This window comes from Virgibacillus ihumii, from assembly GCF_902726655.1.
Classification (GTDB): Bacteria; Bacillota; Bacilli; order Bacillales; family Amphibacillaceae; genus Lentibacillus; species Lentibacillus ihumii.
In genome coordinates this window covers 115,344-173,014 of record NZ_CACVAN010000001.1, presented here as the reverse complement: position 1 = coordinate 173,014, position 57,671 = coordinate 115,344, and the positions used below count along the sequence as shown (strand labels likewise).

At 42.4% G+C, this 57,671-nt stretch carries 65 protein-coding genes and 1 pseudogene (2 of these 66 cut by a window edge); 9 read left to right on the top strand and 57 right to left on the bottom strand.

Features of this window, described 5'->3' with window-relative positions; genetic code table 11:
* The 14 genes from HUX68_RS00945 to HUX68_RS00875 all read right to left on the bottom strand — a co-directional run.
* Nucleotides 1-220: the 5' end (the start) of a DUF58 domain-containing protein gene (locus HUX68_RS00945; RefSeq protein ID WP_174612890.1), read on the bottom strand. It extends 662 nt beyond the left edge of the window; the window shows 220 of its 882 coding nt (coding positions 1-220); its start codon is at nt 218-220; its stop codon lies off the left edge, out of view.
* A 37-nt stretch (nt 221-257) separates the two neighbouring features.
* Complete coding sequence (locus HUX68_RS00940) at nt 258-1,262, bottom strand: AAA family ATPase (RefSeq protein ID WP_174612889.1); 1,005 nt, start codon at nt 1,260-1,262, stop codon at nt 258-260.
* A gap of 1 nt (nt 1,263) precedes the next feature.
* Nucleotides 1,264-2,901 (bottom strand): hypothetical protein, encoded by a 1,638-nt coding sequence (locus HUX68_RS00935; protein WP_174612888.1) that lies wholly within the window; start codon nt 2,899-2,901, stop codon nt 1,264-1,266.
* A gap of 3 nt (nt 2,902-2,904) precedes the next feature.
* The gene (locus HUX68_RS00930) at nt 2,905-3,786 is read right to left on the bottom strand and encodes an ABC transporter permease (protein WP_174612887.1); all 882 of its coding nucleotides are present in this window, start codon (nt 3,784-3,786) and stop codon (nt 2,905-2,907) included.
* Nucleotides 3,787-4,719 carry an ABC transporter ATP-binding protein gene (locus HUX68_RS00925; RefSeq protein WP_174612886.1) on the bottom strand — a complete coding sequence of 311 codons (933 nt, stop codon included), beginning with the start codon at nt 4,717-4,719 and terminating at the stop codon, nt 3,787-3,789. It lies immediately after the preceding gene.
* Nucleotides 4,716-7,106: a hypothetical protein gene (locus HUX68_RS00920; RefSeq protein WP_174612885.1), complete on the bottom strand. Its 2,391-nt coding sequence runs from the start codon at nt 7,104-7,106 to the stop codon at nt 4,716-4,718. Before HUX68_RS00920 ends, HUX68_RS00925 begins: the two co-directional genes overlap by 4 nt.
* A 313-nt stretch (nt 7,107-7,419) precedes the next feature.
* Complete coding sequence (locus HUX68_RS00915; protein WP_174612884.1) at nt 7,420-7,755, bottom strand: Uma2 family endonuclease; 336 nt, start codon at nt 7,753-7,755, stop codon at nt 7,420-7,422.
* Between the two features lie 165 nt (nt 7,756-7,920).
* Entirely contained in the window at nt 7,921-9,108 is a 1,188-nt protein-coding gene (locus tag HUX68_RS00910) for an IS110 family RNA-guided transposase (RefSeq protein WP_174612883.1), read from the bottom strand.
* A 547-nt stretch (nt 9,109-9,655) separates the two neighbouring features.
* On the bottom strand, nt 9,656-10,489 hold the full coding sequence (locus HUX68_RS00900) for a deoxyribonuclease IV (protein ID WP_174612881.1): 834 nt from the start codon (nt 10,487-10,489) through the stop codon (nt 9,656-9,658).
* Between the two features lie 81 nt (nt 10,490-10,570).
* Nucleotides 10,571-10,747 carry a YozQ family protein gene (locus HUX68_RS00895; RefSeq protein WP_174612880.1) on the bottom strand — a complete coding sequence of 59 codons (177 nt, stop codon included), beginning with the start codon at nt 10,745-10,747 and terminating at the stop codon, nt 10,571-10,573.
* 126 nt (nt 10,748-10,873) lie between these two features.
* Nucleotides 10,874-11,050, bottom strand: coding sequence for a hypothetical protein (locus HUX68_RS00890; protein WP_174612879.1), 177 nt, complete (start codon nt 11,048-11,050; stop codon nt 10,874-10,876).
* A 36-nt stretch (nt 11,051-11,086) separates the two neighbouring features.
* Entirely contained in the window at nt 11,087-11,272 is a 186-nt protein-coding gene (locus tag HUX68_RS00885; RefSeq protein WP_174612878.1) for a hypothetical protein, read from the bottom strand.
* A gap of 124 nt (nt 11,273-11,396) precedes the next feature.
* Nucleotides 11,397-11,552: an anti-repressor SinI family protein gene (locus HUX68_RS00880; protein ID WP_174612877.1), complete on the bottom strand. Its 156-nt coding sequence runs from the start codon at nt 11,550-11,552 to the stop codon at nt 11,397-11,399.
* A gap of 222 nt (nt 11,553-11,774) precedes the next feature.
* Nucleotides 11,775-13,286 (bottom strand): alpha/beta hydrolase, encoded by a 1,512-nt coding sequence (locus HUX68_RS00875; RefSeq protein ID WP_174612876.1) that lies wholly within the window; start codon nt 13,284-13,286, stop codon nt 11,775-11,777.
* A gap of 285 nt (nt 13,287-13,571) precedes the next feature.
* Here HUX68_RS00875 and HUX68_RS00870 point away from each other — a divergent pair, with 285 nt between their 5' ends.
* On the top strand, nt 13,572-14,153 hold the full coding sequence (locus tag HUX68_RS00870) for an LOG family protein (RefSeq protein ID WP_174612875.1): 582 nt from the start codon (nt 13,572-13,574) through the stop codon (nt 14,151-14,153).
* 152 nt (nt 14,154-14,305) lie between these two features.
* On the opposite strand, the gene HUX68_RS00865 is transcribed toward HUX68_RS00870, so the two are convergent.
* The 7 genes and pseudogenes from HUX68_RS00865 to HUX68_RS00845 form a co-directional block, all read right to left on the bottom strand.
* Nucleotides 14,306-14,470, bottom strand: a complete 165-nt coding sequence (locus HUX68_RS00865; RefSeq protein WP_174612874.1) for a hypothetical protein — start codon at nt 14,468-14,470, stop codon at nt 14,306-14,308.
* 296 nt (nt 14,471-14,766) lie between these two features.
* Nucleotides 14,767-14,926, bottom strand: a pseudogene (locus HUX68_RS19565) (NAD(P)-dependent oxidoreductase); the annotation flags it as partial.
* A gap of 444 nt (nt 14,927-15,370) precedes the next feature.
* Entirely contained in the window at nt 15,371-15,505 is a 135-nt protein-coding gene (locus HUX68_RS19375; RefSeq protein WP_281355653.1) for a hypothetical protein, read from the bottom strand.
* A gap of 209 nt (nt 15,506-15,714) precedes the next feature.
* A complete protein-coding gene (locus HUX68_RS00860; protein WP_174612873.1) occupies nt 15,715-15,936 on the bottom strand; it encodes a hypothetical protein in 222 nt (73 codons plus the stop codon).
* Nucleotides 15,937-16,069: 133 nt separating this feature from the next.
* A complete protein-coding gene (locus tag HUX68_RS00855; RefSeq protein ID WP_174612872.1) occupies nt 16,070-16,597 on the bottom strand; it encodes a hypothetical protein in 528 nt (175 codons plus the stop codon).
* 106 nt (nt 16,598-16,703) lie between these two features.
* Nucleotides 16,704-17,222 carry a CBO0543 family protein gene (locus HUX68_RS00850; RefSeq protein ID WP_174612871.1) on the bottom strand — a complete coding sequence of 173 codons (519 nt, stop codon included), beginning with the start codon at nt 17,220-17,222 and terminating at the stop codon, nt 16,704-16,706.
* A gap of 20 nt (nt 17,223-17,242) precedes the next feature.
* The gene (locus HUX68_RS00845; protein ID WP_174612870.1) at nt 17,243-17,815 is read right to left on the bottom strand and encodes a CBO0543 family protein; all 573 of its coding nucleotides are present in this window, start codon (nt 17,813-17,815) and stop codon (nt 17,243-17,245) included.
* Nucleotides 17,816-18,144: 329 nt separating this feature from the next.
* Between HUX68_RS00845 and HUX68_RS00840 the strand changes: the two genes are divergently transcribed.
* Nucleotides 18,145-19,164, top strand: coding sequence for a DUF3231 family protein (locus tag HUX68_RS00840; protein ID WP_174612869.1), 1,020 nt, complete (start codon nt 18,145-18,147; stop codon nt 19,162-19,164).
* 161 nt (nt 19,165-19,325) lie between these two features.
* Here the strand turns inward: HUX68_RS00840 and wrbA are convergent, their stop codons facing one another.
* Together wrbA and HUX68_RS00830 are read right to left on the bottom strand one after the other, a co-directional pair.
* Nucleotides 19,326-19,940, bottom strand: a complete 615-nt coding sequence (gene wrbA / locus HUX68_RS00835) for an NAD(P)H:quinone oxidoreductase (protein WP_174612868.1) — start codon at nt 19,938-19,940, stop codon at nt 19,326-19,328.
* Nucleotides 19,941-20,181: 241 nt separating this feature from the next.
* Entirely contained in the window at nt 20,182-21,522 is a 1,341-nt protein-coding gene (locus HUX68_RS00830) for a hemolysin family protein (RefSeq protein WP_174612867.1), read from the bottom strand.
* 306 nt (nt 21,523-21,828) lie between these two features.
* Between HUX68_RS00830 and HUX68_RS00825 the strand changes: the two genes are divergently transcribed.
* Complete coding sequence (locus HUX68_RS00825) at nt 21,829-22,869, top strand: C45 family autoproteolytic acyltransferase/hydrolase (RefSeq protein WP_174612866.1); 1,041 nt, start codon at nt 21,829-21,831, stop codon at nt 22,867-22,869.
* A gap of 142 nt (nt 22,870-23,011) precedes the next feature.
* A complete protein-coding gene (locus HUX68_RS00820; RefSeq protein WP_174612865.1) occupies nt 23,012-23,404 on the top strand; it encodes a YuzC family spore coat inner layer protein in 393 nt (130 codons plus the stop codon).
* Between the two features lie 130 nt (nt 23,405-23,534).
* Here HUX68_RS00820 and HUX68_RS00815 read toward each other — a convergent pair whose 3' ends face one another.
* The 5 genes from HUX68_RS00815 to HUX68_RS00800 all read right to left on the bottom strand — a co-directional run bounded on the left by HUX68_RS00815 (nt 23,535) and on the right by HUX68_RS00800 (nt 26,773).
* Nucleotides 23,535-25,070, bottom strand: coding sequence for a PH domain-containing protein (locus HUX68_RS00815; protein ID WP_246206582.1), 1,536 nt, complete (start codon nt 25,068-25,070; stop codon nt 23,535-23,537).
* Nucleotides 25,067-25,249, bottom strand: a complete 183-nt coding sequence (locus HUX68_RS19500; protein WP_343033592.1) for a PH domain-containing protein — start codon at nt 25,247-25,249, stop codon at nt 25,067-25,069. Before HUX68_RS19500 ends, HUX68_RS00815 begins: the two co-directional genes overlap by 4 nt.
* Nucleotides 25,250-25,257: 8 nt before the next feature.
* The gene (locus HUX68_RS19495) at nt 25,258-25,554 is read right to left on the bottom strand and encodes a PH domain-containing protein (protein ID WP_343033591.1); all 297 of its coding nucleotides are present in this window, start codon (nt 25,552-25,554) and stop codon (nt 25,258-25,260) included.
* A 365-nt stretch (nt 25,555-25,919) separates the two neighbouring features.
* A complete protein-coding gene (locus HUX68_RS00805) occupies nt 25,920-26,342 on the bottom strand; it encodes a pyridoxamine 5'-phosphate oxidase family protein (protein ID WP_174612864.1) in 423 nt (140 codons plus the stop codon).
* Nucleotides 26,339-26,773 (bottom strand): YugN family protein, encoded by a 435-nt coding sequence (locus HUX68_RS00800; protein WP_174612863.1) that lies wholly within the window; start codon nt 26,771-26,773, stop codon nt 26,339-26,341. Before HUX68_RS00800 ends, HUX68_RS00805 begins: the two co-directional genes overlap by 4 nt.
* Before the next feature lie 108 nt (nt 26,774-26,881).
* On the opposite strand from HUX68_RS00800, the gene HUX68_RS00795 reads away from it, so the two are divergent.
* Entirely contained in the window at nt 26,882-27,166 is a 285-nt protein-coding gene (locus HUX68_RS00795) for a transposase (RefSeq protein ID WP_174612862.1), read from the top strand.
* Nucleotides 27,167-27,303: 137 nt separating this feature from the next.
* On the opposite strand, the gene HUX68_RS00790 is transcribed toward HUX68_RS00795, so the two are convergent.
* Complete coding sequence (locus HUX68_RS00790) at nt 27,304-29,529, bottom strand: MMPL family transporter (RefSeq protein WP_174612861.1); 2,226 nt, start codon at nt 29,527-29,529, stop codon at nt 27,304-27,306.
* A gap of 150 nt (nt 29,530-29,679) precedes the next feature.
* Here HUX68_RS00790 and HUX68_RS00785 point away from each other — a divergent pair, with 150 nt between their 5' ends.
* Nucleotides 29,680-30,306 carry a TetR/AcrR family transcriptional regulator gene (locus HUX68_RS00785; protein WP_174612860.1) on the top strand — a complete coding sequence of 209 codons (627 nt, stop codon included), beginning with the start codon at nt 29,680-29,682 and terminating at the stop codon, nt 30,304-30,306.
* Nucleotides 30,307-30,381: 75 nt separating this feature from the next.
* Here HUX68_RS00785 and HUX68_RS00780 read toward each other — a convergent pair whose 3' ends face one another.
* The 10 genes from HUX68_RS00780 to sspO form a co-directional block, all read right to left on the bottom strand.
* The gene (locus HUX68_RS00780) at nt 30,382-30,681 is read right to left on the bottom strand and encodes a TIGR04104 family putative zinc finger protein (protein WP_174612859.1); all 300 of its coding nucleotides are present in this window, start codon (nt 30,679-30,681) and stop codon (nt 30,382-30,384) included.
* 66 nt (nt 30,682-30,747) lie between these two features.
* The gene (locus HUX68_RS00775; RefSeq protein WP_174612858.1) at nt 30,748-31,038 is read right to left on the bottom strand and encodes a TIGR04104 family putative zinc finger protein; all 291 of its coding nucleotides are present in this window, start codon (nt 31,036-31,038) and stop codon (nt 30,748-30,750) included.
* A gap of 204 nt (nt 31,039-31,242) precedes the next feature.
* Nucleotides 31,243-31,329, bottom strand: a complete 87-nt coding sequence (locus tag HUX68_RS19560; protein ID WP_425509530.1) for a hypothetical protein — start codon at nt 31,327-31,329, stop codon at nt 31,243-31,245.
* 129 nt (nt 31,330-31,458) lie between these two features.
* Nucleotides 31,459-31,653: a hypothetical protein gene (locus tag HUX68_RS00765; protein WP_174612857.1), complete on the bottom strand. Its 195-nt coding sequence runs from the start codon at nt 31,651-31,653 to the stop codon at nt 31,459-31,461.
* Entirely contained in the window at nt 31,643-32,410 is a 768-nt protein-coding gene (locus HUX68_RS00760) for a DUF4396 domain-containing protein (RefSeq protein WP_174612856.1), read from the bottom strand. The genes HUX68_RS00765 and HUX68_RS00760 overlap by 11 nt, the downstream gene beginning before the upstream one ends.
* Nucleotides 32,411-32,865: 455 nt before the next feature.
* The gene (gene argF / locus HUX68_RS00755) at nt 32,866-33,831 is read right to left on the bottom strand and encodes an ornithine carbamoyltransferase (protein WP_174616305.1); all 966 of its coding nucleotides are present in this window, start codon (nt 33,829-33,831) and stop codon (nt 32,866-32,868) included.
* A 21-nt stretch (nt 33,832-33,852) separates the two neighbouring features.
* Nucleotides 33,853-35,274 carry an argininosuccinate lyase gene (gene argH, locus HUX68_RS00750; protein ID WP_174612855.1) on the bottom strand — a complete coding sequence of 474 codons (1,422 nt, stop codon included), beginning with the start codon at nt 35,272-35,274 and terminating at the stop codon, nt 33,853-33,855.
* Nucleotides 35,271-36,530 (bottom strand): argininosuccinate synthase, encoded by a 1,260-nt coding sequence (locus HUX68_RS00745; RefSeq protein ID WP_174612854.1) that lies wholly within the window; start codon nt 36,528-36,530, stop codon nt 35,271-35,273. Before HUX68_RS00745 ends, argH begins: the two co-directional genes overlap by 4 nt.
* A 266-nt stretch (nt 36,531-36,796) precedes the next feature.
* Entirely contained in the window at nt 36,797-37,453 is a 657-nt protein-coding gene (locus tag HUX68_RS00740; protein WP_174612853.1) for a reverse transcriptase-like protein, read from the bottom strand.
* A 119-nt stretch (nt 37,454-37,572) separates the two neighbouring features.
* On the bottom strand, nt 37,573-37,722 hold the full coding sequence (gene sspO, locus HUX68_RS00735) for a small acid-soluble spore protein O (RefSeq protein ID WP_174612852.1): 150 nt from the start codon (nt 37,720-37,722) through the stop codon (nt 37,573-37,575).
* Between the two features lie 71 nt (nt 37,723-37,793).
* Here sspO and HUX68_RS00730 point away from each other — a divergent pair, with 71 nt between their 5' ends.
* A complete protein-coding gene (locus HUX68_RS00730) occupies nt 37,794-37,961 on the top strand; it encodes a hypothetical protein (protein WP_174612851.1) in 168 nt (55 codons plus the stop codon).
* Nucleotides 37,962-38,211: 250 nt separating this feature from the next.
* Here HUX68_RS00730 and sda read toward each other — a convergent pair whose 3' ends face one another.
* The 8 genes from sda to HUX68_RS00690 all read right to left on the bottom strand — a co-directional run bounded on the left by sda (nt 38,212) and on the right by HUX68_RS00690 (nt 45,855).
* Nucleotides 38,212-38,334 carry a sporulation histidine kinase inhibitor Sda gene (gene sda, locus HUX68_RS00725; RefSeq protein WP_174612850.1) on the bottom strand — a complete coding sequence of 41 codons (123 nt, stop codon included), beginning with the start codon at nt 38,332-38,334 and terminating at the stop codon, nt 38,212-38,214.
* Nucleotides 38,335-38,566: 232 nt separating this feature from the next.
* Complete coding sequence (locus HUX68_RS00720; RefSeq protein ID WP_174612849.1) at nt 38,567-41,659, bottom strand: AAA family ATPase; 3,093 nt, start codon at nt 41,657-41,659, stop codon at nt 38,567-38,569.
* Nucleotides 41,660-41,677: 18 nt separating this feature from the next.
* A complete protein-coding gene (locus HUX68_RS00715; RefSeq protein ID WP_174612848.1) occupies nt 41,678-42,862 on the bottom strand; it encodes an exonuclease SbcCD subunit D in 1,185 nt (394 codons plus the stop codon).
* Between the two features lie 212 nt (nt 42,863-43,074).
* The gene (locus tag HUX68_RS00710) at nt 43,075-43,368 is read right to left on the bottom strand and encodes a hypothetical protein (protein ID WP_174612847.1); all 294 of its coding nucleotides are present in this window, start codon (nt 43,366-43,368) and stop codon (nt 43,075-43,077) included.
* 84 nt (nt 43,369-43,452) lie between these two features.
* Entirely contained in the window at nt 43,453-43,809 is a 357-nt protein-coding gene (locus HUX68_RS00705) for a nuclease-related domain-containing protein (RefSeq protein ID WP_174612846.1), read from the bottom strand.
* A gap of 34 nt (nt 43,810-43,843) precedes the next feature.
* On the bottom strand, nt 43,844-44,020 hold the full coding sequence (locus HUX68_RS00700; RefSeq protein ID WP_174612845.1) for a hypothetical protein: 177 nt from the start codon (nt 44,018-44,020) through the stop codon (nt 43,844-43,846).
* A 166-nt stretch (nt 44,021-44,186) separates the two neighbouring features.
* Nucleotides 44,187-45,665, bottom strand: coding sequence for a sodium:solute symporter family protein (locus tag HUX68_RS00695; protein WP_174612844.1), 1,479 nt, complete (start codon nt 45,663-45,665; stop codon nt 44,187-44,189).
* 1 nt (nt 45,666) lies between these two features.
* Nucleotides 45,667-45,855, bottom strand: coding sequence for a hypothetical protein (locus tag HUX68_RS00690; protein WP_174612843.1), 189 nt, complete (start codon nt 45,853-45,855; stop codon nt 45,667-45,669).
* A gap of 145 nt (nt 45,856-46,000) precedes the next feature.
* Between HUX68_RS00690 and HUX68_RS00685 the strand changes: the two genes are divergently transcribed.
* On the top strand, nt 46,001-46,540 hold the full coding sequence (locus HUX68_RS00685; RefSeq protein ID WP_174612842.1) for a transcription repressor NadR: 540 nt from the start codon (nt 46,001-46,003) through the stop codon (nt 46,538-46,540).
* A 394-nt stretch (nt 46,541-46,934) separates the two neighbouring features.
* Here the strand turns inward: HUX68_RS00685 and HUX68_RS00680 are convergent, their stop codons facing one another.
* Genes HUX68_RS00680 through HUX68_RS00670 form a run of 4 tightly spaced genes read right to left on the bottom strand, consistent with a single transcriptional unit; the run spans nt 46,935 to nt 50,964 of the window.
* Nucleotides 46,935-48,104 (bottom strand): Ger(x)C family spore germination protein, encoded by a 1,170-nt coding sequence (locus HUX68_RS00680; protein WP_174612841.1) that lies wholly within the window; start codon nt 48,102-48,104, stop codon nt 46,935-46,937.
* Nucleotides 48,101-48,565 carry a GerAB/ArcD/ProY family transporter gene (locus tag HUX68_RS19490; protein WP_343033590.1) on the bottom strand — a complete coding sequence of 155 codons (465 nt, stop codon included), beginning with the start codon at nt 48,563-48,565 and terminating at the stop codon, nt 48,101-48,103. Before HUX68_RS19490 ends, HUX68_RS00680 begins: the two co-directional genes overlap by 4 nt.
* A gap of 13 nt (nt 48,566-48,578) precedes the next feature.
* Nucleotides 48,579-49,205 (bottom strand): GerAB/ArcD/ProY family transporter, encoded by a 627-nt coding sequence (locus HUX68_RS19485; RefSeq protein ID WP_343033589.1) that lies wholly within the window; start codon nt 49,203-49,205, stop codon nt 48,579-48,581.
* Between the two features lie 22 nt (nt 49,206-49,227).
* On the bottom strand, nt 49,228-50,964 hold the full coding sequence (locus HUX68_RS00670) for a spore germination protein (RefSeq protein WP_246206581.1): 1,737 nt from the start codon (nt 50,962-50,964) through the stop codon (nt 49,228-49,230).
* A gap of 213 nt (nt 50,965-51,177) precedes the next feature.
* On the opposite strand from HUX68_RS00670, the gene HUX68_RS00665 reads away from it, so the two are divergent.
* Nucleotides 51,178-51,444 carry a 4a-hydroxytetrahydrobiopterin dehydratase gene (locus tag HUX68_RS00665; protein ID WP_174612840.1) on the top strand — a complete coding sequence of 89 codons (267 nt, stop codon included), beginning with the start codon at nt 51,178-51,180 and terminating at the stop codon, nt 51,442-51,444.
* Nucleotides 51,445-51,515: 71 nt separating this feature from the next.
* Here the strand turns inward: HUX68_RS00665 and HUX68_RS00660 are convergent, their stop codons facing one another.
* The 6 genes from HUX68_RS00660 to HUX68_RS00635 form a co-directional block, all read right to left on the bottom strand.
* Nucleotides 51,516-53,189, bottom strand: a complete 1,674-nt coding sequence (locus tag HUX68_RS00660; RefSeq protein WP_174612839.1) for a M4 family metallopeptidase — start codon at nt 53,187-53,189, stop codon at nt 51,516-51,518.
* A gap of 271 nt (nt 53,190-53,460) precedes the next feature.
* A complete protein-coding gene (locus tag HUX68_RS00655) occupies nt 53,461-53,694 on the bottom strand; it encodes a DUF362 domain-containing protein (RefSeq protein WP_174612838.1) in 234 nt (77 codons plus the stop codon).
* 18 nt (nt 53,695-53,712) lie between these two features.
* A complete protein-coding gene (locus HUX68_RS00650) occupies nt 53,713-54,759 on the bottom strand; it encodes an amidohydrolase family protein (RefSeq protein ID WP_246206580.1) in 1,047 nt (348 codons plus the stop codon).
* A gap of 162 nt (nt 54,760-54,921) precedes the next feature.
* Complete coding sequence (locus tag HUX68_RS00645) at nt 54,922-55,932, bottom strand: VOC family protein (RefSeq protein ID WP_174612836.1); 1,011 nt, start codon at nt 55,930-55,932, stop codon at nt 54,922-54,924.
* 34 nt (nt 55,933-55,966) lie between these two features.
* Nucleotides 55,967-57,004: an NAD(P)/FAD-dependent oxidoreductase gene (locus HUX68_RS00640; RefSeq protein WP_174612835.1), complete on the bottom strand. Its 1,038-nt coding sequence runs from the start codon at nt 57,002-57,004 to the stop codon at nt 55,967-55,969.
* Nucleotides 57,005-57,279: 275 nt separating this feature from the next.
* Nucleotides 57,280-57,671 carry the 3' portion of an aromatic-ring-hydroxylating dioxygenase subunit beta gene (locus tag HUX68_RS00635; RefSeq protein WP_174612834.1) on the bottom strand. 97 nt of this gene lie beyond the right edge of the window, so only the last 392 of its 489 coding nucleotides appear in the window; its start codon lies off the right edge, out of view; its stop codon occupies nt 57,280-57,282.

Below are 57,671 nucleotides of genomic sequence, written 5' to 3'. Positions count from 1 at the left end.
AACGCTTTACATAATATTTTTGTGTTCTTGCATATGTATTCCAGTCAATTTGCCTGAGATCATCTCCAGGGTTATACAACCGGTAATCAGAAAATTCAAGGGAAGATCCCTGTCGCTGTGATCGCCGTTCACCCTTATGCCCCCCTCGGACAATTCGTTTGGAGGCAAGCTTAAAATTAGCCAGGCGCTTTGACAGGACTGGTGATAGGAGCGTACTCATCCGCTCACGACCTTTCTGCAGGAGTGTGCTTCGTGTGTCATTTCCGGGCCTTTGGAAGATCCGCTTCCACAGACTCAAGCAATTCTGTAATCAGATGATCCTTGTCCACTTGCTCAGCCTCACCTTCAAAGTTTAAAAACAGACGATGGCGCAATACCGAACATGCGACCTTTTTGATATCTCCCTTTGACACGTTATACCGTCCGTCAAATAATGCCCGTACCTTTGCAATTGCTATTAAACTCTGCAGTCCTCTTGGTCCCGATCCATAGTGAACATATTTTTTCACCCCGTCCGGTGCATGCGCATGATCCGGATGCGTCGCCATCGTAACGTTAACAGCATAATCCAATACATTATCCGCCACCAGCAGCTGTTTTGCCAATTGCTGTGCATGAACAACGAAGGATGCATCCACCAGTTTTTCCAACGCTTGCACAACCGCTCCTGTTGTCCGAACCGCTATTTCTTTTAATTCTTCACGTGTTGGATAGGCGACATCAATCTTCATAATGAACCGGTCCATTTGTGCTTCCGGTAATGGATATGTCCCTTCTAATTCAATCGGGTTTTGTGTGGCAAGCACAAAAAACGGCTCCGGCAATGGATGCATTTCGCCCATTACGGTAACAGTTCGCTCACCCATCGCTTCAAGCAGCGCACTTTGGGTTTTCGGAGTCGCCCGGTTAATTTCATCAGCTAAAACAATATTGGAAAAAAGCGGGCCTTGATGAAACACGAATGACTGTCCGCCTTGCTCGTTTGGCTGAATCATATTCGTTCCAGTAATATCTGTTGGCATTAAATCCGGGGTGAACTGTACACGAGAGAACTCAAGATCCATCACTTCAGAAATTTTGCGTACGACCATTGTTTTCCCAAGACCGGGAAGCCCTTCCAGCAAAACATGGCCTCCGGCAAATATTCCCCAGAGCAGCTGTTCAACCACATCATGCTGCCCGACGATGAAGCGGCTGATTTCTGCTTTAACGGATTCCATTCGTTCCTTTACTTCGATCAATTCTTGTTCCTGTAATTCCATATTAATTCGCTCCTTTTTCCGGCTCTATATCGGAAAAGTAACCTTTGATTATTTTTTGCAGATGGTCCGGATAATCGTTTCGTTCCAATGCTTCGCGGTACGTATTTTTATAGTGCTGATAAACCTCATCATAGGAACGCACTTCACCTGGAAGTACCGGCGCGTTTGGAGCGACTTGCTGTTCAGTTGGCCCTGATCCCGATTTCCCTGTATCCACTTCCCGGTTCTGCCTGCCATCCAGTTTTTTAGGAACGGTCAGATTGCGGTTCCCTTTACCTAAACCGGCACCATTGCCGCCACTTCCGGACCCACTGCCAGACCCAGCCCCGGTGCCGCTTCCGCTGCCGGACCCTGTTCCCGAACCACTGCCGCTCCCGGAGCCTGCGCCGCTGCCAGACCCGGAATCGCTACCGGATCCAGAACTGTTCCCGGAACCAGCTCCCGATTGCCCCTGCTGTCCGCTTTCACCTGATTGTCCACTTGTTCCCGATGAATTGCTTGAAGAAGAAGCGCCGCTGGAAAATGTAAGCGAACCGGGTGTGCCGAGTCCGGCTGATGCCAGTTGTTGGTTCATGTTTCTGGCAAGCTGCTGTAATTCTTTTTGCGCTGTTGCTAACTTTGATGCATTCCCGGCACTTTCAGCTAGATTCTTCAATTGTTTTTCCATCTTGGACATTAACTGGTCAAGTTGTTCCTTGGATAATTTACCTTCTGCCAGGGCTTCATTGTCCATTCCCATCGATTTGGCTGCAGATTGCAACTTTTCCTTTAGTGACTGTAATTCTTTCTCGCTCAAATTATCTAATCGTTCCTTCAACATCGCCATTTGTTTTTCCATTTGGCTTGGATTCTTTTGATTAATCGCGTTTGCCAGGTTGTTCAGCCCTTGTTTCTGCAACTCTTTGGCTGCCCTATCCAATTGCTTCTGGCTTTGTTGTGATTGCTGCTTCAATTCGTTCAGCTGTTTTTCCGCCTGCAGCAGATCTTCCTTCATTTCTTCGGCTTTCTTTTCTTTTTTCACTTCTTCAAGGAGCTTATCCAGTTGTTCATCTGCTTTTTCACCCACTTGTTCCTGATGCTTTTCAGTGAATTGTTCAACCTTTTCCTGGTTTTCGTTTACAATTTCCTGTTCCTCTTCCTTGTCTTTCGCAATTTCCATGAAATCACTTGGAAAAAGAACACCAAGATACGCGAGCAGCAGCAGACTTGCGAAAACAGCTAGTTTCCGCCACTGAAACCAACCTGCTTTCTCCTGTTTAATGGCCGGTAAGACGTGCTTCATTTTTTTTAAGGTATCTTTTCGCTGAAGTTCGGCCATAGTTGATGTTTCATCCATAAAATGAAATGACGTCATCACCCGGTCATCCAGACCCTGCTGGTCAAATTTCTTAGCCGCTTCAAGGCTGCCCGGTTTTATCAAAAGAAAATAAATGAGAAAACCAGCAATGACCAGGCCAATCGTAACCACAATTTTAGTATCCAAATAAAGAATGACGAAAAAACGGCTTGCTGCAATCCACAATAACAAAAGCCCAGCACATGTTAGAAGGGCGGTATATAAAATCTGAACCGCAGCCTGCAGCCACAGTTTTCGTTTCACTTCTGTCAGCAACCGGAAAAACTGATCCTTCTGCTTCATATACTACTCCTTTTTCGCTTCCTTTTTCTTCACCCTTGTACCGGGACGCAGCTTACTGATTGCAACGAATAACGCCACCAGCGTAAGTGTAAGGTAGGCCAGCGTGAACCCTATCCAAAGTGGCAAGTCAATCCCAAGCTGCTGAAATTGATATACGAACATATTCATGTCAAACGAGGTGAGCATCGCTGCTGCCGGGTTCAACATCAACACCAGATAGGGCAAAAAATTATTATTGGTACCAGGTCCCATTTGCCCTTGGGATGCTCCAAAGATTAATTGCATCAAAAGAAAAAACAGAATGAAGGTTCCTACGACCAGGAACAGCATAAATCCGTAAGTGGTAATAGTAGATACGATTGTTTTCTTAAGAAGTGTCGAAAACATGATTCCAATACTTCCTATTGTGAGCATCGTTAATAACTGATATCCAAACACAACGAGTACCATCTGCGGTGAAACGCCGCCATACAGGAAAACAATACTGTAAAAAGGCAGTGATGCAACTAACATTAACGTTAAAAACAAAAGGGAAGAAAACAACTTACTTAAAATAATCGATGTTGACGACTGCTGTGTTGTCAGCATAATATTCAAGGTTTGCTTTTCCCTCTCCCCGCTGATTGAACCTGCCGTCAAGCCGGGCGTAATAAAAACGATTAAACCAAGCTGCCCCATCGATAGCAGCATAAATAAATTTTTACTGTCGGAAGCTGTAAAACTATTCCGGGTAAACTGTGTTTCGACATAGATAAACGCCAGACAAACCGCCCCGCAAACAAGCAGAAACAAAAATATCCCCAAAAAGTTTTTGAACGACCGAAACCTCAGTTTTACTTCCTTATTTAACACCGGGTTAATAAATAGTGACTGCAGTCGACTCATTTACTCACCCCCCTTGGTAATTTCCATGAAGATGTCTTCCAGATTCGTTTGTTTTTGCGAAAGCGTTAAAACAGGAATCCCACTGCCAACAGCCTTTTTCAACAATGCCACCTGTTCATCATCCGTCCCCTGATACGACAGTTGCAGAAGTTGTGCATCCTGTTCACTCCGATCAATCTCAAGAACATTCGGATCATCTTCAAAAAAAGAAATAGCATGCTCGACATTTTCATTAACCGTGACCAATAACACTTTTTGCGCCTGCAGCTGGCTTTCAATCTGACTGACATTCCCATGTGCAATCAATTGACCATTTTCAATAACCCCTAATTCATCACAGAGCTCGGATAGTTCCGGGAGAATATGGGATGAAATAATGATTGTTTTATCCATATTTTTCAGTTCCCGTAATATGCCTCTCATCTCAACCCTTGCACGAGGATCAAGCCCTGAAGCGGGTTCATCCAATATTAAAACTTCCGGATCATGGATTAATGCTCTTGCCAGGCAAAGGCGCTGCTTCATCCCCCTTGATAGCAAATCAACATAGGCATCGGTTTTGTCCGTCAAATTGACGAGTTCCAGTAACTGCGGAATGATTGTTTTTCTTTCGGCGCTCGCAATATGATAACTGGCACCATAAAAATCCAAATACTCATGCACCTTAAACTGATCATAAACACCAAAGAAATCAGGGACATACCCAATATGCTTCCGGACATGCTTTGGATCCTTCGTCACATCATAACCGTTTATATATGCACTGCCGCTGCTAGGTGCTAAAAGCGTTGCCAAAATGGAAAAGGTCGTTGATTTCCCGGCACCATTTGGACCGACAAACCCAAACACAGTGCCTTTATCAATCGTCAAGTTTAGATCATCAAGTGCTGTAAATGAGTCGTATCGTTTTGTTAAATTCAGAATCTCGATCATGGGTTTATCACTCCTTCAACCGTAACAGCAGGAACTTCAACCGGACCATCGGCAGATGAACTTACCTTCAACACAATCTCACCATTATGAAGATATTTTTCGTCGGCCTTTTGGTTAAATGAAGCCACATTTTGATCTACCGTATCGTAGGAATCACTTTGTGCGTTATACAAAGAAAACGTTAAGCCATTTCGCCGATTTTTAATATTGATACGTAATTCGTTTAATTTAAATGAACGGTCACTTAATGTTTCCGGAAGGTCATACGTTAACAGATACGAACCACCACTTGCTTCAAAAAATTGCTCGCCCTGTCTGGTGCCATTATGATAAATTTGACCTGATTCAACTGACACCTGTGGCACTTTAATTTCCGATGTAAGTGAACTGGTCTCTTTTTCAGGTAATTGAATTGCAGCCGGCTGCATAAACAAGTGAAGATTGTTCTGAACGGTTTCATCTCCGTTCACCGTTACCGGATACAGTGATTCATCCGTAAATCCAATAATCATTGGTGTATTACGGCTGCTGTCTTTGTGATTTCGAATGGCATTGGCTAGTAGCGCGGCCTTTTTTTGATCATCACTTTGCTGCCCCAGTTGACCCGGGCGGCCAAATAATTGATACGCAGCCTGAATGGTTGGTTTTTGGAAAAACGTCCTATTTGTCACATCGAAACTTACTTTTTTTGTCTCACCGGCTGCCATCCCGCCAATTTTATGATAATCATTTCCGCTGATCAGATAGATTTCCTGAAAATCATAGTCAAAGTTATTGGTAATTTTGCCGGAAACTTCACCGTTACCACGCGCTAAGTTTGACCCGAATTGACCATACTTCTTTACAGGATAATCCACTTCCACACTTCGAGGTGACCAAAATTCAACATTCCGGAATTGAACCGTTGCTTTGTTTCCGTTTTCTTCAATCATCGGCAAATCTGAATATGACTGCTGCTGTGGCGGTACATTGAATCGTCTTTCTCCAGGAAACGGATCAAACGCATTGTCAACTGATAACGTATAGGAGCCGGAACCTTTGGACAACAAAGCGATTGCCCCTTCACCACTGCCCAGTCCCTGTTCATTTACGGAAATCACAGACATCAGATTCGTTTTTACAGCGCCGCCGCGATCTTTGGCGCCTACTGTATATAATCCAACACTCGAAACAATTGCCAGCACAGGGATGATAATCCATGCCCACTCCCGTTTATCCATCCTTTTTAAAACAAAGTACAAAACAGGGAGTATCACGAGTAAGTAGGCTGCAAATATCAAGGCAAGTGTTGAAACGTTAAAATTCGCCAAGCTCGGGAAGGTTCTAACGATATTTCCTAAATCTTCACCCGGGTATACATTTCTGCTATTCATTCCGGGATTTTGACGATTACCGTCTCCAATTTGCTGCCATAACGGGTCATTGCCCTTCCAATCTGCCAGTGCCGGATGACCTATATCAAATGTGAATTGAGTTATATCGCCTTTCCCGATGTTCGTCTCAACAACTAAAGGAATAGAACCTTCTTTATACATGACGGTAGCATCCTTATCAATTTTACCCTTGAATAATTCCAGGTTATTTACCTGAATCGGCTTTTTATACAGCTTTTGGAAGCCTTGAATTTTTTGAGCGGTTTCTTTTCCAGTGATGGTTACCGGCAATATGTTTGCAAGGTTGCCGAACTGCTGCTTTAGTCCAGGTTCACTGCCCGTTGCAAGCGACCCGCCATTTCGCACCCAATTTTTTATCGCCGCTTGCTTCTGTTCAGGTAATTCAGCAACCGAATAATCGTTGATAACGAGTAAATCAAGGACCTCAAGCCCCCTTGAATCTTCAGGGATATCGCTTTCCTCAAGCGTTAGAACTTCCGGATTATTTCCATAAAACGATGTTAATTTTAAATAATTCAAACTGTCCGGCCGATCTGTAAGCACGCCAATCACCAATTTGTTTTGTGGTATGTATGATGGGATTACTTCCAGGCTGGAATCAATCGGGACCTCATGACCATCTTCCCAATTTCCTTTATATAAATGAAACTGCTGGTTATTTTGATTAAGTCTTGGCCCAAACCGATTCATTTCCTGCATCGCCGGCAATGCGAAAAAAATGCTTTTTGTTGTCCCGGATGCAATGTTAATGGGTATGACTTTGTTGCCAGCCGGTAAGGTAACGACAAGGTCCCCCGTAAAATCTTCCTGATTGTTCGTAATCGTCAACTTGACAGGAAAACCTTCAGATCTCTTCGCTTTTCCGTTTAAACCCGATTCCACCTCTATTTCCAATCTGTCCTCTTCGTCGGCATGTGCTGTATATGGATCATTAATACCCAAAAACGTAAACATCAGCACAAATAGTCCGACGATCATTATCTGTTTTTTCATCGTTTTCCCCCTTGTTTCCATGACAGTAATTGCAGTCCCTGAGTTGCGCTTTAACCCCTGCTAATTCAAATATTACAAATCTATGAAAATTGTAACATAATCATGGATAACTTTGGGATTTTCCCTGGTTGTTTTATAAAAGGTGGAGACAAAAATATCCTGCATACGAAATTTCCGAATAAATTTAAAAAGTTCCGAATATGTTCAAAAGTGCCGGATTATTACCCAAATTTGCCGGAAAAACTTTTGTGCAAAACAATTTAAAAGGAAGGGAGAATTCTCCCTTCCTCAGCAAGCGTTTCGTAGTTACAATTTAATCTGAAAAAATGTACGCTAAATCAAGCTGAAAACCATCCAGGAATTTAGATGTGATTTTCCCTGTCTTTGTTTTCACGTCATGTTGTTCATACATTTTGTCATCATTTAATGTATATACCGTAATCGAATCCAACATCGGATTTACTACCCAATACTCCGTGACACCATAGTTCATATAGATGTTCAGCTTTGTTATCAGATCATGGGATTGGTTGGAAGGGCTTAAAATTTCAACAACCAGATTAGGAACACCGACATATCTGGCCTCCGTAAAACCGCTTTTATCACAAATAATGCTAATATCCGGAAAAACAATTTTCGTTCCTTCCATATTTTCATTTTTTAACTCAATGTCATAGACCAGCTATAAAAAGTCAAGCATTATTTGAAAATTATCTTTCTGTAATTCTTTTTACTTTACCAGAAAATTTTGCATGACTAATAAACCACCTGCTTGGTGATTAAAAATTTAAGATATAAAGTTGTTTATTTGTCATTAAGCACGAGGTTGATAGGGTTGTCCATCTCTCAAAATCGCAAAAATAATGTGCGTTAATTTCCGAGCGACGGCACCTACCGCAGTTCCATGGGCTTTACCTCGGTTTCTTAACTTTTGATAATAAAGGGATAATGCAGGATCGTTAAAACTAGCCACAAATGCTGCTTGCCAAATAGCGCGTCTCAAGTAAGGGGAGCCCCGTTTCGATATCTTGGTATAGGAACTGTTAAACTCACCCGATTGGTTAACGGACGCATCTAAGCCGGCAAATGCTACGAGCTGCCCAGGGCGCTCGAAACGATTAATAGATCCAATTTCACCTAACACGACGGCAGCTGTTACGTGACTCACTCCGGTAATGGTTGTTAAAAAATGTTCTTGTTTATTCGAGAGTTCCATCATGGTTTCCTCAATTTGTACTAATTGTTTTTCAAGTAACATAATTTGTTCCAATAAAAGTTGGATCTGCATCCTAAAAACGTCTGTACCGATAGATACTCCAAACGTATTTTGTGCATTATCCTTTAATTGTTCTGCTTTATTACGTGCTCTTGTTTTTCCATAACGTCCTTTACTAACAGTGTTGAGCAAGTCGGCTAGTTGATCGGTGTCAATGTTTAGTAGGTCTTCCGGTAATGTATAGTTTAAAAGAACTTCAGTGGAAGAAACACCGAACACATCAGAAAAGATCTGTTCATATTCCGGGAATACCTGGTCTAATAAAGCAATGATTTTCCGTTTAACATCGGAGCTTTGGTCAACTAAAGTATAACGTAATCGCTCAAGATGCCGAAGTTGAAGTAAATCTTCTTCTATAAAAGGTGTTTCTTTCGGGGAGTCAATGCGAATCACCTGAGCAATGAGAAAGGCATCTTTCACATCTGTTTTTGTCTTACGAATATAAAAGTTCCGTAAGGCATCGGACTGCATCGGGTTAAAAACGGTAACCTTAAACTCAAGTTTATGAAGAAAAGAAAAAACAGATAACCAATAATGACCGGTGGCTTCCATACCACAAACACAATTTTCAGGCGTGGCTTGATGCTGATTCAGGAATTTAAGCAGCCTATCACTACCTGTTTTAGAATTAGCGAAACGTACTGTTTTTCCAATAGAATTGCCCTTTTCGTTAATGAATCCAGCTTCGTGATACCGTTTTCCAATATCAATGCCAAGATAAATCATCATAACACCCCAATGTAGAATTAATCAGAGTGGGAGGAAACCCTCTATACTTTACAGATACCCAACCTCGTTCGATATACGACAACTAAGTGTCATCCAGCTTATACGAATAGGTCTATAAAGAAAGAGGTGCCAGTCTATAACACGAAGACAATGCTTCAAGGGCGCAGAACGACATCCTCTCTCTGATTTAAATCCATTATACCTTGAATAATAGGTATATAGGATTAACACCAGAAAAAATCTGGTTAATAATAATATACGAGGGTGCATGAAACAATTCGCAAGACTTTCCATCAAGAAATAACCTAAATTTCATTTCCAAACTATTCGATATACGTTGATGCTTCGTCGTTGGAGATGGTGACATGTATACAAATCCATCAATATATTCCAGTAGTGCATCACTATTTTCACGAATTTGAAAGTACTCATCTACTGAAACGGAATCATTACGATATTGATACATACCGCGAACCCCTCTCCTCCATCATAATCGTTAATTTTATTTTACCACGATTTTAACCAACAGGGTTAGGATTAAATTCTATCCCCACCGCTCCTGCAGCATCTTAATCTCTTCCCGATGCGAAAACACCTCTTTCGGCGTCTCCAAAATAAACGGCACATCCGTTAATTCCGGCGTCTGCATCAGCTGATCAAATTGCTCCGGGTGAATATACCCACTGTTAAAAATATTTGCATGGCGATCTTTCCCGGAATCGGCATCATATTTGGAGTTGTTGAAATGAATGGCTTTAAGATGCTCAAAGTAGCCGAGGTCCATCCCATTCTTGAGCACTTCATCCCAGTTTTCACCATTCCATAACCCGCTTGCAAATGCGTGACACGTATCCAGGCAGAAGCTAATTTTCTCCGGCTGTTCCGATAAGTGACGCACCTGAACCAATTCTTCAAGGGTAGTTCCAATTGTTCCGGGTTTTCCACCGGTGTTTTCCAGCAGTATTTTGCATGCTCCTTCCCATTCGGCAAGCACTTCATCCAGCATATCAATCATGAGCCGGTAACTTGCGAGTGGATCATCGTCACTGATTTGCTTGCCGAAGTGTACGACGACACCAATTGATCCGCATGCATCGGCTATCTTCAGATCATTTGTGAGCGATTGATTAACGTCTTCTCTTTTCTTATCCGATGTTGGTGTGAGTGTTGTGGGATATGGTGTATGCGCGATAGATTCCAGATTGTTTTCAGAGCAATATGTCTTACAAGCCATCGCATCGTCCCGGCTGAAGTCTTTCACGGACAGACTTCGCGGATTTTTAGGGAAGTATTGAAAGGCTGCTGCATTCATCGCCGCTGCACGTTTTGCTGCACCTAAATATCCATCTCGTATCGAGACATGGCTGCCAAATTTCATAATAGTATCACCTGCTGCTGACATTGCGCCCATTGATTATTATTACAACTAAATAAGGCAGGGACGACCCTGCCCGGCAATTCAATCCGTTCTTTGATCAATTGTCCCTTCCGCATAATCGTCTGATACCTGTTCGTGTGTTTCGGCCATTCCCTTTTCAAATTGGCTTTTTCCCTGATAATAATCGGTCTTAAAATTGTGTTCTGCAATATTGCTGCTATCTTTTTTATCGATTTTATTCTTCCGTTTGTCCTGCATAGATAACCCTCCATGATTTTATGTTGCATCACGCCTTATTTTGCAACAAATCAGGCTGTTCATACAGAATCATATAAAAATACTGCGCTCCAATTCCTATGGAACGCAGTATTTTTACATGAACATTCAGTTTTCCGAACACCCGCATCTGCAATAGCATTGTTCATGCTGAAAAACTTCCGCTAATTTTTTCTGAATCCGGTAAGGCAGCATCCTGTAGAAGAGTCCCTGATATTTGACGTCCAGAAGACCTGCGATGACAACAAGCCCTAATATGATCGAAATTAGTAATTTTTTGTCCATATCTGTCCGCTCCCGTTAAAAAGTTATCTTATGTACTCAGTCTCGCAGTTTTGTCGGATCGTTAACTTTAATTGAAACGACCTCCCCGCAATCCAGACAAATCGTGTATACCTTCTCTGTTCCTATTGCCATTTTCTTATCCATCGGACGCAAATTAATATGATCCATCGCCTCTGTAAATGCGTCCCCTCCGCAGTTGTGGCACGTCTTATCATAGTCCATTGCTTATTCCTCCCCAATGTAATTTATGTTCAGCTTACCAGAGGATTGCGGTATAGGCTATATAAAAAAACAAAAAACCGTATCCGTTCCCCCCCGAATACGATTACCCATTGCCTGGTTAATATTATGCTTTATGAAGATAACCATCTTTTACCGCTTTCCCGACTTGAGTCTCCCCCTGTAAAAATGAGCGTATCTCTTCTGTGCTCAATTCCAGTTCCTTCGCTGCCTTTATAAGGACGACCCACTCATCATCAAGTTTGCCATGTAAATCAGTCATACGCCCCTCCTTCACTTTCTCTCTTATCAACTTAACCCAGACAGCCCGACATTTTCACAAAAACCTTTGCCTTACAACTGCCAATCTAAAATGGGTGACTTTTTGCTGTGTCATGAGGTTGTATTTTCTGCAGCGTATGCAATGGTGGGAATGTTCTACTACGAAGCTACCATAACCTGCATTACTGCTTCATTACCAGCTGAAAAACAGTAGTAAATTGAATCATCCGCTCCGAATTCGTGCTTCCAATTCCATGAGACGCTCCTGTAAATGGATATCATTCTGGTAATAGTGAACAGCCATTTTCATATAATCCATACAGATAATACGGTCATTGTTCTTTTCATGATAATCCGCCAAAAACAGTGCCATTGTGCCCTGTTCTTTTTCCAAGTAGTCACGGAGTTCCATAAACCATTCATCGTACAATCCCGGCAGCGGGTTATCCGGTGCATTTCTGAGCAGCTGTCTGTATGATTCTGCCCGTGCCACATCATTATTGAGCTGATGAGCATGCTTGATTTTTTCCATATAATCACGAACATCGCATTGAATATGTCCGCGTAAAAACACAAATTCCTTATCACTGTCAAGAATTGGTGTGTTTATGTTGGCTTTAAACAATTTCTTCAGATGATGAAGAGCGACGCGCAGACTGTTCTTAGCACTTTTCAGATCTGTTTCCGGCCAAAACGCATCACACAGTTCCTCCCGTGTCGCTGATTGTTTCATGGAGAGGTAGACGAGCAGCTGCATTGCTTTTCGGTTACCCCATTGACCATGTACCCGCTCCTCGTTCAAAAACACACTGAAACCGTTCATACAGTTAATATGCAAGTTGAACGCACCGGTATGAACCTGCATGGAATTAATTTCCCTATACAGTTCATCATTCAGTTTTTTACGGTAATCTATGTAGTGCTGATCTGGCTTACTGGTGCTTTTTTCGATAAATTGATAAATCCAATCCGAGACTAAACCCGGCTGATCCATTTGCATCATAAACGAGGCGTTCGGTACGATGAAATGTCTTGCATTCGGATAGAGATGAACACTAGCGCCAAACAATTCAGGCGGATAGACGGTATCTTCCTCCCCTGATAGCATTAATGTCGGCACTTGCACCCTTCCAAGCTGTTCCGTTGCGTCGTCCTCAAAATGATTCTGGAACAGGGCAAAATAATCATCCGGTGATACCCGGTTATACGCTGCAAATAAAATGTCCGCTTTTTCTTCAGTCAGTGGATAACAGTTTTGCGTGATGATCATTTCGGCCAGCGGGTATAAAGACCCGACCTCGTTCACCCACTTTCTTCGTTTTTGAATAATATCATTGCCAAGTTTTTTCGGAAAATAAACCGGAGCTGTCATCAATGTCAGTGTCCGGAGATTTTGTGCGCGCTTATCTCCAGCATGCCTGACACCAATAAATCCGGAAAAACCCTGTGCAACCAGGTGATAATTCCGGATGTTGAATGCTTTGATGAGAAAAGCTAAATCATCTGTGAGCAAATCAAGGGTCAGTGTTTCCCCACCCGACTCGCTTTTTCCAAACCCTCGTAAATCATACAGAAAGACATGAAACTGTTGTTGAAAATACGGTACAATATGCTGCCAGCTGTTCATGTCAGGACCAAGTCCATGCAGCAGAATCATCGTATCCCGTGCATATGGGTTCTCCGACTTATATTTCTGGTAATGAACGGAAACATTATTGCGTCTAATGTACGGCATCCTCGACACTCCCAATGTGGATTATTCCCCGGGAAATCCCGGAAACTGTACGCCATCTGTTTTCGTCTATGTAATTTATAGATGTAAAGCTAAGCAACAAAATGTGCAGCCGATTCTTGCTGAGCTGGTTCTATCTTCTTATGCTATCAAACTTTCGCCGTATAAACTAGAAAAAAATTCCAAAAGTATAGGTATACTATACCTTACAATATGTTTATGCTGTGCAGGTAATGCGTTTAATCGATATAATAAAGGTACAGTAATTTTTAACCGGGTGGTGTAACGATGAATCATTTAGCGGTATTTTGCGGATCAAGCGACGGTGTATCCACAGCGTACAGGGAAGGAGCTGTTCAATTGGGACAGGCACTGGCAAAACGGCATATCACACTCGTGTACGGCGGATCGAGCATCGGGTTGATGGGCGCCGTTGCTGATTCCGTTCTGGAAAACGGCGGCAACGTGATTGGTGTTATTCCAAAAATGCTGGAAACAAAGGAAATTTCTCATCCTGATATAACGGAACTGGTCGTGGTGGACTCCATGCATGAACGAAAGGCTAAAATGGCTGAGCTGGCTGATGGATTTATGGCTTTACCCGGCGGAACGGGAACGCTGGAGGAATTCATCGAAGTTTTCACATGGGCACAGCTTGGGATGCACCAGAAACCATGTGGCCTTTTAAACATTAATCATTATTATGACCCGCTCATCTCGCTTATTCATCATATGGCGGATCAGGCGTTTTTACAGGAACAATTTCGTGAAATGGCTTTAGTCGATAATCGTCCGGATGCTTTGCTGGACAAATTCAAATCGTACGAGCCACCTGCTGTCAGGACATATATAAACCGGGAGCAAACCTAAACTATGAATGTCAAAATTTCTCCAAACAAAACCACCCAATCCAGTTTCGCAATGGCCGGGTGGTTTAGTTTGACTTATTACATTGCTGTACGTGTTGCAATGGTTTAAAACTCCCTCATTTTATCACACGATACTGCACAGTTTTTTATCAGTTACAATGTGCGATTTTTCTCATACCTTAAATACATGGCAATTGCATCATCAGCAATCTGTTTCAGTGACTGCTCCTTTTGCAGTGCAAGGATTTTCAGCTCTCGGTGCAGTGTCGGATCAATCCTGATTTGTTTGTCTTCGTATGTTTTCTTGTCTGTTGCCATTTTTCGTACATCCCCCTAATTGGATCTCTTTACCACACAACTCTTTGTCAGATTATTCAGCATTACATCTATAGCTTACACTAATTGGACCACTATGTCACATCATCTACAGTTTTATATCAGGTAAATATTACCAACATTTATGGTTGGGGAAATCATGGCAGAAGCAGAATCGTGGATAAAGGTGTCATTTTCGTGGATACAACCCTCAAAATCGTGGATATCTGGCCCGAAATCATGGATAACCTTTACGAAATCGTAGATATATGCTATTCGGCCCCGTAAAGGCTGCTGTACCCGCACCCATTATCAGGGGCAACTTTTCCAATCAGTTTACCGCTTCCTGCGTAATTCGGATTGTCAACATTGGCCTGGGGACCATACATTCCTCAACACTGGTTGACACAGCTGGCGTTGTTCCGGAACCGTAATCGGAACATCTTCGTAACGCGTAATTTTTCAGTAATTGGGATACATCGGATATGTTTGATCATGATTATTTTCCTTAAAATTGCGCTTTTCTTGTGACATAGGGCAGCCTCCCAGAATGTCACTCTGGTGTTAATCGTAAATGACTGAATTCCGGCAAAAAATTCTCCATGGATGGTCCCATATCCGGCAATGATTGAATACGGTAATGGTGACGAACATCCAATGAGGAAGTACAATTACTTTACATTGCCAATGCATCCGCATCGCCCATGTCAAAAATAGGCCCAAGACCGCCTTATTATACAAATCCGCGCCACGTGCAATATTATCCGGTAATGTAGACTTGTTGAAACGGGAATTTCATTTTACTGTTCAGCCAGCCATGAAATAAATTCCAGTTCTTTATCGGTCAGTTTCCGGTTTAATTTATGTTCAAATTCCTTAACCAGTTCTTCATAGCGAGCACTGCTACCCATGATTCTCACCGGGGTGGTTCACATTACCCCAGCCTTTCACCACCGAGGAAATCATGGATTGGCAGTCAGCCGTCATTTTTCCGTAATTGTACTTGTCCGATTGTTTGCTGTATTTAACCTGCTGCAAGACATCAAACTCCCCTTTCCGTGTTTAATTATTCAAGTCAAACTACCTGACCAACCGGTTGAAAGGAAAGTTTTCGCATAAATGCAGGCTCCCTTATTAAAAATATGAAATTTATGGAATCCATGCAACCTGAACTGCTTATGGAGAAATAACTTTATAATGTAGAATAAAGTATTATCTGCTTTTATAGCGACTTTCCCAAAAAATTATCACAAGGTATGATACCCGAATCCATCCCGGAACCAATAATCCTCTGCATCTTTAAACAGGTGTATTACTTGGTTAGTATTGGTATCGTAAAAAAATATAATATAATCCTCCGACTGATCAATCACTTTCAATCCATATGGAAGGATTGGATAGGATAAAACAGCGATATCTTCAACCTCTATCAAATCTTTCATACAGTTTAAAACTGCCTTTTGTGACACTACAAATTAACCCTCCAATCTTTTTCTAGTTATTTTTATTTTCCCTGGATAAAGAAATGTAATCCTGATTCGACAATATAAGTGTATCTTTTTACAAATAAGCTTGAGACAACATGGAATCATTTCAAAGCATTTATACCGTATTTTTACTGCTGTTTCGCTGCTTTGCGAAATACATTTCAATCAAATGACCGAGACCAGCGCCAATCATTCCAAGAAAAACACCGCTGAATACCGGAGCATTCAGAAATTTAAGCATATTAATATGCAAGTGAATGTGGGTTGTGAGCCCAATATTCATTCCAGCTGTCAATCCAAAAAAAAGCCCGGTAAAATAAACTTTCTTCAATTCCGTATCGTGTTCACGACTGTGCCTGATCACCTTTGCTTTATTGTACGCCTGCCACATGGAAAATGCGAAAACGGACGGGTAAAACAAGCCCCACTCATAGTTAATGATTTCATGTGCTTTTGCAAAATCCCCATGGAATGAATACATCAGTGCAATATTTAAATTAGAATATAAATTCAGGACAACCTCCCAGGTAATCAGTAACAGCCCAAGCAGATAATCACGGTTATAAAGTTGTCCGAATCCTGGCAAGGCAAATGACCAAAGCATTGCAGTGAAAGGAGATTTATAAATGTCAACTTTTTTCATCCAAGTCCTTCTTTCGTGGAATTTTTTAGCAGCTAAGAATAAAATCCTTTCTTACTGCATAAGTGCAACTTTGTTTGTCACCTAAAAAAGTTTAGCAAGCACGGCATCAGGCAATAGTGCGTTTCAGTTTAATGAACTTTTTCTTGAGCAAATGAAGCGGGTTGACTGACTTTCTGATGAAAGCCATAAAGGCCCGCTCAAGCAAAAGGAATATGGTAACCGAAGCAAATGTATAAAACCAGTTCCATTTTTGCCAAACGATTAAGTTCGTGTGTTTTTCCAGTAAATATTCCACAATAGTCATCGGGATGCTGAATAATAACGCTCTGATCAACGCCAACCAAAAACCCGATTTATACGTCAGCTGGTTATATAGAACACCTATATTCGGAAGCAGTAAGTAATCAAACAGCAGGCTGATGTTCATTTTTTTTCCGAAAATTTGTGAGGGATAACGGATCAGTTTATGAGCTGTAGCAAACATGTCCAGCATGCCTGATAAAAATCCGGCCAATAAAAATACAATCGTCCAGTCTTTACGAGGGCGTTTGTTGAACCACACCGGAATCATAGCCAAACCGAGCAATGTTAAAAATCCGAGAAAACCTTTCTCCATTTGTTTCATCGTTACCTCCTGCAACTTGTTTATTTACTTGCTTTTTGCTCTGAAAGCAGTTCAAACGCTTCCCTATTCGTAATCCAGTCGCAAAACATATAAAGGGCAGCATAAATTGGCATGGAGTATATAGAGGTCCATCCGGTCATTACATAGTAACCGGCCCATACAAAAATCGGCTCACCGATAAACGCTGTCAGCAGACCAAAAAAAATTCCCTTCTTCCATATGGCAATGTGCGGTTTGGTTTGGATTAAGAACATAATGCTAACCGGCAGCAGGCAAAAGTGAAAGGGAGACCACGCCGGAAATGATGGGAAGACTTTACCGGTATAGTGCCATAAACCAAAGGATGTCCCGAGATAGTCGAACCCCATGCCAATAACGATAGAAAACAGACCTGCGTATAATAATCGGTGTGTACTCTTTTTATTATGATAAAAAATCCAGAATATCCATGGGAGAATGGTAAGTATGGCGGCAATCCACCAATCCCAATGCAAAAAAATATGATCCAGCCAAAATTGACTTAATTCATCATGGAGCTGTTCAAACCGCTCAAAAAAACTGTCCATTACGATTTGTTGTTGTTCTTTATCCATTTAGTTCTCCTTTTTTGCTTTAACAATAAAATTATATTAAAGAGAAAAGTTATACAGCCCCAGGCCACGGAATCTGTATTGGACTGCTGCTTTTTATTTGCGTGAGTATCCTGCCCTATAGAAATCGTATAATTAAATCGTTGTCCATTTTCATTCAATGACGCTGGTTTGTAGCTATTTTTTACCCTGTCTTAAGGAATATTCATTTTTTTGCTGATTTTGCTGACAAATTAATATATAACATTTGATACTCACTTCTTCCTGCAAATAAAAATAATAGCTTTTGTACATAATAACGATTAAACTTATTCAACCAGAAAGGGATTGTCATGAGCGAAGAAAAAATTCACTTAACATCCTCAGAAATTGCTTCACTTTGGAATGCTTATATGAATGATAGTATGTCAAAATGTATTTTAGGGTACATGCTGCAACACATTCAGGATAATGACATCAAGCCAGTTGTACGGGATTCCTACGATCTTTCATGCGATCATCTAGAGAAATTAACATCCATTTTTGAAGACGAACAATACAGCATCCCGAACGGTTTTAACGAACAGGATGTGAATTTTAATGCCCCGTGGCTGTTCACCGATACATTCTGCTTAACATACGTAAATCACATGGCAAAAGTTGGGATGCTTTCATATAGTGGAACGGTTTCGTTGAGTTTCCGTGATGATATTTGCACCTATTTTTCGCACGCCTTACACGAAACAAACAACCTTTACAGAAAGTCGCTCAAAATTGCGCTCAATAAAGGAATCAATGCACGGCCGCCTTACATTGAAGTTCCTAAAGAAACAGACTATGTAAACAGCAAAAAATATATGAGTGGTATCAATCCATTAAGCAGCAAACGTCCGTTGAATGCTGTGGAAATCTCATATTTGTATATGAATATTACGACCAATTCAATAGGAGTTAAGTTGTGCCTTGCTTTCGCACAAACTTCATCATCCAAGGAGGTACAGGAGTTCATGCTGCGTGGCAAAAGAACATCAAAAAGGCACATTAAATTATTTGTTGATGCGCTGATGAAAGATAACATTCAGGCTCCCCACGTGCCTGACGTAGCAGTCAGTGACTCCACTACCAAAACGTTCTCTGATAAACTGATGATGTTTCACATGTCCCTTTTAACTGCATCCGGAATAGGAAACTATGCCACTGCAATGGCAGCCAGCCAACGATCAGATTTAGCACTCCGTTACGAACGTTTATCGTTGGAAGTAAGCGGACTCGCCAAAACCGGAGCTGATATTATGATTAAAAATAACTGGCTTGAGCAGCCGCCGGGGATTGTGGATCGGGAAAAGCTGGCTCGGAATAAAAGGCAGAGTTGAGGGAGGGTTGTTTTAAAAGTGTGGTCTTGTTGCAGGCTGCACTTTTTTAGATTTAGAGGCACGGTTTGTTCGGGTTATTGGGCGGGGACGGGTTTTTAAAATCGAGCTGCAGGTGCTCCAAGGGTGAAAAGAGCCGACCAACGTTTGATCGGCTTCCTGCATTACTGCTGATTTCCGTTCTTGACCCATCCGGCAACCTGCAGTGTCCGCTTTGCCTGATGTTTCACTGCAGCCTGAACGTCTTCCACCATATTTCCATCCTGATCGACACTCACACTTGTTCCATATGGATTTCCGCCAGCAGCGAAAAGTGATGGATCGGTGTAACCTGGTGCGGCGATAACTGCGCCCCAGTGCATCATCGTTGTGTACAGCGAAAGGACAGTCTGTTCCTGACCGCCATGTGGATTTTGTGCAGATGCCATACCACTGACAACCTTATTCATCAATTTTCCTTGTGCCCAGATGCCGCCTGTTGTATCCAGAAACTGTTTCATTTGTGACGGCAAGTTTCCAAAACGGGTCGGCATACTGAAAATAAAGGCGTCCGCCCAAAGCAGGTCATCGGTAGTAGCTTCCGTAACATCCTTCGTTGCATCCGCATGTGCTTTCCATGCCGGATTACCGGCAATTGCTGCTTCCGGTGCAAGTTCAGGCACCTTCAGCAGCTTCACTTCAGCTCCTGCCTGCTCCGCTTCTTCCTTTGCCCATTGAGCCAATTGGTAGTTTGTACCGGTTGAGCTGTAATAAATAACTGCCAACTTTACATTTTCCATTGCAGAATCGCTCCTTTATTAGTTCTTTAAACAGGTTTAATATTCCCATTATGTGTATCATCATTCAGTTATTAATCCGGCGAATTTAATTAATAATCCGGCGTTTTTTGAAATTATTCGGCAAATTTTAGTTTTTTCCGGCACCTCCAATTTTCCGCTTCAATTCAATTAAAGAACATCAAAACCCCGCTGTCCTAATAACGAAAAAAATCAGCCCCATTAGGAGACTGACTTTGTATCGCTATTCGCTGTCTTCATTTCCTTCATTTTTCTCAACAACTGTTGCTGTGACCCGCTCAATCCGTTTTTCCGTAATCTCATTCACTTCAAAAATAACATTACCATAGTGAATCTTCGGCTGCTCCCCAACCTGTGGAAAATGACCAAGCAGACTGATAAGAAATCCGCTTAATGTATCAAAATCATTGGTTGGAAGGTCAACCTCCAGTGAATCTTCCACCTCATGCAGATGAATGGTCCCCAGAATGGCAAATTTATTTTCGCTGACCTGCTTTATTTCCTCTTCTTCTTTCATTACTTCAAGTCCAACATGTTCACTGAATATATCACCAACAATTTCTTCGATGATATCTTCAATCGTTATTAACCCTTCTGTACCGCCGTATTCATCAAGAACGATGGCAATATGCATATTGTTTTGCTGCATTTCTCTAAAAATAACATCAAGATTTTGCGTTTCCACTACAAAATAAGGATCCCGGATAATATCCTGCAGGCAGAATGAACTGTTATCATCCGACTGCAAAAATTGAATCAGATCTTTTGAATGCAATAAACCGATAACATTATCCATGTCCCCGTCATAAACGGGAAATCTTGTGTATCGTTCTGACTTTACCAATCGAACTGTTTCCATTAACGACGCGTCAACTGCCAATGCTGATACATCTGTTCGATGTGTGATAATGTCGGATACCGTTTTATCATTAAACTCAAATATATTGTTAATCATTAATTGCTCAGCTTGCCGTATGGTTCCTTTTTTCCCACCATCATCGACCATCAATCGAATGTCTTCCTCGGTTGCCTCGTCATTTTCAGCATCCGGATCAACTCCAAATAGCCTTACCGTTGTATTGGTCGAGAAGCTTAGAAACTTAACCAGAGGCAAACATATTTTGAAAAGCCAAGTCAGCGGAGTGGCTGCGAAATTGGAAATTGCTTCTGACTTTTGTAAAGCAAGCTGTTTCGGAACTAATTCACCAAAAACCAATGTGAAATATGATAAAACTATGGTTGTCCCAACCACCGCAATCGTTTGAAGCACGGATGGCGAAAATGGAACCCCCATATCCTGCAACGCCTGCGCAATCGGATCGGCAAAGAAATCGGCTGCAAATGCACTTGCCAAAAATCCGGCTAACGTGATACCTATCTGAATAGTTGACAGGAAGCGGCTCGGTTCAGTTATCAGATCATGAACCTTTTTAGCTTTTTTATCACCACTTTCAGCCTGCCGTTCCACTTTACTTTCATTCAACGAAACCAAGGCTATTTCCGATGCTGCGAAAAAGCCGTTTAAAACAATCAATATGACAAGAATTGCTAACGCAACTGTCAATCTTTACCCCTCCATAAAAAAATAAAAAAATTGTTCTCCCGATAATTTAGGAAAACGGTTAATTAAATTTACACATCCAATATTATATCATAATGCAATTAAATTCGTGGAACAATTTATTTTTCATAAATGAATTGGGTGAGAATATAAAATCGTAGATATCTCCATCCTTGATTCCAAATCATATCTGCAGGTATGTGCCATTCCAATATATTAAATTCTTCCCCCTGCCATAAAGCATTACAATTTGCTTTCCCGCCCTCATAGCGTACACTGACAATAGTGCAACAAAAAGGGATGAATAAGATGAAACAGTACTTCAGTGATGTTATCCAATACCGGGGAACCCATTATGATTTCGGTTATTATCAAGGTGAGCTTCTTAAAAATTCGCCGATTTTGCAGAACCGTGAAAAGCAATGGGGTCCAAAAAAAGATCGGCATTTTATTATCGATCCGGAAGTATATCGGGAAATCATGGCAACCGTTGCACCGGGCATACTGGATGAAATTCAGGGGCTTGCCGATGCGTTAAACATGGATAAGAACAAGGCATTCCGTTTCTTTGGCGGTTATTATCTGGAATTCGTCCGGAGCGGCTGTTCCATTTATACGGATCCTTATTTCATGGTTCGTAATTATGACAGCCACCCGAAAGGCTACGAAGGGCGTTATATGCTGTATGAGCCGACCGATTATGGATATGCCGTTATCGGCCCAACGATGCAAATAACCGGCCGAATCGATGGTATGAACGAAAAAGGTCTTGTGATGGGGTATAACTTCACGCACAGCAAAAAATCCGGGGATGGTTTTCTGTGCAATATGATCGGGCGCCTGATTTTGGAAACATGCGCCAGTGTTGACGAGGCTGTTACTCTGCTAAAGGAGATTCCACACCGACATTCGTTCAGTTATGTCCTTTTGGACCGCAGCAGCGTCTCCTATGTTGTAGAAGCCTCACCAAGACAGGTTGCAGCACGGAAATCGAATGTTTGTACAAACCATTTTCATTTGCTGGATGAAGAAAATCGTTACCGCCAGGAAGAAACACGCGAGCGGGAACAACGTATTCGAAAACAACAGCAATTTGCCACAAACCCATATGAGGCGTTCAACGTGATGAACGGGACAAAGCACGGAATTTTTTCCAAAAAATATGATGCTGCAGCCGGGACGATTCACACCGCAGTATACTTTCCGGATGAATTGAAAGCATGGTTCGTGATTGGTCCGGATCGGAAACCGGTCATTTTCGACTTTGCCAAATGGCTGCGGGGAGACCGCGTGAACATCAAACGAATCAAAGGCAAACTTGAACATCAAACGAATCAAAGGCAAACTTGAACATCAAAATTCGTTTGTCAACATGGAACAGATATAACGCGGCGTCAGTGCAAAGCACCTGACGTTTTTACGTCATACTAGGGACACAAGACAAAGCACCTATCCATAAACTGTATAAAATCTTATACAAAGAGGTGTCAATATGTACAATCCACGTCGTAATCACCATGGATATCCGCAAATCCATATGCATCCACCTATATTTCACAACCCGTTTTCATCTTCACGTCAATATCCGCCTGTTGATACGACAATACTTTCTCAATCCGTAAAAGAATTTCAGGTTTTAATGCAGCAGGGCGGTATTTTATTGGAAAGATTGAGTGATACAGCGTATTCCGAAAAGATTATGGAAGCTGCCCAGCTGAACCAACAGGCAGAAGTTGATCGGCTGGTTCAGTCCATCGAGGGCTTATATGTAACAGTTAAAACCAGCTACACACCATCAGGGGTTATCTTTAAACTTCAATCTCCAGCCTTTGAGCAGGGAGGTAATTGTTGCACGCTGAACATTACGTTGAAATGGGGCAGATAAACTTTGAATGAAAAATAATGTTGCTTAGTCAGGAAGTCTCTGGCGGAGATAAAATCAGGCGCCATCTTGTTTAAGAAAAGCGCCTGTTACTGCAATAACTTTATTTCATCTTTTTTTTTCGTCACGAGTTTTAGGCGTGTACACTTTTCCCCTCAAGTTCCACGTCCTCTCGACGCTTAAGGTACCATTCTTCTATGGCCAGTGCGTATGGTAATGGAATGTCATGAATTGTTTCAATATGTGCCGGGACCGAACGATTCATGGTTGAAACCGAAGCGACCTCAAAGTGCTTTTGCAGCCTTGTTTGTGAATAAGTCATTTCAATCACATTTTTTCTTTTCGAAATAAACATACGACTGGTTAAGCCCCCGTACCACCATTGTACCTGGTCTGACATCACAGCATACCGTGTATGCAAGTAGTCCAGAACCCGCTGCAACAAAATAAAACATAACAGGATAAGAGACAGAATCCACCATGCCTGATCAATCTGGAAAAAATCAGGCTTAAAATAAGCCAATCCAACCGTAGCTATAATCCATATCCAGCTTGGCCGTAATAATTTAACCCATAATGATTTGCGTGGCAATCTGTCCAATTTTGCGTCCAACTGGTAGGCTGGCAATAGTTCTTCTATTAATTGACAGGCCTCTTTAACCGGTAAAAAGGGATAAAGCGAGTTGACATTCACGGATTCATCGGTATTCGTTGTTTTGGCAGAACTGATTAATTTTACTTCCGCCAACCCAAAAATTCGCTTAAGCCACGTTTGCTGCATTTCCAACCCTTGAATTTTGCTTTTTTCGATTGAAAAATAACTTTCATCCAGCACACCTCTGTCGATATAAATATAGGTACCATCTGAAGAAATTTCATGCTTTCCATAGCGGATAAATGTCCTCGCAACACCAAAAGAGACAGCAACAATAACCGCCAACATTATGATTGCAAAAAGCAGCCACCAGCTATCAAGCAACACTTGAAATATGCCCTTGACCTGATCTGTTTCCGGTAAAAATGGTTCAAGATAGTCAAACGCACCACCAATAATCGGAATAATCGCCAGAAAGCTTAAAGATGTAAAACTCGCCTTCCATAAGTCTTTTCGCCTTGGTTTAAAATGAACCGTCCGATTTGTTTCCCGAACCTGTGTCAATTCAGCATCGGGGACATCTTCTTTTTGATTGTCGCTTTGCACTGCATCCACTTGTGCTTTTTGCGGGATATTTTGTTTGCGTGGCTGCACTAAATCAAGCAGGAATTCAGCATGCTTTTTGGATAATACCTCAAAGTGGATGGCGTCATCTTCCCCGTCCATTGCGGTTTCAAAGGTAATTGAGGTAAGCCCGGCTATTTTATGAAATATCGTTTTCTTCATTGTCACATTTTGAATTTTGGAAAACGGAATCGTACCGGTATGTTTTACAAAAATTCCTTTATGTATATAAAACGTGCTGTCTTTCCATTCATATTTCTCCACAAACCAGGCGGCAACTATATATAACAACCGCGTTATAATATAAAACAAAAATACGTATCTGCCATACTCCCAAAGCCAAAACTCCGAACCCTTATTGAAAACAAATAGAATAATTGCAAAGAAAAGATTATTTTTCACCAATTGGTAGATTCGAAACACAACGGTTAACGGATGATATCGCATCATTCACCAACTTCCTTTAACTTTGCATATTCCGCCACTTCCTCTCGTAATCGAAGCGCAATGTCTTCCTCCAAAGCAGGAATAGCATGTGATGAGCCCATTGTTTCTACTTTTATTGACCGGACGCGATACCGCTTCATAAGAGGGCCCTGGCTGGTGGAAATCGATTGTATCTTCGTCATCGGGACGGTTACCATTCTTTTTTAAGGATTCCATAACTTAATTGGAGATATTCTTCATCAAACTGGTAACTCCAGCTTCGATAAAGATACGCTGGTTCAATTATCGACCAAAGCGCGCTGAAAATACTCAACGCAACTAAACCGATTAAAATCCAAAAAGCCCATTCCGGCCATACAAAATAGTAATCAAGCCAGAACAATACCGCAAGTACTGCAAAACCTATTATATTACCAATAGTATCGGAAATCATACGCATTTTCGGAAAAGAAGGAGATAACCTATCTTTTAACCTTCTATTACTCACAAGCACCAACATCCTCATTTAACTGTTTCTTCCATATGATATACGGTATACCGGTTCAAAAGGTTTCTTTTTTAATCGTTTTGGTATAAAAATCTTTTCCAGTGCGGCAGGGTGGTTGTTGTGATAACATTTCAGCGTTAGTATAAGTTCCAATAGCAACCAGCTTATGTATTCCTTGCAGCCGTTCGGATTCCACAGCATCGTCAAATTATGCCAATTAAAAGACGCATCCCTCTTCAATGAATACGTCCATTTCTGTAATAAAAAATATCTTTTATATTTCCATGAACCATGTTAACAAATCAAAACGAAAAACAACCCTCTCCCTCGCTGTATACACACCAATCACAACACCAGTCTGATTCCTAAAACTCTAAGATTTTTGGCTCAGCACCTTTTTTGTTCATTATCCTTATGTTTTCTGGCAAAATCTCCAGCACAATATAATTTGCATCATCCGGTCCGTCAAACCAGTTCTCCATATAGGAATTCCACAATTCATTTTTTAATTCGGTTGTGTCATGTATAGCAGCCTTACCTTCATACTCCACGTATTGATCACCAAAACCTTCCCCTTCATATCCTAATAAAATATGGGTGTATGGGTTTTCCTTTATTTCTTCTGTTTTATGCGTGTCCAGACTTGTTGCAGTATAAAGTGATAAACCATTTCGCATGAAAGTCATATATCTTGAATGTGGTTTGTTCTGCTTAACAGTTGCCATCGTACCGACAGCATTGTCGTCAATAATATTTTCAACAGCTGTTTTCATTTCAGACTGATTCAATTTGTGTGCTCCTTCCCATCAAAATGAATATGTTTCATTATCGTATCCACCGCTTGTTCACCAAGATCTTCCCATTCATTTTTATCTTTAATTAGCCCATCTTTATCAAGGGGCTTCTGGAATTGGCTGAATCCGGAAGCAGCTCCCAACGCACTTGCATTTTTATCCAAACCTGTATTGACGACATGCTTAATAACATATGGTTTATCAAACTGAATATAAGCGTTGGGACGATCCAGTTCCCCTTCCAATACATTAAAAGGCATTCGTAAATAAATGGACTCGCCGCCTTCACGCCACAGAAGACTATCGAGGCACCCTTTGTGGTAATCCCAGCAATCGCCAAGGCAATAACCCAGCTTTTTGGATGGTTTCAAGATATTGCGAAAATACGTTCTTTTCCCTTTAAGTGGTGTTTCAAGGTCAATCATTTACTCATTCTCCTTCACTAAAGGATTTTAAACGTATTATTCACATTCGATAGGAAATAATACCAAAGTGCTTATTATTCTTGTTATTACCTGCTAAAGGATGGTTGTATGAAAGTCCTCATGATAATTGGAAGTATTGTGTTTCCCATACTGATGTATTTTGCTCAAAAGCGCTGGAAGAAACTCCGGACTTTTTTAAATTGGGCAGCTGTTATAGCGGCTCTTGTATTTGGTAATATCACTTCATTGTCGGTTTATCAGATTATTAAAGATAAAACGGTGATGATGACAAACATTCATGCTGTGTTTTTAAATCCTTTCTTTCTGATTTCAGGGGCTTATTTAGGAGTTTATATTATCTATTGGATGCTGAAAGTAACACTGGAAGAATAAACGAAATATCAAAAGGACCCGCAGCTAAATCCAGGATTCCTCCCCTCTCGTTTACTGTATATGCCAGCAAACTAATTGGTTCAGACATGGAATAGATACAAGTCCTTTTGTTTAAACTTTATAGATTTTCAAATTCCCTATTCACTTTCACGAAACCTGTCATCGTGTTTCCTCGACAATTTACCCGGCCAAAAAGCAAACCTTCCGAGCACTGTTGTTATGGCAGGCACGAGTAACGGCCGGACAATAAAAGTATCGAGTAACACACCGATTGCAGTTACTGTACCAAACTGGACGAGTACCTGGAGTGGTAATACTGCTAATACAGAAAATGTTCCAGCTAAAATTAGCCCTGCAGAACTTATAACACTGCTGGTTTGACCCACCCCTTCTGCAATAGCTTTTTTCAGTGGCATATGCTTACGTTTTTCCCAAATGCTTGAGACCATAAAAATATTGTAATCTTCGCCAAGGGCTACAAGAAATACAAATGCGTATAATGGAATTAGCCCTTGCATGGCTGGTTCACCGAAACCATAATGAATCACAAGCCATCCTAGACCTAATGCAGAAAAATACGACAATACAACCGTAAGTAATAGATAGGTCATGGCAACGATCGAACGAAGGTAAACAAGCAACAGTGCTGCAATGATAATCAGTATAACCGGAATAATAATACGTTGATCTTTACCGGTAACCTGTTCTGTATCGTAAAGTGTTGCCGTTTCACCACCCAGCCAAACGTTCTGGGATGCATTTCCAACTCCGGATTCTTTTAAATATCCTGCAACAGCAGACTTTAATTCAGGAATTTGTTTAACCGCTTCAGTTGAATAAGGATCCATCGACAAGGTCACTTCATACAGTTGATAGTCTGCATTTTTTTCTCCGGTTCGCGGCTTGCTGATATTTTCCGTCATATCCAGTGAAGCAAGTTCATCTTTTAAGGAAACTTCTTCACCCTCCGTATCAATAATTATCTGCACAGGTGCAACCTTCCCGGGCGGATAATGTTCTGATATCAGAGAGAACCCTTCCTTGGATGGCATATCATCTGGAAACGACTCAAACACGCCATAAGTATACGGAATCTTAGGTGCCAGTAATGCGAGTCCGCCCAGAAAAATGGTACAGATGATAATAATCAGCCACGGTTTTCCGGTAACCACATTACCAACGGCTTTACTATAGCGGCTTCTCGTTTTTGGATGCCGAACCGGCTTGCCTTTTTTAGCTTCCAACTCCTGGGCCATTTTTTCCGTACGTGGAATAAACGGGAAAAAAGCGACTCTTCCCAGCATCGATAAAATGGACGGCAGAAAAGTGAGTACCGCAATCCCCATAATAAATATGGCTAAACTGAATGGTACAGCAAAACGGTCATAGGAGGCATATTGAGCCAGCGATAACGAATACAGCCCGATTACCGTTGTCAATGCACTCATCATAATTGCGCCGCCTGAGTAGCCAATTGCTTTTTGAAGCGCAGTATACTTATTTGCTTCCAACTGCAATTCATCACGATACCTGGAAATCAGGAATAAACAATAATCGGTTCCTGCTCCGAACAATAGAACCGTCATGATGGAAATGGCTTGTGCATCAACTTCAATCCATCCTTGATCCGCCATGAATCCCAGCAGCGGACTAATTAGCCCATATGCAACTCCGACACTGATTAATGGAACAACTGCAAGAATTGGTGAACGATATAACACAATCAGCAAAACCAATACAAGTACAACTGTGGAAATTAACAGCGTAATATCAGCTTGACTAAACAACTCTGTGGCATCCGTCTGAATCCCGACCGGACCAGTCAAGCGCAGGTGCAATCCATCGCTCGATAAATTCTCATCAAACGGATTTTCGGCTGTGATATTTTTGATTTGTTTTTTCAGTGTATCGATGGATTGCTGTAATGCTGCTGTTTCAGTTCCTTTAGTAAAAAACACCGGTGTGGTCAGTACCTCACCATCACTTGACGCCTGCTGCTGAAGTGCCCGTACAGGTATCGCAGCAAAATTAGGCACTAACGATTGATGTGGAAGCGGATCCTGTTTCAGCTGCTGATATACAGATTTAACTGCTTCGTAATCTGCTTCTGTCAACCCTCCGTTTTGATACCATACCATTAATAACGGGATACCATTATCACTTGGAAATTGCTCGTTGATAATGTTTGTTGCTTCTACCGACATGGCATCCTCAGGCAGTAAATTGGTGGAAGCTGTTTCTTCCTGATTTACCTGGGGCCATATGGAAGTGAGGATTCCGATTATCAGAATCCAGATGATAATTGTAGCGAAGCGGCTTTTTTTGCCGGCAACAATCTTTCCCCATTTCTGTAGAAAATGCATCAAATCTCCCCTGCCTGATTAGAAATCATAATTATTTTATGTTTATAATTATATATACCGGTTAGTTAATTATCAAATCATTACCACTGAATAATTACTAATATATGATATAATTTCAACAAAATATGCTATATGCAAGGAGCGAATAAGGTGAGAAGCGATGAGCAACGACCCTTGGGCAGACCAAGGGTAAGTGAGCAGACTCAGCCAACAACCGAATCAATCATCCAGGCGGCAACACAATTATTTACGGAAAATGGGTATCAAATGGTTTCCGTAAATGACGTTGCAAAAAAGTGCAATGTGACAAAAGCTACCATCTATTACTATTATTCCAGCAAGGCGGAGTTGTTTACGGAAACGATGGTACAAATGATGATTCGCATCCGTGAGCGAATAAACGCTATGCTGCACGAACCCATACCGCTGAAAAGCCGTTTATACAACATTACAAAGACACATTTATCAGCAACAGTTGACATTGATATTAATGGATTTATGAAAGGAACAACAAATACGCTGACACCGGAACAACTGGAGCGGATAAACGAAGCCGAGTCGGACATGTACCAGTCGATTGAACAAGTTTTTACACGTGCGATGGAACAGAATGAAATACGCGAAATAAACCCGGTTTTTGCCACACACGCCTATTTGTCACTGTTAAATGTTGGTAATTACAATAATGAGAAACAAGCAAAAATATATGATTCAATTGAAGAAATGGCTGAACAGATTATTGAACTGTTTTGGGAAGGGGTTCAGATAAAGGGATAACACAGAGAGGCTGATTCCACGATAAGGAGCCGACTTTAGTTTCTGCTGAGCTGAAAACAACCGTACCGATTTATATTACCAAAGTGCTTCTTCCTGATTTGATAATTCAACTGTGTAGGGATACATACACAACAGCAAGATACTGACGACAATTATCATTCCAATAACAAGCGGGGTTGGAACATCAAACAACAGTGACAGAAGAATGGTAAATGGCGGAATAAACAGCCAACGTCCAAATCGCTTTTTTGAGTCAGTGGTTGGATATTGTTTTTCTCCACAGCAGGGACAACCCATTCCAGTATCCAGCGTGAACGATTTCCTAAAGGTTTGTTTCCAACTCCATTTATAATTGCAATTTTGACAGGTTGGCATGATTAACACCTCTATTCAAAAGATTAAAATCATTTCTTGCTGCAGTATTAAGGTATTTTGAAATCCTCACCAATAAGGTTCCTCTTCATTGGACAATTTCAAAATAAATGGATAGGTGCTGAACATGATTAACAGGAAAATGATGACCAGCAAGATTGCCACAACAATCGGCATTTCCAGCCAAATATTAACAGGCATTATCAACAATAATGGAATTAATACAAACATCCCTCCCCATCTTCTCGACGAGGCAGATTCATACTGCTTTTCACCACAATGCGGGCATTTCAGTTTGAATAATGTTTTTATCGTTTGTTTCCAGCTCCATTCATTACCACAGTTCTGACATGTCGGCATACAATCTTCCCCTTTATTTTAATTGATCCGATTACATTTTACTGCTCTGATTGCACAGCTTTCCAGCGATTCCTGATTATCAAGCGCTCGCCTGGCAGTTCCCAGACCGGATAATCCTATCGTTTCACTAATATTTTTCGTTCATAGTTGATAACAATAGTAAAACAACCCTGTGTCTTTGGCATAATGTATTTTTTACTCCATCTACAATGATGGTGGGCTATCCGGGACTGTGTTGGCAAGAATATATATAATAAGACTTACTGGAAGAAAAATAAATATAAGTCTCACTGCAAATGAAGAAATTCCAAAGAATTCAGCAATGCCCCCGAAAAAACTGCAATTGCCCGATCCGTCGATGATTTTCTTAATTTATTATGCAATGAATCCCCACCCCATTTTTTACATTCCTATTCACATCTATTTTACCATAAGTATTCCAAAAAATGTGAATTCTAACAGAATACGAAAATCAGCCTTAACTTCCAAAGTTATCGGCTGACCTGTTAACGGGTTTTGTTGCAAATATTTCATTTTCAGTGACCCATTTATGATTTTCCATTTCTTTTCCAAAAATTGTTGATGTGTAATCACACCATATCTACTACATCGCATGTTTAACGCCTTTTTTCACCAATAACCAATTAGCCGGATAACTGGTCAGGAATCCGAGCATCATAGCAATTTGCATCATAAACCAGAATACTGCCGATGTTGGTGCAGGCATTTGCGTGAAAAACGCATAGTGAACGAGCGCCATCCATCCGAACATGCCAATCTCAAAAGCGATTAACGACAATGTATCCGCTTTGATTGCGTTTTTAATCGCCTTTCCCGGCTCGCTCTGCTTTTTAAATCCCATACCATAATATTGAAAAGCAATTCCAAATATATAAGCAAGAATAAATTCGACCGTATAACTGGCGAATAATGTACTGCCGGCAATTGTTAATCCGGTCATCGCTATTATTGGAACACCAATCATATCACCGATTGAACACCCGCTGCTGCAATGGGTTGTCGACACAAATACACTTTGCCAAAAAGGTTTGTCGCCATGATTATGATGGTGCATGTGGTCATGATCGCTGTGGTGACCCATATGTTCATGATTGTGACCGTTATGCTGATAATTGTGTTCATGACTTTCCTGATGATTCATATGTGCGGCGTGTTCGTTTTCATTATTCCTTCCCAGACTGTAGTACGCCCATATTCCGACAACAGGAAAATAGAGACCTGTAAGCGGCCAAACAATATTCATAATCGGCATCATCTTTTGCGGATACTTCTTCACATCAATTGCAATAACTACTGTCTGCACTATCCCAATGATGATTGCAATCCATGCGATAATTTGTAACCAGTTCATTCTAATCAACACCTTTCCAATTACGTTTGCAGGGTAAAATCTACACAACTTGTTTCAATTAGTACTATACCCCCCTAATGTATTGATTAAACAAATAATGCTAGTTTCATGAAATCGCACATATATTGAGTCAGTTAAAAAGTGAGGTCAAACCTATAATGCAACACATTATTCCAGCGATAAACAGCGTATGATTTTTTAAAAAGGATACGGGAATAATTATCTTATTGCCTGCCCGTTGCACAAATTCTTACTCGTGACAAAAAAGGCATATTAAAAGCCAGACACTCCTTTGCTTGAAGTGCCTGACTTTTACGTGTCAGTCAAAAATCGTGGATATCATGTCTGTTTTCGCGGATATGTTGGTAAAAATCGTGGATATCGGATGCGAAATCGCGAATATCCGGGTCAAAATCGTGGATAAATCCGTTATCAGTAAAAATCATGCACCACACCTATCCCATCAACGCAGTCATTAGCGCTTTCTGGGCATGGAGACGGTTTTCGGCCTGTTGAAAAACGACGGAATGACTCCCATCGATTACATCTGCGGTTACCTCTTCGCCGCGGTGGGCTGGGAGGCAGTGCATGAACGTAACATCTTTTTGTGCCATTGAAAGAAGCTTGCTGTTGACCTGAAAGCCTGTAAATGCCTGCTCGCGCGCTGATGCTTCGCTTTCCTGTCCCATGCTTGCCCAAACATCGGTGTAAATAACATCAGCCTGATTGGCGGCGTGCACCACATCTGACGTGATTTCGACTTTTCCGCCTGATGCTGCAGCAATTTCGGCCGCCTGTTCCGTAATGGTGTGATCCGGCTGGTATTCTTCCGGGGCGGCGATGCTGATGTGCATGCCCATGATGGCCGCACCAAGCATAAGCGAGTTAGCCATGTTGTTGCCATCCCCGATGAATGTGAGCTTCACACCTTTTAATTCGCCTTTGATCTCTTCAATTGTCTGCAAATCAGCAAGTACCTGGCAAGGATGATAGACATCAGTTAATCCGTTAATGACTGGAATGCTCGCGTTTGCAGCCAGTTCCTTCACCATTTCCTGTGAATACGTGCGGATCATGATACCATCCAAATAGCCGGACAGAACTTTAGCCGTATCAGCGACCGGTTCACCCCTTCCCAGCTGTATGTCATTGGTACTCAGAAAAATCCCCATGCCGCCCAATTGATAAATCCCCGATTCAAACGACACACGCGTTCTTGTTGAGGATTTTTCAAAAATCATACCGAGCGTTTTTCCCTGAAGCGGCTGGATAACTTCTCCGAATTTTAGTTTCTTTTTTAAATCGTGGGCAAGCTCAATCAGATAAGAAAGATCGCTGGCCGAATAATCCGCCAATGTTAAAAAATCTCTCCCTGATAGCCCCATGGGAGCCCCTGGAATGGGCTGTTTCGTGTTTACCATCATCTCATGCCACGCTCCTCTTCAATTATTCAAGGTGATCTTTTGTTCATGCGCCTGGATCCAGGCCCCCGTTTTATCAAAAAGCTCCGATGCTTTTTCCAGCTGCTCCTTCACCCGGTTCTTGGCAGTTCCACCCGCCACATCACGTGCATTGACCACCGTTTCCGGGGCAAGTTTTTCAAAAATATCCTCTGTAATGAGATCAGAAAATGATTGCAATTCTTCTAAAGATAAGTCCAGTAAGTATGTGCCGCTGTTGATGCAGTGCAGTACGATGTTTCCGACAACTGCATGCGATTCGCGAAACGGCATCCCTTTGTTAACGAGATAATCCGCCAGATCGGTCGCATTGGAAAAATCATTCCGGACGGAGCTGTACATGCTTTCCTTTTTAACATGCATCGTTTCAATCATCGGTGCGAACAGGGCAAGTGCGCCTTTCAACGTTTCAGCCGAATCAAACATCCCTTCTTTATCCTCCTGCATGTCTTTGTTGTACGCGAGCGGGAGGCCTTTCAACGTTGTCAGCATGCCAATCAGATTGCCGTACACGCGTCCGGTTTTGCCCCGGACAAGTTCCGCGACATCGGGGTTTTTCTTCTGCGGCATCATGCTGCTTCCAGTGCAAAACGCATCATCCAGTTCGACAAAATTAAATTCAGCACTGGACCATTGGACAAGTTCCTCGCACAATCTGGACAGATGTGCGCCGATTAACGAAGCATTCGATAAAAATTCAACGACAAAATCACGGTCACTGACCGCATCCAGGCTGTTTTCACAAATTCCGTCAAAGTGAAGTTTATCCGCAGTCAGTTCCCGATCGATCGGAAATGTTGTTCCGGCAAGCGCACCTGCTCCAAGCGGTGACTGATTCACGCGCTTCCAGCTGTCGGAAAGGCGCTCAATATCCCGCTGAAACATGAATACGTAAGCCATCATATGATGGGCGAACAAGACCGGCTGTGCCCGCTGCAAATGGGTGTAACCCGGTAATATGGTTTCCATATTATTTTCCGCCTGCTGAAAAAGGGATTGCTGTACACCTAGAAGCAATTGACTAATTTCCACCAGAGTCTCCCTCAGATAAAGGCGCATATCCAAGGCTACCTGGTCGTTACGGCTTCTGCCAGTGTGCAGTTTTCCGCCAACCGGACCGACTGCTTCAATCAACAGTTTTTCCACGTTCATATGGATGTCTTCATTTTCCTCAGACAATTCCGCTTCACCGTTCTTAATTTGTTCCGAAACGGTGTGGAGTCCTTCCGTGATGGCTGCCGCGTCATCTTCGGAAAGAATCCCCGTTTCCGCAAGCATCGCCACATGGGCCATACTTCCCTGGATATCGTACTTTGCCAGCTTTTGATCATAACGGATAGATGCTGCGTATTCATCCACTAATTGATTGGTTGGTTTTGTAAAACGTCCGCCCCATAGTTTCACTGTTTAATAGCTTCCTTCACGTCAAGTTTGATTTTATCGGTAGAGTCATCTTTCGTTTCAGCCTGCTTGTTTACCGCAGAATGAACTTGTGTCGGCAGTCCCCACAGTTTGATAAATCCAAGTGCTGCTTCATGATCAAATGCATCCTCTTTATCATAAGTTGCCAGATCAAAATCATAAAGCGAGTTTGCAGATGTACGGCCGACCACTTGTGCATGGCCTTTGTACAGTTTTACTTTCACTGTTCCGGAAACATGCTCTTGCGTCTCCTTGATAAATGCCTTCAGTGCGTCGGTCAACGGTGAATACCATAGGCCGTCATATACGCTTTGGGCAAATTTTTGCTCAATGACCGGCTTGAACTGTGCCACCTCTCTTGGCAGTGTCAATGCTTCCAGCTCATGATGCGCCGCAATCAACGTCAAAGCTGCCGGTGCTTCATAAATCTCACGCGACTTGATTCCGACAAGACGATTTTCCACATGGTCGATACGTCCGACCCCATGCTTTCCGGCAATTTCATTCAATGTTAAAATCAGCTCCTCCAGTGGCAATTCTTCGCCATTGAGTGCAACTGGCTCCCCCTGCTTGAATGTAATTGCCACGGTTTCCGGTTCGTTTGGTGCGTCAACCGGATTTGCAGTCAAATCATACGCTTCTTCCGGGGCTTCCACCCAAGGATCTTCCAGCACGCCACATTCGTTGCTGCGTCCCCAGAGATTCTGGTCAATACTGAACGGATTATCTTGCTGAATCGGAACCGGAATCCCGTGTTCTTCCGCATACGCAATTTCCTCGCCGCGGGACATTGCCCACTCACGAACCGGAGCAACAATTTGCAGATCCGGATTCAATGCAGTGAATGCCACATCAAATCTGACCTGGTCATTTCCTTTTCCGGTACAGCCGTGCGCCACCGCAACAGCACCCTCTTTTTCCGCAATATCGGTCAAAATTTTTGCAATGAGCGGACGGGATAATGCTGAAATAAGCGGGTATTTCCCTTCATATAACAAGTTCGCCTGCAACGCGGGCAAGACATACTCCTCGGAAAAAAGTGACTTTGCATCCACCACATATGATTTAATTGCACCAACTTCGAGTGCTTTTTTCTGAACAAAGTCCAAATCCTTTCCTTCCCCAACATCAAGTGCCACCGCAATGACGTCAAAATTATATTTATCCTGCAGCCACTTCACCGCAACTGAGGTATCAAGCCCACCGGAATATGCGAGTACAATTTTATCTTTAGCCATCGGAATCTCCCCTTCGAAATTATGTTACGTATTATTATGCATTAATATGAATAAAAATGCAATAGTGGAATTAAAAATTTTTATGAATAGGTGACTTTTAGTTTGTAAGCTTTCTATCATAAATGGAAGGGAACCTGTAAGCCTGTTCCTTGGCTTTCAGTTGTCTATATTGATTTTGGACGATAAATTCACTATGGCCATTTTTAGTACGATGTATGTACTCTCTTTGCCTTATTAGCTGAAGTGCGACTATTATATATACACCTTTACATCCGTTCTACAATACTTTCGACTGCAACACCCTTGAGTGCCTGTGTCGCCAGATGATCCGCTTCCCGATTTCGCTTCCGCGGAACCAGCTCATACTCTGCGTCAATGCCCAATCGTTCCAGTTGCTGCTCAATCCGATCCGCCCATTTGGACAATTCCACTTCATAACATGGCCATTCGCCGGCTAACTGATTGATGACAACCTGCGAATCCCCCGCGAAGACAACAGGCATATGATGGACACCCAGTTGTTCCACTTCCTGTATGGCCAGATGAAGTGCCGCATACTCTGCTTCGTTGTTCGATTGCAATTCATCGACCATCGCATTTTTGCGAATCCGCAGTGACTTGTGGTTCTGCTCATAATAGATGGCACATCCCAGCCCGGACTTTTTTGTTTTCAAATCAAACCCGCCGTCGAATAATACCGAAACATTGTGTGGCTCTGTCTGTATTTCCTCAAGCGCTTTTTTCAATTCCTTCAGGTTCCACCTTACCTCGTTGTGGTCAATAAACATAATTTGTTTCATTCGCCCTGATTTCTCCAGGTCTTCTGCCAGCAGTAATGCTTTTGGGGAACGCATTTCTTCCGACCGAAAAACTGTTTCGGTTCCTTTTGGGGTAATGTATGTAAATTCAATTGTGACGTTCATGTATATCAATCCTTACTTTAGAAAACTTGGCTTATCGCCAGTTCTTTATGATGAAAGACTCAGTCTTAATTATGATTATTGTCTGTAAAAAGGGGAATGGTCAATCCACTCCCCTTCATTTATTGACGTTTTTTCGTTTTCTTGTTATTAGCCCGTTCTGTTTCCGTCAATGGCTCATTGGCAAATTCATGATCATATTGTCTGGTGAGATTTTTCCTCACTGCCTGCTCATCACTGACGCCTTGTTTCTTTTCCCTGCGATTTTCCATTCCAAACACCTCCATCCTGTATGTTGGCTTGTAGGCTCGATTTATATGTATGTTTGGTGTGTAGAATCGAATTGAGAGGAACATCAATCGCACGAGCGAAACTTCAACCGTACGGGCAAAACTTCAACCATACGAGTAAAACTTCAACCGTACAAGCGAAACTTCAACCGCACGGGCCAAACTTCAACCGTACGAGCGAAACATCAACCGCACGAGCCAAACTTCAACCGTACGAGTAAAACTTCAACCGTACAAGTGAAACTTCAACCGTACAAGTGAAACTTCAACCGTACGAGCCAAACTTCAACCGCACGAGCGAAACTTCAACCGTACAAGCCAAACTTCAACCATACGAGTAAAACTTCAACCGTACGAGCCAAACTTCAACCGCACGAGCGAAACATCGTTCGCGCAGTTGCTATTGGACTAAGTGTATGAAAATGAACAAAATACAAGCGGGATAATCAGACAAAAATTGAGGATGAATTATCAAACGCATATTGCACGTTTTCTTAATTCATCCTCAATTAATTGAATAAAGTCATTATCAAGTTTTTGTTTTTTTGCTTGATAGAAAGCTTCTACAAGCATTTTATCGGATAATTTTTCCATGGTTCTTTCTGTAAACTGCTCCTCTTTAATCCATTTTATTTATGTGCATTTATACATTTCGAAAAGAACTGGATTTTTCTGAGGAGTATTCGGAAAAATTCTACATTTTTTCTTAGAAAACTTTGGCATTCGCTATATTATCGGGCGAATGCCGAAGTTGCGCCTATACAAATATGAAAGTATTTGCCAAAAAAAGGCTGCATTAATCGACATTTTCCTTTCCATCGGACCACTATTTCACCATAAAATTAGCCCGACTGTGTCCTTCTTTTGTTTTTTGCACTTCCAGAATTGCCGGAAACATCGTTTTCAGTTCCTGAACGTGCGAAATAACACCAATCATGCGGCCGGACTGCTGCAGATCAACCAGTGTATCAATTGCCTTATTCAGAGATTCTTCATCCAATGTGCCAAATCCTTCATCAATAAACATTGTATCGATTGTGATGTTACCCTGGAAATTCTGGATGACATCAGACATACCGAGAGCGAGACAGAGTGACGCATTAAATTTTTCACCGCCTGACAATGTTTTAACGTCACGGGTTTGTCCGGTATATGCATCATAAACATCTAATGCAAGTCCGCTCTGTCTTCCGTGTGACTCCTGCCGGTCGCTGCGCATCAGATAAAATTGCCCATTGGATAAACGTTTCAGGCGGCTGTTCGCTGCTTCGATAATCCGCTCCAAATATTCAATCTGCAGGTAACGCTCAAAGGATATTTTTTGGCTGTTTTGCCCACGCAATACATCATACAAATCGGTAATCGCAGCAAGTTCTTTTTCACGTTCGGCTACTTGCTCGTGTGCCTCCAAAATAAGTTGCTTTATTGTTGATGCCTCATCCATATATTTTTCCGAATCCTTAAACGTCTTATAAGCTGCTTCATATGCATCCTTAAGCTCCTGTTGCTGCTCCTGCAGTACTGTCAGATCAACCCGCTCTTTATCTTTAAGTGTTTCAGCCAAATCGTTTACCTGATGTTTTTTCGCAGTCAGGTTCTCATTGAAGCGTTGAATCGATTCCTTCCATTCCTGCCGCTCCACTTGCGGCATTTTAGCCTGCTGGTAATCCTCTTCAGATTCAAAAGATGCCTCCCGCAACGCTTCGTCAAATTGCTGTTTAGCTTTCGCAAGTTTTTCCTTCGATTCCTCCAGCTGCTGTTGTGCATGAGTCAGGTCTGATGCTGCTTTGGTATCGGCTTCTGTTGCCTGGTGGAGCTGTTGTTGCGCATCCTCCCACGCTTTTTCGAGTTTTGCTTTATGTTCCGTAGTTGAATGAATTTGTTTTTCCAGCGCATTCAGCGTTCGCACTTCTTCGGGAATATTATCCAAATGCTGATTGTAGACAGCGGCTTCCTCCCGATAACTTGCTTGAAGTTCATGATAGTTTTTCTCGTGCTGCTCTTTTTGCTTTTCAAGCTGCTGTTGTTGTTCTTTAACAATTTTTAAATCTTCCTTATACTGTTTTAATTCCTTGCTTCGCTTCTCCAGGTTTTCTATTTTGGCCTTCAGCTCTTTGCCTTTTTCGAGCAGCTCATCCCTGACAACAGTCACATTCTCTGCCTGAATCGAATGAGTGTCCAGCTCCTGATTTTTTTCAGTCAGCTGAGCAGAAACAGATTTCAACTCTGCCGCTGTTTCCCGGTATGCCCTGTCTTTTTCATCAAGATCCTTTTTCAAGGAATTAAGCTCATCACGTGTCACCATTTCAGCCTTTGCCGCTGCTTTACGCGGATGCTCGGTGTTCCCGCAGACAGGACACGCTTCCCCAACATGCAAATGCCCTGCAAGGACAACTGCCTGATTGTTCAGCCAGGCAGTTTCCTTTTCCGTGTATGCCTCTTGCGTCGACAAATATGCCGTCTTCTGCTTCTCCACCGTCTTCTGCAATGAATCTTGCTGCTTATAAAGAGTCAAATAAGCCTCGACAGCGCGGTATTTCTCGCGCATATCCACCCGCAGCTGCTTTTTATCAGCAAGTTGGCTTACCGCTTCGTCCATTTCGATAATTTGCTTATCGTACTTTTCCACCGTGGTGACTTTTTCCTGAAGATCGGTGCGTACCTTTTTCAGGTCCGCACCAGCTTTCTTGCCCTGTTGTGCGAGTCGATCCAGCTTTTCTTTTCGTTTATCCAGATCCTTTACCGGTTCCATAAACCCTTTTAACCGATCAAGCTGCCGACTGCTTTCTTCACGCTCTGCTTTTCGCCCTTCCTCCTGCTGATAGAAAATTTCAGCCTGGGCACGCTTTTCTTTTGCTGATTTCGCTGTTGTTTCAGCTTGCTTTAACACTTCCGCTTTGGCGTTTTCATCCTTTTTCCAATCGGCTACCTGCTTCTCATACACTTCCAGAAGGCTTGCACGCTCTGCTTTTTCCAGCTGCCTTTCTTTTTCCTTGTACGTCCGCACCTGCCCGGTGAGATCGTTTAGTTCAATTCGTTTTTTATCAAGATCTGCAAACTGATCATTGAGTACCTTTGCCTGGTGCAATTCATTCTGTTTCTTGTCATGCTTCTGATACGCTTCCTGATAGGCTTGCTTGTCAGCGGTCATTTTACGTGCGTAATATTCGGTTTCCGTTTCCAGTCCAGTGACAACCTGATTGATGTTGTAGAACTGCCCGGCAAGCACGTAAAAAAGATCAGATTCCTCGCGTGCCGGCAACGCCGTATGTATGCTTTGCACGTAGTGGTCCCGTGATTGCCGGGCCTGCTTAAAACCCTGCTCGACACGATTCTTTTTGTCCCTTAATAGCTGATTCAGTTGATTGTAACTCTCCGTTTTGAAAAGTCTCCGTAAAATCGCTTCCTTATTTTCTGTCTGCGATGTCAGGAGTTTGCGAAATTCACCCTGCGGCAGCATGACAATTTGCTTGAACTGATCCTGCGTCAGCCCGATAATCGCTTCCACTTTTTTATCGATTTCCGACACAATTTGCCTGTCAACACACGGTATTTCCCTGCCGTCAACTTGTTCAAAAAACTCGAAGCGTTCACCGGTTTTGGACTTGTTTCCTTTTTTTACATGCCCAAGCTGCCGGAGAATCCGGTAATGCCTGCCATTCATTTCAAATTCCAGCTCAATAGCAGTATGTGTATCATCAGAAGCAAAATCACTGCGGAGCATCCGGTTATCTTCACGGTCCGTTCCACTGGCACTGCCGTACAATGCAAAACAAATCCCGTCAAAAATCGTCGTCTTCCCCGCACCGGTATTTCCGGAAATAACGAACAGGTTATACGGATTAAGATCCGTAAAATCAATGGATTCCGTACCCTTGTATGGACCGAATGCTGTCATCGTTAATTTCAATGGTTTCATCGTTTTCCCCCTTTCTCCCTAGTTTTCTACCGTTTCTTTTGCGGGCATTGTTTCGCGTTCTTCCTGCAAACGTTCCTCCAAAACTTCCTTAAAGATTGCTTCCGTTTCTGCTGAAGCTTCGTCACCTTTTACTTCCTTGTAAAATGCACGGAAAAGATCAAGGTCGCTCATATCGCTGCGATTTGCACGATTTGCAGTTTCCGGCTGATCTGGCGAAAACATGACATTTCCCCGTTCAACATGCATCGCATTCGGAAACACCGATCGGATCCGCTCCATCGGAGATAAAACAGGAGCTTCATCAAGCAGCCGGACAAAAACATAATCATCGTTGACAGGTTGTTTGAGCAAATTTTCCAACGTATCCTCAACCCGCCGGATATCCCGTCGCGGTGTCAGTTCACGTTTTTCAACAGCTGCACTTCCATCAGCAGCCAATTCGACAACATGGAAACCTTTTGCGTGATGTACTTCCGAAATGGAATATTTTAAAATAGAGCCTGAATAACGTACAGTTTCATTCAGCACATGGTGCGCCTGGTGCAGGTGACCCAGCGCCGTGTAATGGAATGGCCCGAAATGATGAGCGTCGACATATTCTGCTCCACCGATGGACAGCGGGCGTTCCGAATCACTTGTGTTCTCTTCTTCCTCGCCAAACGGTGTCACAAAGGCATGTCCAACATAAACATGGCGCGCATTTGCATCCATCGTTTCACTGATGTTGCCGATGATTTTTCGTGCAGCATCATTGTGACTGCGAATCTCCGGATCGTCCAGCGTTGTGCGGACAACACTCGGGTCACAATATGGTACCAGATGAAAATGAACCTCGCCATGCGCATCGCGAAGGACTACTGGCTCTGTCTCCGCACTGAAATTCCCAACGATATGAAAGCCATTTTGCTGCATTATCCGGCTGCCAAAATTGAGCCGGCTCGGACTATCATGGTTCCCGGCAACCGCCAGCACCGGCGTATTCAGTTTCAGCACAATCGTCTCGAGCACCTCATCCAGCAGGTGTACCGCTTCCGTCGGCGGCACCGCCCGATCATACAAATCCCCGGCAATAATCACTGCGTCCGGTTGTTCTTTTTTAACAGCCTCCAGAAACTGCTCCAGGATATAACGCTGGTCCTCCGTCATGTAAACTCCCTGCACCAGCTTCCCCAAATGCCAATCCGCCGTGTGAAAAAACTTCATCCTTCTCTCCCCTTTTCCGTTCGAATCTATGTTTCTATTATAGTATAAAACTAGAGCTTTTTGTGAGATGGTCTGCTGCTCTATGCTATTGAACTTTCATTTTCGGGTTTATCCACGATTTGATTCCGGATATCCACGTTTTTCAGATGGATATCTACGTTTTTGAAGCATTTATCCACGATTATATGTCTGTTATCCACGATTTCAGTTTTTCACTCAAATTTAAGAATATATTTTGTACCCTTATTAACCCCCAATCGCTCAAAGCCTGCTTTTTTCAATATACGATATACCACATTCATATTATCCAACTGTAAAAACTCCCTTACATGCTTATTACTTACTTCCTCACCAAACAAGAGACTTAATTCCCTCAGCGCATCCAAATATGCGACTTTTGAAGTTGACCCGCATGCCGTGCAATTCCATTTGGCATTCGCATATATCATCGGCAGCGCATCGCACTCCGGACAAATAACGCCGCGCCTGATCTGCTCCTGCTTCACGTGAAATTTTTCCAGAATGTCTACTTTTTTCGGAGTATGCAGCGAAACCAGCAAATCAGATAATAACTGAAGCTGCTCTTTCGTTTAGCATAATGCACAGTACTTCTCTCCAAAATCGGATATTCTCGTCAGCAGCTGCTCCTTATGAATAACCATATTCGCAACGGCCTTATTGTTGGTAACACTTTTGATGATAGTATTGGGATTGCTGTAAGTGATCAACTTCTCGATAGGAATTGCGGGAAGGTTATAGTCTTTCATCAGACGAAGCAGCCTGAAGTGCTGGAGGTTCACTTGTTCGAGGTGATTTCCAAAATTCTCTTCCTTGCCATTTTCCTTAATGCGAATTGCCTGGCCAAATTCATCATAGATAACGGTGCCGGAGATGTTTTTCACCTCATTAATAAGAATAAGTTGGCGGGAATTGATCAGATTGTCCATCTGAAAAAAGTCATTATCATCGAGAATTCGTACGTTATGCCTGGAGGAAGCTTAAATGGAAGCCGAGTGATTTTTCACCATTGTATCCTGCCCGTAATCTGCGGGCACTTTCATCGACCTCCGCCTTTTTAAAGTGATGGGGGTGCAGCCGCCTGCTGAGAGCTTCGGTCTGCTGCATTATAAGTGGCGGTTTAAGTGGTTTGATTATCAAGTTGCGCACTTCCTTTGCTTATTTAATTTAGATACTAATTCGCCGTCATCCCCGAAAAGTCCTGCTTTTTTATCAAAATTTTTCACATGATTTTTTGACAAGCCCAAATGGTGTCAGAAAACAAAAAAATCGGGCAGCAGCATCACCCGATTTTGTCAAATAATCTTCAAGAAACCTTTCTCGCCTGATTACGTTCTTTTTTTAAAATATTAATAAATGCATCAGCTTTTTCCAGTGGAGCACGGGTCATTAGACTGACGCCGACAAATATAACAGACGAAACCAGCAATCCCCAAATTCCAGCGGCAAGGCCAAATGGTTTGATGCCGAAAAACTCCAGGACAAGTACGAGCAATGCTCCGATCGTTACACTTGAAATAACCCCGGCTGCCGTGCCACGACGCCAGAAAAATGCACCGATGATTGACGGAACCACAACAATCAATCCTGATGAGGCAGCAACTGACAGTACCGCAATCAGGTTAAGCTCTAATTCTGCAAACGCAAATGCCAGCACAGCGATGACCGGGATGACAGCTTTGGCGACCTTTAATTGTTTCGCGTCGTCAGGACGCTTTTTCGAATTTCCGTATACATCACGGGCAAACATGGACGACAGTGTCAGCATGATCGAATCGATTGTCGAAACCGCGGCAGCCAGAATTCCGACCATCACGACGACACCAAGCACTGGCGGCACCAATTCAGATGACAGCAATTTCGGTGTTGCCAAATCCGCTGTTGTGAGATCCGGAAACATTTGCAACGCGGAAAATCCCCACAGAACCGATACAAACGTATAAATGAATCCGAAGATCAGAAAGCCGATAAGCATTTGCCTCAGACCTTTCAATGAGGACGGCATGAACAACCGCTGACTCACCTGAGGATTGGACAAACTGAAAAAGAACCATGGCAGTGTCAGCCCGAGGAATGTTAAAAAGTTAAAATAACCATTACCCGGAACAGCCAGTGACTCCGGATGACGTGACTGCAGGTTTTCAAAAAACTGTCCAAATCCGCCAAGTCCCTGAATTACCAGCAGCACCACGAGGGTTGACGTGATAATCATGATGATTGCTTGCAGCGAATCGGTCCATACGACGGAACGAATTCCTGCCACGAACGAAAATAAAATCGCCAACATTGTCGCAAGCACAACACCGACCGTAAACGGAATCGCGTTCCCGGTAATTCCCTGCAACAGGTAGCCCACCCCGGCGAGCTGAACAGCACAATATGGAATCAGAAACAGACAGCTGACAAGTGAAATAGCCGCGGCTGCCTTGTTGCTTTCATAGCGCCCGCCAATCATTTCCGATGGTGATACATAGCCATATTTTTTCCCGGCCAGCCAAAAACGCGGTCCAAACAATGCGACAAGTGACACTCCGGTGAAATAGACGATTTCAAACCCGAGCGCACCGACTCCGCCTGTATAGGTGAGTCCGGCGAGACCTACCATCATAAACGCACTGTAAGTTGTCGCACTGTAACTTAGTGCTGACAGAATGCCATTCATGTTGCGGCCGCCCAGAAAAAATCCCGACATATCAGAACGGTTACCACGTCTTGACATCAATGCAACCAAAATTGCCAATAAAAAATATGCAATAATTCCCCAGATTACCAGATTCGTAGTCAACTCACTTCCCCCAATCCTTTGTTACCATGATGTTAGCCAAAATAATTAAAATACCGATAATACCCCATAGCAAAAAGCTGCCATACCAGGCCTCAATTCCTGATAAAAGGGTATATGGCAGAAGGTATGCCAATAAAATTAAAACCGCAATCAGCACTCCCCAGCTGAATTTTCCTTTTTGTTTGGACATTTATATGCTCCCCTTTACGATTTCCTTAACATGTGTCTTTACATATATATAGTTACACATTTACGACACCAATTCAAGATTTTTTTATGAACGGAGCCATCAGTTTGCTATAATATGGGTAACGATAAATGACGAGGTGTTTTTTATGGGTGAAGAAACGAAAATATTGGGTGAAAAAAGACGAAATTTGATCCTGACTTGGCTAAAAGAAAATACCAAGCCGCTTTCCGGAACTGTTTTAGCAAAAAAAACAAATGTAAGCAGACAGGTAATAGTCCAGGATGTATCCCTTTTAAAAGCTAAGGGCGAGCCGATTATAGCCACGGCGCGCGGATATGTTTATGCTGCGGAAAATAACCAATCCGCTAAATGTACACGAATCATTGCAGTCAATCACCGGCTGGAAGATACCGGACTCGAGCTGAACACGCTTGTAGACCATGGAATAACAGTCAAAAATGTGATGGTCGAGCACCCAATTTATGGTGATTTAACCGGCTCATTAATGATTAAAAGCCGAATGGATGTCGATGCTTTTTTGCATGAATTAAAACAGACCGAAGCATCACTCTTATCCAAACTCACAGACGGCGTGCACCTGCACACAATTGAGGCTGATACGGAAGAACAGCTGGACAAAGCATGTCAGGTGTTGCGGAACGAAGGAATTTTGTTGGAAACCTAGTGAGGCTAATTGCGCTTTTCGTGGATATAACACCTGAAATCGTGGATATCCGGTTCGGAATCGTGAATATCAAACGCGTTTTCGTGGATATCCGCTCCAAAAACGTGGATAAATACGACATACGTTTGAAGACCTCGTTCCAGCATGTTTTGGTAAGCATAACGATTTTGTCACATCTTCAACACCTTCCCCAGCGGTCTAAATATCCAGTCAATTAATTCCGTCGGTCCTGGTAATTTTGGGAAGTATAACAGAGTCACAGCCAAAAAAACCGCCATAACGGTCAAAACAATAAAAGCGCGTTTTTCTTTCCGTTGGTCCTTATTCAATTTTGGCCAGGTATACAACGTGAACAACAAGGTTACTATCAGGATTCCAATAAGAGCTGCCAGCTTCATTTACCAATCACCTCATCCGGTGGTACGCCCTGTGGTGCAGTAGATCGCCCAGGTCGCTTAATATCAATGTTACTTTTAATGACGACTTCAACTTCCGGAAATTTCTGGTCCCACTGATTTTTCACCTTTTCCCATTTATCCGGATAGTGTCGATGAAACGCCTCCGAAAAACCGAATATGTCCGCTCCCATCTCCTTTTGAACCTTTTCCAGTACAAGTCTGATCCGTTCATCAACAGCATTTTCAAGTTGTGTTTCAAGTTTCCTGACAATATCCGGATTCATCAGATCAAGTTTTGTTTCATTTTCCACGGCATCGTCCAATGAATGAATCTGTACAACTAGTTTCCAGTTATCGTTTTTAATCTTTGGAATCAGTTGTGTACTGGACCGGAGTATATGAAACGAAATGTTACCCTTCACGCCTTTTGGCTGAATCGTTACCGAGGCAGTTTTGATCGTATCACGCAGCCATAAAATCCCTCTGGTCACTTTATCATCAATCTGTCCGACCATTGCAGCATCTCTAAATATAGCAGTTCCACTAATACGAAGACCTTCTGTTCCCGGCGGTTCGCGTTCAATCTCAACAATTGGCAGCGCGGTGGACCTTGCTTTACCTTGCAGCATTTTAAGGAGTTCCATTGTTGTCACACTCATTCCAACCTTTAAAATGGATAATTCCCGCGCAACCTCTGATGAACTGCGCTCAAGGTCAGGTATAACTTTCAACACATCAGCAACCTTTTCAGTTGTCACAAATGCATATGCACGCAGTCTTGGATACGGATGCCTGGCAAAAAAATCGATGTGTTTTCTGATGCCTTTTTCGGCCATTTTTTGACCGATGATGATAGCACGATTATGGCCCCAAAAAAGCTTTCGGGATACTTGTTCCTGCAATTTTGATTTTGCATCAAAGACCGTTTTGCCAATCGCTTTTTCAACGGTCGTCAACTGACCGGTTCCTTGCTGGCCACTACTCCCTCCAGTACTACCCCCTCCACTGGCACTGGGATTTATGATTTGAACAGAAAGCTGAATTTTTCCTTCTTCTGTTTTATCAAGACCTGTTCCGACCACGATGGCCAGATCATTAACTTCAATCCGGTCCCAGCAGCCTGTTAGGAAGAAAAGCAGCAGAATGGAAATACATAGTCGCTTCATTTCCCGGCATCCCCTTTAACTTTCTTTTTCCCTATACCGGCGATTACAAGCAAAAATAGTGGAATCAACAATTGAATGAAAAACGAATAAATCGTCCAGCTGGTACTTATAAAATGGGTAAGCTGCTGTAAATTTTCCGCCGACCAAATATTCATCATAACGAGCAGAAATCCAATAGGAAAAACAATCGGCCTGTAATCCGATAATCCCAGCCATTGTGCTGCACCAAGAACAATGGCATAGTAGAATACAGAAATTTTAACAAATGTACCTGCTACCCAAATAGCCATTACAACGGACTCCAGGTGTTGCAGAAATTCAGCAATGCTTATGTAGCGGACAGCATTCATAAAAGGATAGGTAAAGGTCGAAGTCAGATTACCGAATAAGGATAATGTTATGAAGTTAACAGCCGATAGTGTCAGCATAACAAGCAGCACGGTAATCATCCCCCACTTCATAGATTTTTCTTTTCTACCTACAAAAGGCAGCAAAAATGCGACCAGAAAAAATTCCGCAAACCAGCCCCCCCGGTATGATGCTACCCCTCACTGAAGGCATTATTCCATCGGCCATTATCGGCAATATATTCTGTGGTTCCAATGACGGAATAAGTAAAACAACGATGAAAAGAAACAGAACAACTACGACAGGAACAAAAATTTGGGCGCTTCTTGCCATAACTTCAATTCCGCCATGGACAGCCAATCCACAAACGAATACCATACTCCCATTTACAATTACTTGAGGTGTAGTAGGCAAAAAATTCCCGACTACAAATTCGCTGTATTCTCTGATGATTACCCCATTTGTGTGCAAGTAAAAAAATAACATCACAAACCCGAGCACTTTCCCGGGAATACGTCCGACAATTTCTTCGCTGTATTGAATAACTGTCTGCCCGGGGAATCGTTTATGCAGCTGACAGGCGATATAAACCGCCAAAAAACCCGCAATAGAAGCCCAAATAGGGGTAATCCACATATCATGCCTTGAAAATTTACCGCTAATTGCAGGCACAATAAGAATTGCTGTTGCCATGATTGTCGGATATATGAGCACAGCCATCTGAACAGCACTGATTTTTCCCTTTTCAATCATTGGGGTCAACTCACTTTTTTGCTTATTTTTCACCGCCGCGAGACGATTTCGGTTTTTGATTCAAGGACTGCCGATACTTATTATATTTCCCAGTGAAATGCGGCCGTAAATCCAGTTTCCACCATGGAGCGCGAACAAGAACATCCTTCATATCGTCCGGCATCATAGGGGCCATCGGACTAAGGTATGGAACCCCAAATGAACGCAGTGTAGACAAATGAACAATGATTAGGATGATACCTAACATTATCCCGAGCAGACCGAATGTACCTGCAAGCAGAATCATCGGAAACCGAAGCATGCGGAACGCCGTTGATGCTGAATATCTTGGAATTGTGAATGAAGCAATTCCAGTAATCGCAACGACAATGACCATTGGTGCTGAAACAATCCCGGCAGAAACAGCAGCTTCACCAATGACCAGGGCGCCAACAATACTGACTGCGGAGCCGACTTGTTTGGGGAGCCTGAGACCCGCTTCCCGAAGTGCTTCAAACGTAATTTCCATTATTAGCACTTCAATCAGTGCAGGAAATGGCACCTGTTCCCGGGACGCTGCCATGCTGATTAATAGCGACGTGGGAACCATCTCCTGGTGGTAAGTCAAAACGGCAACATATAATGACGGGAGCAGAAGGGATATGACCAGGAACAAATAACGAAGCCAGCGTATGGCCGTGCCAATCATGAAGCGCCCATAATAATCTTCATTTGATTGAAGCAATGAATAGAGAGTTATAGGCATCACGATGACAAACGGTGTCCCATCAACCATAATCGCAACGCGTCCTTCTAAAAGGTTTGCAGCAACGACATCCGGACGTTCGGTAGCAAGAACCTGCGGAAAAGGTGAATAGGGATTATCCTCAATAAATTCTTCTACAACACCGCTTTCCAGAATCCCATCTATATCAATTCGTTTTAATCTGTTTTGAATTTCTTCAATTAACGTTTTGTCTGCGATACCTTCAACATATGTAACGATAAGTGTCGTTTTAGTGTATCTCCCCACCTGCATTGATTTCATTTTCAATTTAGGACTTTGTATTTTTCTCCGGAGCATGGACGTATTGACAGAAAGCGTTTCAATAAAACCCTCGCGTGGTCCTCTGACCACCTTTTCAGCTTCAGGTTTATCTATTGCCCTTTTTTCCCATTTGGAAAGCCCTGGTGAAAAGGATATTTTGCTATTGTCCACAATTATGACCGGATTTCCAGAAGAAATTTCATTCAGACAATCTTCATATGTTTTTAACTCTTTCACACTGGATACCGCTACATTTTTTTGGATAAGTTCAGTCACTTGAGTTTCTGTCTCATCATTCGTATTCATTAGTGGTGATAACACACTATCATCAATTTCATCTATGTTGGACAAGCCATCAATGTAAACCAGCAGAGCTTTTCTGTCTCCGTTTATATAAAAAGTCCGAAATATAACGTCGGAACAATTCTGGTAACTGTCACGCAGTTTTTGTTCATTAATTGTTAGTTTTTCACTTAACGGTTCTGATTGAATAACTGCTTTTTCAGATTTCGGTTTAGAGGACTCTTTCTTACGGCTTTTGCCGGATATGAGCTTAGTGTTGGATTTTTGATTATTGCTTGTCGATTGCTTATCGACTGGGGGTGATTTTTTGTCTGATAATCGTCCGTTGTCTGACGTTTTTCCCGTATCAGTTTCTGAGTCAGCCCCTGATTCAAACTGATTCCAGCGCTTCATCCTATCTGTCAACGGCTTCGGCTTCTTATATTTCATTACAATCACCCCAGCGCAGTGAAAATTGTTCATTGGTTTAGTGTGGATTTTACCCCGGAATTTATACACATAGAACGAACACACAAAAGAGACTTAAAAATGAGAAGAAACAAAGAATCGAAAAACGGTTACTTGAATTGTCCTGATAATGAAGGAATGTGTTTATGGCTGGCATTCAAAGGGTACGATAACTATGTGAGGAGGCGATTAAAGTTGGATAACACTCAAATTAATGAAAAGTTAAAAGAAGTTTCCGGCTGGGAGATGCAGGATGGTCATCTGACAAAAACCTATCAGCTTGATGATTTTAACGCATCCCTGAAGTTCGTAAATGCCGTTGGGGAGCTCGCCGAGAAAGCTGATCATCATCCTGATATTTTAATCCAATACAATAACGTAAAACTTTCACTCAGAACACATGATCAGGACAGCATTACGGAAAAAGATTTTAATCTTGCCGGTAAAATTGAACAATTGTAAACAGCTTGATAGTCTATTACACAAATATCCCCTGTCACAGCTTAGGTGCTGAACAGGGGATAAAGAATGTATTATTTTTTAATTCCAACCTCATTAAAACCATCAATACAAGCTTGTACTTCAGCGCTGTTCTCACCGTAAAGGTCAACAGCGGATTGTACAACCGTACGACGGGCATCACTAAAATTGGATGTCGGAGTTAAATAGTGTGCCAAAGCACGGTAATAGATGTGCCCAAGCTTGTCCTTTCCGATTTCTGTTCCAATCAAATATGCGGCATGGTTGAAAATGGATGAGTTAATGTGGACGCCGCCATTGTCCAATTCAAGCGGTAAATCATAAAACTGGTCCATATGCGACGGGTATGTGCCGCTGCCGTCACCATATGGCACGTATTCCTCCGCAACCATATATTTATTCGGGTTGCTCAGACTGCGCAGGGAGGTCCTGCCTGATGCCACTGCTTCATCACCCATTATGTCTTCGCCTACTTCCCAATCTTCCTCGTCCACCAGTGCACCAAAAATATCCGAGAAAGACTCATTCAGTGCCCCGGATTGAAAACGGTATTGCAATCCTGCTGTATGTGTCGTGACTCCGTGTGTCATTTCATGCGCTGCAACATCCAAACCTGCGGAAAGTGGAATGAAAAAGTCTCCGTCACCGTCGCCATACGTCATTTGCTGGCCATTCCAGAATGCGTTATTGAAATTTTTCCCGAAATGAACGGTTGAAATGATCGCCATTCCTTCTCCATCAATCGAATTTCTGTTATGTTCCTCCAGAAAATATTCATACACTTTTTCGGAGTTGTAATGCGCGTCCACCGCTGCCCTGTCGTATGTGTCATGGAACGCTGCGTCTTTCTCGGAATACAAGTCACCTGGTAATTGACCGCTCCATTGATTATTAAAATCATAAGTACGAATTCCATCCAGATTTTCATGCGAGATATCATTCAGAAAAAACAATGTCCCTTTCCCATCATTCGGAACATTCTTATGGGAAATATGAAGTTTCCTGTGATCTCCCAGCACTCCGAATCCGGAACCTGTTGCCTTCTTATATTGTCCCACGTCCATGATGGTATTGATTTTGTCAATCACTTCACCATTTTTTGCATTGATATACACATACCAGTTACCCGGCTTCTTCCCCAGAAAGTTCACGTTTGTTTTATATACTAAATGGTTTTCCCCTTTGTAGGGGTAAACCACAAGTTCAACGCTAGGTTCATACGGTAAAACATCAGGGGCAGATACTGTGGCCTTTGCTGTTTTCAGTGCCTGTTCTTTTGATATGGACGGCTTAACAGATAAAGCAGCGGGACCAGCTACCCGATTATAATAGCCATTCACCGTTTTTACCTGTTCACCCTTCCCATAGTGAACGATAATCTCACTGCCTTCCACAGGAACACCGTTAATCGTTTGCTGCAGTGTTACATGCTTCATGCCAAGCTTATCCTTTTTCGTTTCCTTTACTTTAAAATTACCTTTTGCGTTTTTCATGTTGAGGGTTTTTTTGTTATTCCCGACAAAAACCCCCGCGCTCTTCTGTGCGTTTTGCTTAAGATCTTTTTCGGTCACAAACACAGGTACGTTCAGGCTGGCTGGTTTTTGTTTCTGCATTTGCTCCTGCACCTGTTTGACATCATTTACACTTGCTTCTTGTGCAAAAGAACCCATTGGTGCTGTAATCATCGCGGCAGAAAGAACCATTGGAACGACCCATTTCTTATTCATTTAAAATCCCCTCCTCCATTCGTTTGTTTTCGATTATATACGAAGGGAATAACTAATTGTAGATATAATTCGACCTATTTTTTATATTAAGAAAAGTGGTTAGTATGTAGCGATGATTGTTTTTCCGGGACCTTTTACCTTGTACGAGTTTGTAAAAAATTGGATTATTGAACTACTAAAAAAGCTGAACCCTCTTTGGATGAGTTCAACTTTTCTGAGATGATTATAAATTTGGTTCAGGTGATCCCGTGCTTTTCGTAACCTGTCAAAGCTACTCAAAAAACTTCCTGGCCAGACTGATAAATTCACTTTCTTCTTCCGGTACCTCATCTTCCATATAGATTGCCTCAACTGGACATGCAGCTTCACATGCGCCGCAGTCAATGCAAATATCCGGATCGATGTGAAACATGTCTTCTCCTTCTTCTATACAATCAACAGGGCAAACTTCCACACATTCCCCCGATTTTTCATTCTTACAAGGTGATGTTATTACAAAAGCCATGTCAATCTCCTCCCTTATTTACGAATGTTGTTTCCGTTTATCAGGGGCTAGCTGAAATGTTTCTTTATCAAGATTCAAAAATTCCAATGCATTCAAGCCTCTGATGCTGTTTTTATCATCTTCATTCAAAGTTGTCAGGCGTTCCACAATATCACCCGCCGGTGCTTCACGCAGTAAAAATGGATAATCAGTACCTACCATAATCCGATTTGCACCAAAACGATCCAGCATATACTGCAAGTTCTGCGTATCGTAAACCAGTGTATCGTAATAGAACTGCTTCGCATAATGACTTGGCGGATGTTCCGTTTTTCTGATTTGCGGCCAGACATTCCAGCCTTTATCCATCCGTGGCAGCAAATATGGCAATGACCCGCCCCCATGTGCGAAACATATTTTTAAATTCGGGTACTCGTCCAGCATTCCGCTCATAATGATGCTTCCGGCTGCCAACGCTGTTTCAGAAGGCATTCCGACCATATACATGAAGTTATGGCGCGGCATGCGTTCCCGTCCCATTGTCGCCCATGGGTGAATGAACAGTGGGACTTCCCATTTGTCCGCATACTGGAAGAACTTCCGCAATGATGGATCATCAAGATTGTTGCCGTTGACATTGCTTCCAAGCTCAATTCCTTTCAACCCCAGTTCGTGGATAGCCCGGTCCATTTCTTTAATGGCCAGATCGACATCCTGCAGTGGAACCGTTCCGAGTCCGGCAAACCGGTGCGGATACTCATCCACAACAGATGCAATAAAATCATTTTGAAAACGGGCCATTTCAAGCCCCTGTTCAGGTTCAGACCAGTAGCTGAAGGTAACCGGAATTGGTGATAATACCTGGACATCAATTCCTTCTTTGTCCATATCCTTGATTCGTTGTTCAGGATTCCACGTGTGATCGGTAATTTCTCTGAATTTCTTTCCTGCTATCATAATATTGGCGCCGCAATCACATGTCTTCTCTAAAACAGGCCAGCGGTCCTCCCCATATTTTTCAGCTAAATTCAGGAATTCCTCGGATATAACATGCGTATGAAAATCTACTTTAATATTTTGACTCAACACGAACTCCCCCAGCATTCATAATTTTTTTGGAAAAAACCGGCATCCGCCTCGTCTTATAGCGTGTGCCGATGTTTATCCTATAAAGCCAACCATAAAGTTATGATTGCTGACACTGGAAGAAAGATAGACAGCCGTTGCATCTATCTCTCTTCCAATGTTTTACTCTCCGATATCAACACCGTAAGTGAAGTAGGATTTTGGTGGTTTACTTCCCCACATTTCCAGACCTAATTCTCCAACATCTGAAGTCCATTCAATGGCTTTCCAGTCTGGTGAAAAAATCAGAAATCCGCCGGTCCAAAGTTCCACACGGTGTCCGGATGGTTCAAATACATAAATGAACTGTGCACCACTTGTTCCATGCTTTCCAGGGCCCCATTCGATTTCAATACCATTTTCAGCCATGATATTGGCAGCACGAATCAGCTCGTCGGGAGAATCCAGGAAGTACGCCAGATGGTGAAAAGCAGCACCGTTCTGGTTGGCATTACGCATAAATGCAATTTCATGGGCAATGTTCGTTCTGCTCAACCATGATCCCAAACGGGTATCTTCTTCATTCTGAATGTAATAGCGATGATGAATACCGAGGAAATCAGTCCACCATTCCTGCTCCTTCTGAACATCATCAACCATGATATTGACGTGGTCAAAACGACGAGGCGAAACACCTTTTACATTATATTTGCTTGGGTGACTCGGCAGCTGTGACTGCAATTTTGGGTCATCCGTTTCAAATAAATCTTTTTCCCAATACAATTCAACCGGTAATCCAGTCGGTGATTTAAAATGAAGTGCATCTCCAAGCGCCTTCTTTTGGCCCGATTCAATTCGTTGAAACTCAATATTTTGGTCCTTCAGATACTTTTCAAACAAATCAAGGGATTCTTCTGCCGCTACACGCCAGCTCATGCGGTTAACTTCTGATTTATCCGATTCCTGCAGTACCAGTGTATAATGATCAAAATCCTGCCATGCTCTTAAATATGCACGACCCTCTTCTTTTTCGGTTAAAACAAGACCTAGAACCTCTGTGTAGAACCATAATGAATCTTCAAATTTGGTAACACCAATCTCGACATGACCAATATGGGCCACCGTACGCAAATATTCCTCCAGACGCTGCTGGGCAGATGTTTCGTTTTGAACTTCTTCTTTAACTTTAGACATTATGCATTACCTCCAGTTGAATCTGTATTTTATTTTAATAGGCAGCAACTTTTTGTTTCTGCTTCTTTTCCTTCTTCTCTTTCTTTTCCATAATCGTAGTACTGTGTGCAGTAGTGAACGACGCTTTCGGATCGATAAATACCTTTGCACTGCTCACTGCGATTGGTGCTTCGCCAAACCCGGTTGCCATCAGTTTCACCTTGCCGTCATATGTTGAGACATCGCCAACAGCATAGATGCCCGGAATGTTCGTTTCCGCTCTTGAATTGACAAGAATCTGATTTTTTTCAATGGCTAAGCCCCAATCGTTAATTGGTCCAAGATTCGATATGAAACCATAATTGACAATATAATCATCAGCTTCCACGTGTAGAATATCATCACCTTTTTGCTGCTTGAGCTTGATATTTTCAATGTGAGTTTCACCGGCCAACTCCACAGGTACGTAAGGCGTTAGAATATCAATTGACGATTCCTTCATCAGTTTGACACTGTAATCATGCGCCCTGAACTTATCCCTTCGATGAATAATCGAAACTTTGGATGCTGTTTTTTCCAGCATCAGGGCCCAGTCCACAGCGGAATCACCGCCGCCGAAAACACATACTTCCTTGTTTTTAAAATCATCCAGCTGGTCAATCTTATAATGAAGATTCGTATCAGCGTATCGTTCTTCATTTTCCAGTTTCATTGTTCTTGGTTTAAAGGCACCATTTCCGGCGGTTATAATAATTGTTCTGGAATAATGAACTTGGGAGTTTGTTGATATTTTAAAAATGCCATCTTCTTTCGTGACATGTTGAACTTCCTGATTCAGGCAAATCTCATTTTCAAATTGCTGCATTTGATCTGTCAGCTGATTCACCAGCTCCTGCGCTTTAATTTTCGGGAAGCCGGCAACATCATAGATAAATTTTTCTGGATACAATGCGGTAAGCTGCCCGCCCAATTCCGGAAGATTCTCAATGATTTTCACGCTTGCCTGGCGCATCCCTGCATAAAAAGCAGTGAATAAACCGACTGGTCCTCCGCCGACGATGGTGATATCAAATACTTCGCTGTTATTATCCATTTCGTCATACCTCCAATGCTAAAAACATGCTATTGGTAAAACCCGGTGAGACTGGGAAAATGGTGGACTCAACCGCTCCGGAAATATACTTCGCTTTCCGCGGGCGGCAGTTGAGCCTCTTCGTACTACGCACTCAGAGTCTCACCTAGGCCTTTCCTCCCGCAGGAGTCTACGCATATTTCCTCCGCTAAAGTAGAGTATCGTTCGTCTTTTCTTATATACATATTTGTTTTATCCCAGCTCCCTGGCTTTTTCCCTGTCAGATCAGCCTTACATTATAAAATAAGGCTTATTTTCCCATGCGGTCGCAGACTATCCAGTTTCAGTACAACTTTTTTAGTTTGAATTCGAAGCTGACCGTCTTGCTGAACAAGCTCATAGAAACTCCTGCCAATAAATGAATCTACCACTTCTCGTTTCGTCCGGTGACAATCGAAATTGCATGCCACTGATATAACGTCAGATTCCAGATCGTCCACCATAATATTATGATAGTTTCGAAGGGTGGTTGAATGCGGATACTCCACGTGTGCTTCTTTCTTCAGCAATCTTTCCGCCCGATCCTGGATCCGTTTCCGGTCATCATGAATAAAGAACAATGATGTTCGTGCATCGGCATCCGGGTCACCCAGCGGCGGAACCTTGTACGTACCATCATCTGTAAATA

Bases quoted from the DNA above. Each gene is read 5' to 3' on its own strand.
- HUX68_RS00940 (WP_174612889.1), bottom strand. From the start codon at position 1,262: ATGGAATTACAGGAACAAGAATTGATCGAAGTAAAGGAACGAATGGAA.
- HUX68_RS00935 (WP_174612888.1), bottom strand. From the start codon at position 2,901: ATGAAGCAGAAGGATCAGTTTTTCCGGTTGCTGACAGAAGTGAAACGA.
- HUX68_RS00930 (WP_174612887.1), bottom strand. From the start codon at position 3,786: ATGAGTCGACTGCAGTCACTATTTATTAACCCGGTGTTAAATAAGGAA.
- HUX68_RS00925 (WP_174612886.1), bottom strand. From the start codon at position 4,719: ATGATCGAGATTCTGAATTTAACAAAACGATACGACTCATTTACAGCA.
- HUX68_RS00920 (WP_174612885.1), bottom strand. From the start codon at position 7,106: ATGAAAAAACAGATAATGATCGTCGGACTATTTGTGCTGATGTTTACG.
- HUX68_RS00915 (WP_174612884.1), bottom strand. From the start codon at position 7,755: ATGGAAGGAACGAAAATTGTTTTTCCGGATATTAGCATTATTTGTGAT.
- HUX68_RS00910 (WP_174612883.1), bottom strand. From the start codon at position 9,108: ATGATTTATCTTGGCATTGATATTGGAAAACGGTATCACGAAGCTGGA.
- HUX68_RS00900 (WP_174612881.1), bottom strand. From the start codon at position 10,489: ATGAAATTTGGCAGCCATGTCTCGATACGAGATGGATATTTAGGTGCA.
- HUX68_RS00895 (WP_174612880.1), bottom strand. From the start codon at position 10,747: ATGCAGGACAAACGGAAGAATAAAATCGATAAAAAAGATAGCAGCAAT.
- HUX68_RS00890 (WP_174612879.1), bottom strand. From the start codon at position 11,050: ATGGACAAAAAATTACTAATTTCGATCATATTAGGGCTTGTTGTCATC.
- HUX68_RS00885 (WP_174612878.1), bottom strand. From the start codon at position 11,272: ATGGACTATGATAAGACGTGCCACAACTGCGGAGGGGACGCATTTACA.
- HUX68_RS00880 (WP_174612877.1), bottom strand. From the start codon at position 11,552: ATGACTGATTTACATGGCAAACTTGATGATGAGTGGGTCGTCCTTATA.
- HUX68_RS00875 (WP_174612876.1), bottom strand. From the start codon at position 13,286: ATGCCGTACATTAGACGCAATAATGTTTCCGTTCATTACCAGAAATAT.
- HUX68_RS00870 (WP_174612875.1), top strand. From the start codon at position 13,572: ATGAATCATTTAGCGGTATTTTGCGGATCAAGCGACGGTGTATCCACA.
- HUX68_RS00865 (WP_174612874.1), bottom strand. From the start codon at position 14,470: ATGGCAACAGACAAGAAAACATACGAAGACAAACAAATCAGGATTGAT.
- HUX68_RS00855 (WP_174612872.1), bottom strand. From the start codon at position 16,597: ATGAAAAAAGTTGACATTTATAAATCTCCTTTCACTGCAATGCTTTGG.
- HUX68_RS00850 (WP_174612871.1), bottom strand. From the start codon at position 17,222: ATGAAACAAATGGAGAAAGGTTTTCTCGGATTTTTAACATTGCTCGGT.
- HUX68_RS00845 (WP_174612870.1), bottom strand. From the start codon at position 17,815: ATGGATAAAGAACAACAACAAATCGTAATGGACAGTTTTTTTGAGCGG.
- HUX68_RS00840 (WP_174612869.1), top strand. From the start codon at position 18,145: ATGAGCGAAGAAAAAATTCACTTAACATCCTCAGAAATTGCTTCACTT.
- wrbA (WP_174612868.1), bottom strand. From the start codon at position 19,940: ATGGAAAATGTAAAGTTGGCAGTTATTTATTACAGCTCAACCGGTACA.
- HUX68_RS00825 (WP_174612866.1), top strand. From the start codon at position 21,829: ATGAAACAGTACTTCAGTGATGTTATCCAATACCGGGGAACCCATTAT.
- HUX68_RS00820 (WP_174612865.1), top strand. From the start codon at position 23,012: ATGTACAATCCACGTCGTAATCACCATGGATATCCGCAAATCCATATG.
- HUX68_RS00815 (WP_246206582.1), bottom strand. From the start codon at position 25,070: ATGATGCGATATCATCCGTTAACCGTTGTGTTTCGAATCTACCAATTG.
- HUX68_RS19500 (WP_343033592.1), bottom strand. From the start codon at position 25,249: ATGACGAAGATACAATCGATTTCCACCAGCCAGGGCCCTCTTATGAAG.
- HUX68_RS00800 (WP_174612863.1), bottom strand. From the start codon at position 26,773: ATGATTGACCTTGAAACACCACTTAAAGGGAAAAGAACGTATTTTCGC.
- HUX68_RS00795 (WP_174612862.1), top strand. From the start codon at position 26,882: ATGAAAGTCCTCATGATAATTGGAAGTATTGTGTTTCCCATACTGATG.
- HUX68_RS00790 (WP_174612861.1), bottom strand. From the start codon at position 29,529: ATGCATTTTCTACAGAAATGGGGAAAGATTGTTGCCGGCAAAAAAAGC.
- HUX68_RS00780 (WP_174612859.1), bottom strand. From the start codon at position 30,681: ATGCCAACCTGTCAAAATTGCAATTATAAATGGAGTTGGAAACAAACC.
- HUX68_RS00775 (WP_174612858.1), bottom strand. From the start codon at position 31,038: ATGCCGACATGTCAGAACTGTGGTAATGAATGGAGCTGGAAACAAACG.
- HUX68_RS00765 (WP_174612857.1), bottom strand. From the start codon at position 31,653: ATGCGATGTAGTAGATATGGTGTGATTACACATCAACAATTTTTGGAA.
- HUX68_RS00760 (WP_174612856.1), bottom strand. From the start codon at position 32,410: ATGAACTGGTTACAAATTATCGCATGGATTGCAATCATCATTGGGATA.
- argF (WP_174616305.1), bottom strand. From the start codon at position 33,831: ATGGTAAACACGAAACAGCCCATTCCAGGGGCTCCCATGGGGCTATCA.
- HUX68_RS00745 (WP_174612854.1), bottom strand. From the start codon at position 36,530: ATGGCTAAAGATAAAATTGTACTCGCATATTCCGGTGGGCTTGATACC.
- HUX68_RS00740 (WP_174612853.1), bottom strand. From the start codon at position 37,453: ATGAACGTCACAATTGAATTTACATACATTACCCCAAAAGGAACCGAA.
- sspO (WP_174612852.1), bottom strand. From the start codon at position 37,722: ATGGAAAATCGCAGGGAAAAGAAACAAGGCGTCAGTGATGAGCAGGCA.
- sda (WP_174612850.1), bottom strand. From the start codon at position 38,334: ATGGAAAAATTATCCGATAAAATGCTTGTAGAAGCTTTCTATCAAGCA.
- HUX68_RS00720 (WP_174612849.1), bottom strand. From the start codon at position 41,659: ATGAAACCATTGAAATTAACGATGACAGCATTCGGTCCATACAAGGGT.
- HUX68_RS00715 (WP_174612848.1), bottom strand. From the start codon at position 42,862: ATGAAGTTTTTTCACACGGCGGATTGGCATTTGGGGAAGCTGGTGCAG.
- HUX68_RS00705 (WP_174612846.1), bottom strand. From the start codon at position 43,809: ATGGACAATCTGATCAATTCCCGCCAACTTATTCTTATTAATGAGGTG.
- HUX68_RS00690 (WP_174612843.1), bottom strand. From the start codon at position 45,855: ATGTCCAAACAAAAAGGAAAATTCAGCTGGGGAGTGCTGATTGCGGTT.
- HUX68_RS00685 (WP_174612842.1), top strand. From the start codon at position 46,001: ATGGGTGAAGAAACGAAAATATTGGGTGAAAAAAGACGAAATTTGATC.
- HUX68_RS00680 (WP_174612841.1), bottom strand. From the start codon at position 48,104: ATGAAGCGACTATGTATTTCCATTCTGCTGCTTTTCTTCCTAACAGGC.
- HUX68_RS19490 (WP_343033590.1), bottom strand. From the start codon at position 48,565: ATGAAGTGGGGGATGATTACCGTGCTGCTTGTTATGCTGACACTATCG.
- HUX68_RS19485 (WP_343033589.1), bottom strand. From the start codon at position 49,205: ATGATTGAAAAGGGAAAAATCAGTGCTGTTCAGATGGCTGTGCTCATA.
- HUX68_RS00670 (WP_246206581.1), bottom strand. From the start codon at position 50,964: ATGAAATATAAGAAGCCGAAGCCGTTGACAGATAGGATGAAGCGCTGG.
- HUX68_RS00660 (WP_174612839.1), bottom strand. From the start codon at position 53,189: ATGAATAAGAAATGGGTCGTTCCAATGGTTCTTTCTGCCGCGATGATT.
- HUX68_RS00655 (WP_174612838.1), bottom strand. From the start codon at position 53,694: ATGGCTTTTGTAATAACATCACCTTGTAAGAATGAAAAATCGGGGGAA.
- HUX68_RS00645 (WP_174612836.1), bottom strand. From the start codon at position 55,932: ATGTCTAAAGTTAAAGAAGAAGTTCAAAACGAAACATCTGCCCAGCAG.
- HUX68_RS00640 (WP_174612835.1), bottom strand. From the start codon at position 57,004: ATGGATAATAACAGCGAAGTATTTGATATCACCATCGTCGGCGGAGGA.